The sequence below is a fragment of the Mesorhizobium sp. M0664 genome, assembly GCF_040320565.1.
Classification (GTDB): Bacteria; Pseudomonadota; Alphaproteobacteria; order Rhizobiales; family Rhizobiaceae; genus Mesorhizobium.
Window position 1 is genome coordinate 113,961 of the sequence record NZ_JAMYPW010000005.1, and the last position, 56,859, is coordinate 170,819.

The 56,859-nt window shown below is 62.9% G+C and carries 52 protein-coding genes and 1 riboswitch (2 of these 53 running past the window's edge); of the genes, 27 read left to right on the forward strand and 25 right to left on the reverse strand.

The window, feature by feature from the left end; genetic code table 11:
* The 5 genes from NKI39_RS09480 to recJ form a co-directional block, all read left to right on the forward strand.
* Positions 1-126 carry the final stretch of a hypothetical protein gene (locus tag NKI39_RS09480; protein ID WP_352647805.1) on the forward strand. It extends 207 nt beyond the left edge of the window, so only the last 126 of its 333 coding nucleotides appear in the window; its start codon lies beyond the left edge, outside the window; it ends in the stop codon at positions 124-126.
* A 40-nt stretch (positions 127-166) separates the two neighbouring features.
* A complete protein-coding gene (locus tag NKI39_RS09485; protein ID WP_023678886.1) occupies positions 167-1,384 on the forward strand; it encodes an LL-diaminopimelate aminotransferase in 1,218 nt (405 codons plus the stop codon).
* A gap of 40 nt (positions 1,385-1,424) precedes the next feature.
* Positions 1,425-2,738, forward strand: coding sequence for a homoserine dehydrogenase (locus NKI39_RS09490; RefSeq protein WP_352819162.1), 1,314 nt, complete (start codon positions 1,425-1,427; stop codon positions 2,736-2,738).
* Between the two features lie 203 nt (positions 2,739-2,941).
* Positions 2,942-3,925: a class II fructose-bisphosphatase gene (gene glpX / locus NKI39_RS09495; protein ID WP_352831551.1), complete on the forward strand. Its 984-nt coding sequence runs from the start codon at positions 2,942-2,944 to the stop codon at positions 3,923-3,925.
* Positions 3,926-3,985: 60 nt separating this feature from the next.
* On the forward strand, positions 3,986-5,770 hold the full coding sequence (recJ, locus tag NKI39_RS09500) for a single-stranded-DNA-specific exonuclease RecJ (protein WP_352831553.1): 1,785 nt from the start codon (positions 3,986-3,988) through the stop codon (positions 5,768-5,770).
* Positions 5,771-5,789: 19 nt separating this feature from the next.
* On the opposite strand, the gene NKI39_RS09505 is transcribed toward recJ, so the two are convergent.
* The 3 genes from NKI39_RS09505 to folE form a co-directional block, all read right to left on the reverse strand.
* Entirely contained in the window at positions 5,790-6,761 is a 972-nt protein-coding gene (locus NKI39_RS09505; RefSeq protein ID WP_023678882.1) for a patatin family protein, read from the reverse strand.
* Between the two features lie 84 nt (positions 6,762-6,845).
* On the reverse strand, positions 6,846-7,316 hold the full coding sequence (gene hisI, locus NKI39_RS09510; RefSeq protein WP_352831555.1) for a phosphoribosyl-AMP cyclohydrolase: 471 nt from the start codon (positions 7,314-7,316) through the stop codon (positions 6,846-6,848).
* Between the two features lie 35 nt (positions 7,317-7,351).
* Positions 7,352-7,987, reverse strand: a complete 636-nt coding sequence (folE, locus tag NKI39_RS09515) for a GTP cyclohydrolase I FolE (RefSeq protein ID WP_352466975.1) — start codon at positions 7,985-7,987, stop codon at positions 7,352-7,354.
* Between the two features lie 240 nt (positions 7,988-8,227).
* Between folE and NKI39_RS09520 the strand changes: the two genes are divergently transcribed.
* Positions 8,228-8,674: an iron-sulfur cluster assembly scaffold protein gene (locus NKI39_RS09520; RefSeq protein ID WP_023678879.1), complete on the forward strand. Its 447-nt coding sequence runs from the start codon at positions 8,228-8,230 to the stop codon at positions 8,672-8,674.
* Here NKI39_RS09520 and NKI39_RS09525 read toward each other — a convergent pair.
* Positions 8,671-9,585: a LysR substrate-binding domain-containing protein gene (locus tag NKI39_RS09525; RefSeq protein WP_352831557.1), complete on the reverse strand. Its 915-nt coding sequence runs from the start codon at positions 9,583-9,585 to the stop codon at positions 8,671-8,673. The genes NKI39_RS09520 and NKI39_RS09525 overlap by 4 nt on opposite strands.
* Positions 9,586-9,676: 91 nt before the next feature.
* Here NKI39_RS09525 and NKI39_RS09530 point away from each other — a divergent pair, with 91 nt between their 5' ends.
* The 4 genes from NKI39_RS09530 to thrS all read left to right on the forward strand — a co-directional run bounded on the left by NKI39_RS09530 (position 9,677) and on the right by thrS (position 13,401).
* Positions 9,677-9,844 (forward strand): hypothetical protein, encoded by a 168-nt coding sequence (locus tag NKI39_RS09530; RefSeq protein WP_352473909.1) that lies wholly within the window; start codon positions 9,677-9,679, stop codon positions 9,842-9,844.
* Positions 9,845-9,923: 79 nt separating this feature from the next.
* Complete coding sequence (gene yidD, locus NKI39_RS09535) at positions 9,924-10,298, forward strand: membrane protein insertion efficiency factor YidD (protein ID WP_352831559.1); 375 nt, start codon at positions 9,924-9,926, stop codon at positions 10,296-10,298.
* 146 nt (positions 10,299-10,444) lie between these two features.
* Positions 10,445-11,260 carry a class D beta-lactamase gene (gene blaOXA, locus NKI39_RS09540; RefSeq protein WP_352473908.1) on the forward strand — a complete coding sequence of 272 codons (816 nt, stop codon included), beginning with the start codon at positions 10,445-10,447 and terminating at the stop codon, positions 11,258-11,260.
* A 167-nt stretch (positions 11,261-11,427) separates the two neighbouring features.
* Positions 11,428-13,401, forward strand: coding sequence for a threonine--tRNA ligase (gene thrS / locus NKI39_RS09545; RefSeq protein ID WP_352831561.1), 1,974 nt, complete (start codon positions 11,428-11,430; stop codon positions 13,399-13,401).
* Positions 13,402-13,560: 159 nt separating this feature from the next.
* Here the strand turns inward: thrS and NKI39_RS09550 are convergent, their stop codons facing one another.
* On the reverse strand, positions 13,561-14,526 hold the full coding sequence (locus NKI39_RS09550) for an RgsD C-terminal domain-containing protein (RefSeq protein ID WP_352540660.1): 966 nt from the start codon (positions 14,524-14,526) through the stop codon (positions 13,561-13,563).
* 156 nt (positions 14,527-14,682) lie between these two features.
* On the opposite strand from NKI39_RS09550, the gene NKI39_RS09555 reads away from it, so the two are divergent.
* Positions 14,683-15,267 carry a nitroreductase family protein gene (locus NKI39_RS09555; protein WP_352831563.1) on the forward strand — a complete coding sequence of 195 codons (585 nt, stop codon included), beginning with the start codon at positions 14,683-14,685 and terminating at the stop codon, positions 15,265-15,267.
* Positions 15,268-15,288: 21 nt separating this feature from the next.
* Here NKI39_RS09555 and NKI39_RS09560 read toward each other — a convergent pair whose 3' ends face one another.
* On the reverse strand, positions 15,289-16,170 hold the full coding sequence (locus NKI39_RS09560) for an HpcH/HpaI aldolase/citrate lyase family protein (RefSeq protein WP_352831565.1): 882 nt from the start codon (positions 16,168-16,170) through the stop codon (positions 15,289-15,291).
* Positions 16,171-16,173: 3 nt separating this feature from the next.
* Positions 16,174-16,665 (reverse strand): MaoC family dehydratase, encoded by a 492-nt coding sequence (locus tag NKI39_RS09565; RefSeq protein ID WP_502898553.1) that lies wholly within the window; start codon positions 16,663-16,665, stop codon positions 16,174-16,176.
* A gap of 110 nt (positions 16,666-16,775) precedes the next feature.
* Here NKI39_RS09565 and NKI39_RS09570 point away from each other — a divergent pair, with 110 nt between their 5' ends.
* Positions 16,776-17,897 (forward strand): DUF2336 domain-containing protein, encoded by a 1,122-nt coding sequence (locus NKI39_RS09570; RefSeq protein WP_352816772.1) that lies wholly within the window; start codon positions 16,776-16,778, stop codon positions 17,895-17,897.
* Here the strand turns inward: NKI39_RS09570 and NKI39_RS09575 are convergent.
* Complete coding sequence (locus tag NKI39_RS09575; protein ID WP_352831569.1) at positions 17,894-19,960, reverse strand: FUSC family protein; 2,067 nt, start codon at positions 19,958-19,960, stop codon at positions 17,894-17,896. The two genes, NKI39_RS09570 and NKI39_RS09575, sit on opposite strands and share 4 nt — an antisense overlap.
* Before the next feature lie 42 nt (positions 19,961-20,002).
* On the reverse strand, positions 20,003-22,054 hold the full coding sequence (parE, locus tag NKI39_RS09580) for a DNA topoisomerase IV subunit B (RefSeq protein WP_352831571.1): 2,052 nt from the start codon (positions 22,052-22,054) through the stop codon (positions 20,003-20,005).
* A 273-nt stretch (positions 22,055-22,327) separates the two neighbouring features.
* Between parE and NKI39_RS09585 the strand changes: the two genes are divergently transcribed.
* On the forward strand, positions 22,328-23,497 hold the full coding sequence (locus NKI39_RS09585) for a GGDEF domain-containing protein (protein ID WP_352831573.1): 1,170 nt from the start codon (positions 22,328-22,330) through the stop codon (positions 23,495-23,497).
* A 72-nt stretch (positions 23,498-23,569) separates the two neighbouring features.
* On the opposite strand, the gene gcvP is transcribed toward NKI39_RS09585, so the two are convergent.
* Genes gcvP through gcvT form a run of 3 tightly spaced genes read right to left on the reverse strand, consistent with a single transcriptional unit; the run spans position 23,570 to position 27,889 of the window.
* The gene (gcvP, locus tag NKI39_RS09590; RefSeq protein WP_352816764.1) at positions 23,570-26,380 is read right to left on the reverse strand and encodes an aminomethyl-transferring glycine dehydrogenase; all 2,811 of its coding nucleotides are present in this window, start codon (positions 26,378-26,380) and stop codon (positions 23,570-23,572) included.
* A gap of 16 nt (positions 26,381-26,396) precedes the next feature.
* Positions 26,397-26,765, reverse strand: a complete 369-nt coding sequence (gcvH, locus tag NKI39_RS09595; protein WP_352451343.1) for a glycine cleavage system protein GcvH — start codon at positions 26,763-26,765, stop codon at positions 26,397-26,399.
* A 5-nt stretch (positions 26,766-26,770) separates the two neighbouring features.
* Positions 26,771-27,889: a glycine cleavage system aminomethyltransferase GcvT gene (gene gcvT, locus NKI39_RS09600; protein WP_352473893.1), complete on the reverse strand. Its 1,119-nt coding sequence runs from the start codon at positions 27,887-27,889 to the stop codon at positions 26,771-26,773.
* A gap of 148 nt (positions 27,890-28,037) precedes the next feature.
* A riboswitch (glycine riboswitch) is annotated at positions 28,038-28,124 on the reverse strand.
* Positions 28,125-28,328: 204 nt separating this feature from the next.
* On the opposite strand from gcvT, the gene NKI39_RS09605 reads away from it, so the two are divergent.
* Entirely contained in the window at positions 28,329-29,327 is a 999-nt protein-coding gene (locus tag NKI39_RS09605) for a hypothetical protein (RefSeq protein WP_352831576.1), read from the forward strand.
* Between the two features lie 170 nt (positions 29,328-29,497).
* Here NKI39_RS09605 and NKI39_RS09610 read toward each other — a convergent pair whose 3' ends face one another.
* Positions 29,498-30,073 (reverse strand): Fic/DOC family protein, encoded by a 576-nt coding sequence (locus NKI39_RS09610; protein ID WP_352816759.1) that lies wholly within the window; start codon positions 30,071-30,073, stop codon positions 29,498-29,500.
* Between the two features lie 358 nt (positions 30,074-30,431).
* Positions 30,432-31,262 (reverse strand): transporter substrate-binding domain-containing protein, encoded by an 831-nt coding sequence (locus NKI39_RS09615; RefSeq protein ID WP_352451339.1) that lies wholly within the window; start codon positions 31,260-31,262, stop codon positions 30,432-30,434.
* A gap of 86 nt (positions 31,263-31,348) precedes the next feature.
* Between NKI39_RS09615 and NKI39_RS09620 the strand changes: the two genes are divergently transcribed.
* Positions 31,349-31,951 carry a DUF3011 domain-containing protein gene (locus NKI39_RS09620; protein ID WP_352451338.1) on the forward strand — a complete coding sequence of 201 codons (603 nt, stop codon included), beginning with the start codon at positions 31,349-31,351 and terminating at the stop codon, positions 31,949-31,951.
* A gap of 23 nt (positions 31,952-31,974) precedes the next feature.
* Here the strand turns inward: NKI39_RS09620 and NKI39_RS09625 are convergent, their stop codons facing one another.
* The 7 genes from NKI39_RS09625 to NKI39_RS09655 form a co-directional block, all read right to left on the reverse strand.
* Positions 31,975-32,784, reverse strand: a complete 810-nt coding sequence (locus NKI39_RS09625; protein WP_352831578.1) for a molybdopterin-binding protein — start codon at positions 32,782-32,784, stop codon at positions 31,975-31,977.
* Position 32,785: 1 nt separating this feature from the next.
* Positions 32,786-33,667: a cytochrome b/b6 domain-containing protein gene (locus NKI39_RS09630; protein WP_352831579.1), complete on the reverse strand. Its 882-nt coding sequence runs from the start codon at positions 33,665-33,667 to the stop codon at positions 32,786-32,788.
* Positions 33,668-33,771: 104 nt separating this feature from the next.
* Entirely contained in the window at positions 33,772-34,449 is a 678-nt protein-coding gene (locus tag NKI39_RS09635) for a DUF1345 domain-containing protein (protein ID WP_352614058.1), read from the reverse strand.
* 5 nt (positions 34,450-34,454) lie between these two features.
* Positions 34,455-34,922: a YaiI/YqxD family protein gene (locus NKI39_RS09640; RefSeq protein ID WP_352454435.1), complete on the reverse strand. Its 468-nt coding sequence runs from the start codon at positions 34,920-34,922 to the stop codon at positions 34,455-34,457.
* A gap of 66 nt (positions 34,923-34,988) precedes the next feature.
* Complete coding sequence (gfa, locus tag NKI39_RS09645; protein ID WP_352451333.1) at positions 34,989-35,558, reverse strand: S-(hydroxymethyl)glutathione synthase; 570 nt, start codon at positions 35,556-35,558, stop codon at positions 34,989-34,991.
* A 20-nt stretch (positions 35,559-35,578) separates the two neighbouring features.
* Positions 35,579-35,851, reverse strand: coding sequence for a hypothetical protein (locus tag NKI39_RS09650; RefSeq protein WP_352831581.1), 273 nt, complete (start codon positions 35,849-35,851; stop codon positions 35,579-35,581).
* Complete coding sequence (locus NKI39_RS09655; protein WP_352540649.1) at positions 35,848-36,975, reverse strand: S-(hydroxymethyl)glutathione dehydrogenase/class III alcohol dehydrogenase; 1,128 nt, start codon at positions 36,973-36,975, stop codon at positions 35,848-35,850. The genes NKI39_RS09650 and NKI39_RS09655 overlap by 4 nt, the downstream gene beginning before the upstream one ends.
* A 213-nt stretch (positions 36,976-37,188) precedes the next feature.
* Between NKI39_RS09655 and NKI39_RS09660 the strand changes: the two genes are divergently transcribed.
* Together NKI39_RS09660 and dnaE are read left to right on the forward strand one after the other, a co-directional pair.
* Positions 37,189-39,201: an acetyl-CoA carboxylase biotin carboxylase subunit gene (locus NKI39_RS09660; protein WP_352831583.1), complete on the forward strand. Its 2,013-nt coding sequence runs from the start codon at positions 37,189-37,191 to the stop codon at positions 39,199-39,201.
* Positions 39,202-39,830: 629 nt separating this feature from the next.
* A complete protein-coding gene (dnaE, locus tag NKI39_RS09665) occupies positions 39,831-43,358 on the forward strand; it encodes a DNA polymerase III subunit alpha (RefSeq protein ID WP_352831584.1) in 3,528 nt (1,175 codons plus the stop codon).
* Between the two features lie 14 nt (positions 43,359-43,372).
* Here the strand turns inward: dnaE and NKI39_RS09670 are convergent, their stop codons facing one another.
* On the reverse strand, positions 43,373-44,254 hold the full coding sequence (locus NKI39_RS09670) for a DMT family transporter (protein WP_352471788.1): 882 nt from the start codon (positions 44,252-44,254) through the stop codon (positions 43,373-43,375).
* A 173-nt stretch (positions 44,255-44,427) separates the two neighbouring features.
* Here NKI39_RS09670 and NKI39_RS09675 point away from each other — a divergent pair, with 173 nt between their 5' ends.
* Positions 44,428-44,934 (forward strand): hypothetical protein, encoded by a 507-nt coding sequence (locus tag NKI39_RS09675; RefSeq protein ID WP_352471786.1) that lies wholly within the window; start codon positions 44,428-44,430, stop codon positions 44,932-44,934.
* A 150-nt stretch (positions 44,935-45,084) separates the two neighbouring features.
* Here NKI39_RS09675 and NKI39_RS09680 read toward each other — a convergent pair whose 3' ends face one another.
* Complete coding sequence (locus NKI39_RS09680; protein WP_352471784.1) at positions 45,085-46,413, reverse strand: DNA polymerase IV; 1,329 nt, start codon at positions 46,411-46,413, stop codon at positions 45,085-45,087.
* 68 nt (positions 46,414-46,481) lie between these two features.
* Here NKI39_RS09680 and NKI39_RS09685 point away from each other — a divergent pair, with 68 nt between their 5' ends.
* Positions 46,482-47,057, forward strand: coding sequence for a GNAT family N-acetyltransferase (locus NKI39_RS09685; RefSeq protein WP_352831586.1), 576 nt, complete (start codon positions 46,482-46,484; stop codon positions 47,055-47,057).
* Positions 47,058-47,405: 348 nt separating this feature from the next.
* Positions 47,406-48,734 (forward strand): hypothetical protein, encoded by a 1,329-nt coding sequence (locus NKI39_RS09690; RefSeq protein ID WP_352816729.1) that lies wholly within the window; start codon positions 47,406-47,408, stop codon positions 48,732-48,734.
* Between the two features lie 9 nt (positions 48,735-48,743).
* On the opposite strand, the gene NKI39_RS09695 is transcribed toward NKI39_RS09690, so the two are convergent.
* Together NKI39_RS09695 and NKI39_RS09700 are read right to left on the reverse strand one after the other, a co-directional pair.
* Complete coding sequence (locus NKI39_RS09695) at positions 48,744-49,397, reverse strand: hypothetical protein (protein ID WP_352831588.1); 654 nt, start codon at positions 49,395-49,397, stop codon at positions 48,744-48,746.
* On the reverse strand, positions 49,394-49,693 hold the full coding sequence (locus tag NKI39_RS09700) for a DUF3572 domain-containing protein (protein WP_352502452.1): 300 nt from the start codon (positions 49,691-49,693) through the stop codon (positions 49,394-49,396). Before NKI39_RS09700 ends, NKI39_RS09695 begins: the two co-directional genes overlap by 4 nt.
* Positions 49,694-49,910: 217 nt before the next feature.
* Between NKI39_RS09700 and NKI39_RS09705 the strand changes: the two genes are divergently transcribed.
* From NKI39_RS09705 to NKI39_RS09735, 7 genes are all read left to right on the forward strand, one after another.
* Positions 49,911-50,282: a response regulator gene (locus NKI39_RS09705; protein WP_006334976.1), complete on the forward strand. Its 372-nt coding sequence runs from the start codon at positions 49,911-49,913 to the stop codon at positions 50,280-50,282.
* 33 nt (positions 50,283-50,315) lie between these two features.
* Positions 50,316-51,689 carry a PleD family two-component system response regulator gene (locus NKI39_RS09710; protein WP_352448689.1) on the forward strand — a complete coding sequence of 458 codons (1,374 nt, stop codon included), beginning with the start codon at positions 50,316-50,318 and terminating at the stop codon, positions 51,687-51,689.
* Between the two features lie 463 nt (positions 51,690-52,152).
* A complete protein-coding gene (locus NKI39_RS09715) occupies positions 52,153-52,887 on the forward strand; it encodes a FadR/GntR family transcriptional regulator (RefSeq protein ID WP_023679986.1) in 735 nt (244 codons plus the stop codon).
* Positions 52,884-54,071 (forward strand): PLP-dependent transferase, encoded by a 1,188-nt coding sequence (locus tag NKI39_RS09720; RefSeq protein WP_352831590.1) that lies wholly within the window; start codon positions 52,884-52,886, stop codon positions 54,069-54,071. The genes NKI39_RS09715 and NKI39_RS09720 overlap by 4 nt, the downstream gene beginning before the upstream one ends.
* Positions 54,072-54,100: 29 nt before the next feature.
* A complete protein-coding gene (locus NKI39_RS09725; protein WP_352770278.1) occupies positions 54,101-55,378 on the forward strand; it encodes an ABC transporter substrate-binding protein in 1,278 nt (425 codons plus the stop codon).
* Positions 55,379-55,590: 212 nt separating this feature from the next.
* Positions 55,591-56,514, forward strand: a complete 924-nt coding sequence (locus NKI39_RS09730; protein WP_352613811.1) for a carbohydrate ABC transporter permease — start codon at positions 55,591-55,593, stop codon at positions 56,512-56,514.
* Positions 56,514-56,859 carry the beginning of a carbohydrate ABC transporter permease gene (locus NKI39_RS09735; RefSeq protein ID WP_352613810.1) on the forward strand. It continues 503 nt past the right edge of the window, so 346 of the gene's 849 nt are visible here — the first part of the coding sequence; its start codon is at positions 56,514-56,516; the stop codon falls past the right edge of the window. The genes NKI39_RS09730 and NKI39_RS09735 overlap by 1 nt, the downstream gene beginning before the upstream one ends.

Below are 56,859 nucleotides of genomic sequence, written 5' to 3' on the forward strand. Positions count from 1 at the left end.
AAGGGCGGGGGCGTCAAGGTTGCGGACCAGGCAGCGCTGGACCAGCTGGCAAAAAAACACGGCGCCGAGGCGCTGAAGCAGATCGAAGGCAAATGCGACCCCGCTCTCGACCCTAGTTGCAAATAGGCTTATACGCGCGACCGCAACCTCACTGTCTGGAACTGCCATGGAAGAATTTCACAAGGTCCGCCGGCTTCCGCCCTATGTCTTCGAACAGGTCAACCGGCTGAAGGCCAGCGCCCGTTCGCGCGGCGCCGACATCATCGACCTTGGCATGGGCAATCCGGATCTGCCGACGCCCAAGGCCATCGTCGACAAACTCTGCGAGGTGGTACGCGATCCGCGCACGCACCGCTATTCGTCGTCGCGCGGCATTCCGGGCCTGCGTCGTGCCCAGGCCAACTACTATGCCCGCCGCTTCGGCGTGAAGCTCGACCCGGACAGCCAGGTGGTGGCGACGCTCGGCTCGAAGGAGGGCTTCGCCAATATGGCGCAGGCGATCACCGCCCCCGGCGACGTGATCCTTTGCCCTAATCCGACCTATCCGATCCATGCGTTCGGCTTCATCATGTCGGGCGGCGTCATCCGCTCGCTGCAGGTCGAGCCGGACGACGGCTTCATCCCGGCCCTGGAGCGCGGCATTCGCCATTCGATCCCGAAGCCGCTGGCACTGATCCTCAATTATCCGTCCAATCCGACGGCACTGGTCGCTTCGCTCGATTTCTACAAGGAGGTGGTGGCCTTCGCGAGGAAGAACGACATCATCATCCTGTCGGATCTTGCCTATTCGGAGATCTATTTCGACGGCAATCCGCCGCCTTCGGTGCTGCAGGTGCCGGGCGCCATAGACGTCGCCGTCGAGTTCACCTCGATGTCGAAGACCTTTTCGATGCCGGGCTGGCGCATGGGTTTTGCGGTCGGCAATGAACGGCTGATCTCGGCGCTGACGCGAGTGAAATCCTATCTCGACTACGGCGCCTTCACGCCGATCCAGGTGGCGGCGGCGCATGCACTCAACGGCGATGGCGCCGACATCGCGGAAGTGCGCGACGTCTACCGCAAACGCCGCGATGTCATGGTCGACGCTTTCAGCCGCGCCGGCTGGACCATTCCCGCACCGGCGGCATCGATGTTCGCCTGGGCGCCGATCCCGGAGCCGTTCAAGCACCTTGGCTCGCTTGAATTCTCCAAGCTCCTGATCGAGCACGCCGACGTCGCGGTGGCGCCGGGCGTCGGCTTCGGCGAGCATGGCGACGATCACGTGCGCATCGCGCTGGTCGAAAACGAGCACCGGATCCGGCAAGCGGCGCGCAACATCAAGCGCTTCCTCGCATCCAGCGCCAAGCAGCCGAATAACGTCGTACCGCTCGCCGCGCATCGCTGATTTTCTACACATCGACCGACTGAATGGGGCGTCGCCGGACATGGCTGAAGCGTTGCGTGTTGGAATTGCCGGGCTCGGCACCGTCGGCGCGTCGGTGGCGCGCGTGCTGCGCGACAAGGCGGCGGAACTGACGCGGCAGTGCGGACGCGACATCGTCGTCACAGCCGTTTCGGCCCGAGACCCAAAGCGCGACCGTGGCGTCGATCTTGGCGCAGCACAGTGGTTCGACGACGCCATCAAGATGGCGCAGACCGGCGAGATCGACGTGTTCGTCGAGCTGATCGGCGGCGACGACGGGGCGGCGCGCTCGTCCGTAAAAGCGGCACTTGAAGGCGGCCGCCATGTCGTCACCGCCAACAAGGCGCTGCTTGCCAAGCACGGCGTGGCGCTGGCCGAGATCGCCGAGAGGAAAGGCGTGCTGCTCAATTACGAGGCGGCGGTGGCCGGCGGCATTCCGGTCATCAAGACGATGCGCGAGGCGATGGCCGGCAATTCGGTGACCCGCGTTTTCGGCATCCTCAACGGTACCTGCAACTACATTCTGACGCGCATGGAAGCCGAGGGCCTGTCTTTCGATGCCTGCCTGAAGGATGCGCAACGGCTGGGCTATGCCGAAGCCGACCCGACCTTCGACATCGAGGGTCACGACACCGCGCACAAGCTGTCGATCCTGACCAGCCTTGCCTTTGGCACGAGGATCGCCGCCAACGATATCTACATGGAAGGCATCTCCAACATCAGCCAGGCCGACATCCGCGCGGCCGGCGATCTCGGCTACCGGATCAAGCTGCTTGGCGTCGCCCAACGCACCGAAAGCGGCATCGAGCAGCGCGTGCACCCGACCATGGTGCCGACGGCCTCGGTCATCGCGCAGGTGCACGGCGTCACCAATGCGGTAGCGATAGAAACCGACATCCTCGGCGAATTGCTGCTTTCCGGCCCTGGCGCCGGCGGCAACGCCACCGCGTCGGCGGTGATCGGCGACATTGCCGATATCGCCAAGAGCCGGCCTGGCTTCCAGCATGGTCCGGTCTTCGGCCGGCCGGTGAAGGAATTGAAGCCTTACAAGAAGGCGCAGATGCGCAGCCATGCCGGCGGTTATTTCATCCGGCTGACCGTGCACGACCGCCTCGGCGTTTTCGCGGCAATAGCCAAGCGCATGGCCGACAACGACATTTCGCTGGAATCGATTGTCCAGCATGCCGCCGGGCCGGAAACCGAGGCACAGAAGACGGTCATCCTGGTGACCCACGAGACGACCGAGGCGGCGGTGCGCAAGGCCGTCGACGGCATCACCAGGGACAGCCTTCTGACCGACAAGCCGCAAGTCATCCGCATCGAGCGGGCCGGATAGCAGTCTCACATTTTGGCGTTTAATCGATTGATATTGCTGCGCTTTCAAAAAGGTCCAACGCAGGTCTTGCTGTTGTCACGGGGCTTTGACACAAGAAGCGCGTCTCTGGCGGGAGGCTAATGCATGTCGCCCAAAAGTGTGCAGCGGTTTTGGGACAACGACATGCATAATAAAAACAAAGTGCCAACGAGGATTGTCCATCGATGAATGTGGCCCAAAACATTGTCGCCGGCCTCGACCGGATACTGACCATGGAATTGGTGCGCGTCACCGAACGCGCCGCGGTCGCGGCCGCCAGATTGCGCGGACGCGGCGACGAGAAAGCCGCCGACCAGGTCGCGGTCGATGCCATGCGGCAGGAGCTCAACCGTCTTGCCATCAACGGCACGGTGGTGATCGGCGAAGGCGAGCGCGACGAGGCGCCGATGCTTTATATCGGCGAAGAGGTCGGTACCGGCCAAGGCCCGGCTGTCGACATCGCGCTTGATCCGCTCGAAGGCACGACGATCTGCGCCAAGAACCTGCCCAACGCACTGGCCGTTATCGCCATTGCCGAAAAAGGCAGCCTTTTGTTCGCGCCGGACGTCTATATGGACAAGATCGCGATCGGTCCGGGTTATGCCGACGGCATCATGGACATCGATGCCTCGCCGGCCGAAAACATCGCCAGCCTCGCCAGGGCCAAGGGCGTGCCGGTGGCGGAGATCACCGCCTGTATTCTCGACCGGCCACGCCATGGCGCGTTGATCGAAGCCGTGCGGGCGACCGGAGCCGCGATCCGTCTGATCGGCGACGGTGATGTCGCCGGGGTCATCCATACCACCGACCCGGACGAGACCGGCATCGACATCTATCTCGGCACCGGAGGCGCGCCCGAAGGCGTGCTCGCAGCGGCCGCCTTGCGCTGCACCGGTGGCCAGATGCAGGGCAGGTTGATCTTCGATACGCCGGAAAAGCTGGCGCGCGCCGCGAAGATGGGGATCTCCGACCCAAAACGGATCTACCACACGCAAGACATGGCCCGCGGCGACGTGCTGTTTGCCGCGACCGGCGTCACCGACAGCAATATGCTGGCCGGCGTCAAGTTCGGCCGCAATTTCATCACCACGCACACGATCGTGCTGCGCTCGTCATCGCGGACCGTGCGCGAAATCAAAGCCAGGCATCAGGATCTGGAAAAGTTTTGATTTCGACTCAGTTAGCCGTTGCATATTGTGCGCAATGACAAATTGCAGACGGCGCGTCACGTGACGGGGGAAAGACGCTTTTTCCTCGATGTCAGGCAGTCGGCCACCGGCGTTTCCTGGGAACACCGGCTGACCGAGCGTCAGGACATGGCCGCGCTCGCCATCGCGCAAGGGTATGGCGTGCCTGACATCGTGGCACGTGTGCTGGCCGGGCGTGGTGTCACCGCCGAGCAGACCGAGCGGTTTCTGGATCCGACCATCCGCAATCTGCTGCCCGACCCGGCATCGCTGACCGACATGGACAGGGCCGCCGCTCGCATCGCCCAGGCGGTGATGGCCAGGGAAAAAGTGGCGATCTTTGGCGACTACGATGTCGACGGCGCCGCCTCGTCGGCGCTGCTCAAGCGCTTTCTCGCATATTTCTCGGTGGCGTCGGAGATCTACATACCGGACCGCATCTTCGAGGGTTACGGCCCCAATCCGGAAGCGATGCGCGAACTCGTCTCGCGCGGCGCGACGCTGATCGTCACCGTCGATTGCGGCACCAACAGTGCTGCTTCCATCGACGCCGCAAAGGCCGCCGGCGCCGACGTCGTGGTGCTCGATCACCATCAGGTCGGCGGGCCGCTGCCGGCGGCGGCTGCGGTCGTCAACCCAAATCGCGAGGACGACCTTTCCGGCCAAGGTCATCTTTGTGCCGCCGGCGTCGTCTTCCTTTGCCTGGTGCAGACCGCGAAGATCCTGCGCGGCCGCTTGCCGGATGCCGCACCGCCGGACCTGCTTGGCCTGCTCGACCTGGTGGCGCTGGGCACAGTCTGCGACGTGGTGCCGCTCACCGGCGTCAACCGCGCCTTCGTGGTCAAGGGGCTGCAGGTGGCGCGGCAGCAGAGAAACGAAGGGCTGGCGGCGTTGGCGCGGGTCTCGCGTATAGGCGAGCCGATCAGCACGTTCCATCTGGCCTTTCTGATCGGTCCGCGCATCAACGCCGGCGGGCGCATCGGCGACGCAGCACTTGGCAGCCGCCTGCTTGCAACCGACGACCCGGTCGAGGCCCGCACCATCGCCGAGACGCTGGACCGGCTCAACCAGGAGCGGCAGTCGATGGAGCAGGAGATGCTGGCCGCCGCGCGCTCAGAGGCCGATGCCGAGCTTGCCGGCGGCAATGGTCCGGCCATCGTGGTGACAGCCAGCAGCAACTGGCATCCTGGCATTGTCGGCCTGCTTGCCTCGCGGCTCAAGGACCATGCAAGACGGCCGGCCTTTGCCATCGCCTTCAACGCCAATGGTGTCGGTACGGGGTCAGGCCGTTCGGTGTCGGGCTTCGACCTCGGCCGGCTGGTGCGCGAGGCTGCCGATGCCGGGCTTATCGTCAAGGGCGGCGGCCACGGAATGGCGGCCGGCATCACTGTCGAGCGGGCGAAGCTCGGCGAACTCAGGGCTTTCTTCGAAGAACGCGCGGCGGTGGATGTATTCCGGCTGCAAGGCGAGGAGAGCCTGGCGATCGACGGTGCGCTAGCCGCCGAGGGCGCGACGCTTGGGCTGCTCGATGCACTAGAGAGGGCAGGGCCGTTCGGCGCTGGGCATGTCGCGCCGGTGTTCGCGCTGCCGCGTCACCGGCTTGTTGATGCGCGGGCGGTCGGCAGCAACCACATCCGCGTCGACCTGCAGTCGGAAAGTGGCGGCCGCATCCAGGCGATCGCCTTTCGCGCCGTCGATACTGCGCTCGGCGAATTCCTGTTCAAGAACAGGGGCAAACCGGTGCACGTCGCCGGCTCGCTGTCGGGCAATCACTGGAACGGCAACCGCACGGTGCAGTTCCGCATCATCGACGCGGCGCTTGCCTGAGAGCTCGCTGCCGCCCTGCCTAAGCGAGGACGGTCTGCAGCCGGGTCAGGTCGCCGATCTGCGCCATCGTTGCCTGGTAGCCGATACGGATCGCTTCGTCTGCGCGGTGGAATTCGGTCAGGCCGATATGGCTGAGCTTCGGCTGCAGCGATATGTCCGGCGGGTCGCCGGCCAGCCTGGCGCGCGAAATGCGGTCCTGGATGATGTTAAAGGCCTCGACCATGACGCCGGTAATGCCGAGCCGCGTCTCGCGCGACTGGCGTTCGGGATCGGCGTGGCCGGCCCTCGGCGCGTCTTTCTCGATGACCAGCTCGCCGGCATTGTGCTTGATCACCGCGGCGCGGCCGAACAGATCGTAGTGAAGGTTCACCGCAACCACGAGCGGCTGCTCGTAGGCACGGCAGACCGAGACCGGCACCGGATTGACCAGTGCGCCGTCAACCAGCACACGCCCATTGCAGGCGACCGGCTCGAACACGCCGGGCAGCGCGTAGGAGGCGCGCATTGCGGTGCTCAACGAGCCGCTCGACAGCCAGATCTCATGGCCGGTGCGGATTTCCGAAGCGACGCAGACGAATGGTTTTGGCAGGTCCTCGAAGCGGATGCCGGCTATGTGCTCGCGCAGCCGCGCATCGAGCTTCATGCCACCGAACAGGCCGCTGCCGCGTAGATTGAGGTCGAGAAGGCCAAAAATGCGCCGCCTGGTCAGGCTGCGCGCGAATTCTTCCAACTCGTCGAGCTTGCCGGCAACATAGCAGCCGCCGACCAGCGCGCCGATCGAGGTGCCGGCGATCATCGACACTTCGATGCCGGCTTCATCAAGCGCGCGCAGCACGCCGATATGCGCCCAGCCGCGCGCACAGCCGCCACCCAATGCCAGCGAAATCCCGGTTTTGCCCGGAGATTTGGTTTCGGATGCGCCCGCAGCCGAGGAGAGGCCATTGGCCTCCCGAACGTCAGGTCTGTTGCGCAATGACGCCCAGTCGAGCATCACAATCTCCCTTGTCCCACGGTCATCCTACAGGCGGGCCGTATCGAAATCATGAATATACGTGGCTGAAGTGCTGCGAATGGTTCATATTGATGGTGTATTGGGCTTTCGATTGGTTTTTTCCGCATCGAACGGCGGCTTGCTGCCGTCGCTGGCAAGCGTCCCTTTGCCATCGCTCAGCCCCACCGTCCGATAAAAGCATGAACGTCGGCCGGTGTGACAAGTTGCTTGGTGACCCAGCACTTTGACGCGCAACCATATCGCGTCCTGGTCACAATCCGTGAACATCTCGACGACCTGCTGGACATTGCCCGAGGTTTCGCCCTTCTTCCACAGCGCGTTGCGCGAACGCGACCAGTAGTGCGCGATGCCGGTCTCGAGCGTCAGCGCCAGCGCCTCGGCATTCATATGCGCGACCATCAGCAGCATGCCGTCTTCGGCATCGGTGACCACGACAGTGACGAGGCCGGCAGCATCGAAGCGCGGTGAAAGGACCGCGCCTTCCTCGAGTGCCTTCTTGTCTGTTGGAGCTTTCGGGAATTCCAATGCCGACATTCGCCGGTCCTTATCTAGCGAAGCCGGCAGGCCGATCAGATCCTGCCGCCGCGCACCATGGTGACGAAGCGGACCTGCTCTTCGGGTGTGTCCTTGAAGACGCCGGTGAAGGTTGAGGTCAGCGTGGTGGAGCCCTGCTTGCGGATGCCGCGCATGGCCATGCACATATGCTCGGCCTCAAGCATAACGGCCACACCGCGCGGATTGAGCACGTCCTGGATGACGCCGGCAATCTGCGCAGTCATCGCTTCCTGGGTCTGCAAGCGATGGGCGAAGATGTCGACGACACGGGCTATCTTGGACAGGCCGACAACCTTGCCGTCAGGCAGATAGCCGACATGCGCCTTGCCGATGATCGGCACCATGTGATGCTCGCAATGCGAGTGGAAGGATATGTCCTTGACGAGAACGAGGTCGTCATAGCCGGCAACTTCCTCAAAGGTGCGGCCAAGTTCCTCGGCTGGGCACATATCATAACCGTTGAACATTTCGCTGAACGCCTTGGTGACGCGCTTCGGCGTGTCGATCAGGCCCTCGCGGTCAGGGTTGTCGCCGGTCCAGCGCAACAAGGTGCGCACAGCGGCTTCGACTTCGGCCTCGCTCGGCCGGTCGGTGACCGGCTTTTCCATATAGGCAGACCGCGGCATGAGCTTCTTGATAACGGCGTCCATAAAGGCGTCTCCCGTAGTTCCTCTCTCAGGAGGAACGAGTTGAACGGACCACGACCTTTCGGGTGTCAGAAACTCGCCCGGTTTCCAGCCCGTAAGTGGCGTGAACAGAATTGGGTATGACGAGGTTTGTGGTCGCCTTGTCGATACCCGACTACCGCCATTATATATGTTCGTGCCGAGCGAAAGGAAGACGCCAGAGCGGCAATGACTGTTCGCTGGGCGGCGACGGATTGGAAAAATATGATCGACGATGTCTACAATGCGAAAATTCTGGGTTTTGCCGGAAACATCGCACGGATCGGCCGGCTCGACCGGCCCGACGCAACCGCACGAGCACATTCCAAGCTGTGCGGCTCGACGGTGACCGTCGATCTGAAGATGGATGATGGCGTCGTCAGCGATTTCGCGCATGACGTGAAGGCCTGTGCGCTTGGCCAGGCGTCGTCGTCGATCATGGCGCAGCATGTCGTCGGCGCCAGCGCCGAAGAATTGCGCAGCGTGCGCGAGACGATGCTGAAGATGCTGAAGGAAAACGGCCCGCCGCCCGAAGGCCGCTTCGCCGACCTGAAATACCTGGAACCGGTGCGCGACTACAAGGCGCGCCACGCCTCGACCATGCTGACCTTCGACGCAGTGGTCGACGCCATCGGCCAGATCGAGAAGAAGCGGGCGGAAGAGGCAGCTTAAACCTTGGCGAGAAAACGCCGGCTTTCGGCGAATTCCGCCCGGACCCAGTCGGCAAAAGCCCTGGCTGGCTCGGAAAGGTCATTCAGCCTTCTGGCCACTAGCCAATAGGCGCCCGACGCGACGTCGATGTCGAAAGGCTTGATCAGCGCGCCGGACGCAAGTTCTTCGCCGATCTGCAATAGATCGCCCAGCGCGACACCATGTCCAAGCAAGGCTGCCTGCTTCGAAAGCGAAGCATCGGCCAGCATCGGGCCGCGCGCAGGCACGGCATCAGCCGTCACGCCCGCCGCTTCGAACCAGCGTGCCCAAGCCTGACGGTTTTCTTCGTGCAGCAACGTATAGCGACCAAGGTCGATCGGCTTTTCCAGAGCTGGGCCGGATGCAAGAAGTGCCGGCGACAGAACTGGGGAATCGACGACCGCGGCAAGCTGTTCGGCTTCGCTGCGTGGCCATGAGGTGGCGTGCGCACTGAAACGCAGGGCAAGTTCGGGCTGATCGCTGCGAAACTCTATCAATCTCGGCTCGACCTCAAGGGAAACGTCGATGTCGGGTCGCAACTCGCGAAAGCGGTTGAGCCGCGGCACCAGCCATACGGATGCAAGCGATGGCTCGACGCTGACACGCACCACGGACTGCGTCGGGGCCGCCGTCAATTCCGAAAGCAGCCTGTCGATGCCCTCGAAACTTCTGACCAACTGGTCGAGCAGCCGCTGGCCGGTGTCGGTCAACTCGACGCGGCGATGATGGCGGAAGAACAAAGGTTGGCGCAGGAAGGTTTCGAGCTCGCGGATCTGTCGGCTGATCGCCGCCTGCGAAACATAAAGCTCCTCGGCCGCACGGCTGAAGCTCAGGTGACGACCGGCTGCTTCGAAGCTTCTCAGAGCCGTCAGGGGGAGGTGTCCGCGCTTCATTCGCATAACTCAGAGTTATCTGACGTGGACGTTATACTCGTTTGAAGAGCAAGGCCAGCGGCGCTCTAATCGGTGCTCAAGGAGTGCCGCCATGATCCAGTTTCTCAACATTCTGGGCGATGTGATGCGGATCGCGACGTTTCAATGGTACGACGAGAAACCGCATAGGGATTGGTGCGAGGAGAGGCCGCCGACCAGCGTCGCCGTATGCCGAAGGCCGACGCCCGACCGCTATCCGGTTCGCCCTACCAGGCCATGACGGGATTGCCGGAACGGCATTGCGTTCCTGGCCCGATGCGCACATCTATCGCGTAGGGAAACGCGATGTGGAGACTGCGGTGGTCGGCCAACATCGGCATGCGCACGGCGCCAGGCCGATTCGACAAGGACGCAACTGGTCCGGCCCGTGGCGCAAGACGCCGGGCCGCGTCTTCGGCACGTCGCTTGTCCGACTCTACCAGCTGACGCTGTCCGGCTTCGTCGGCAATTCCTGCCGGCATCTGCCGACCTGTTCCGAATACGCGCATGAAGCGATCGCCCGCCACGGGCTGTGGGCCGGCGGCTGGATGGGGTTTTTCCGGGTGCTGCGCTGCGGACCGTTCGGCACGCACGGCATCGACCGGGTGCCTGAGGCACTGGCTGATCGCTACCTCTGGTTCATGCCATGGCGGTATTGGCGGATCGGGAAAAAACGTGGCGACCTGGACAGTTGACCGCAACTGTGCGGTGCACAAAGGGATCGCTTTTTACGATCTGGTAGGGTTAACCGCAGCTTGCGCTGACATAGCGCATTTGAGACAAAATCGAGACAAGACACCTCGCTAAGCCGCTCCTGACACCCTTCAGGAGAGATTACCAAATGCGCCGGATAGATCGTCGTCCCTTCATTTTCGCCGTGGTTCTCTACGTCCTGGCGTGGCTGATGGGTTTTCCGATCCGTGCGCAATCGGCGCCGCTCGGGGACGTCGAATGCACGCTGATCGTCGACGCCGCAAGCGGCGAGACGCTGTATCGCCAAGGGACCTGTGATCAGCGCTTCAGCCCCGCCTCGACATTCAAGGTTCCGCTGGCGCTGATCGGCTATGATGCTGGAATCCTGAGCGACGAGCATACGCCAAGCTGGGAGTACAAGGCAGAGTTCAATGCCCCGAAACGGGACCGCAAGACCGTCGACCCGACGATCTGGGAAAGGGATTCGGTCCTTTGGTTCTCACGCGAGATTACGCGCCGGCTCGGCAGCAAACAGTTTGCCGGCTATGTGTCCAGATTGGACTATGGCAACACCGAAGTCTCCGGCACTGCCGGCAAGAATGACGGCCTCACCCATTCCTGGGTGAATTCTTCGCTCAAGATATCGCCGGTCGAGCAGGTCGATTTCCTGCGCAAGCTGCTGGCGCGAAAACTGCCGGTTTCGGACAAGGCCCATGCGATGACCAGCGCGATTGTCCCGACCTTCCGGGCAGGCGGCTGGACGGTGCAGGGCAAGACCGGAACGACCAGGCTCGGCGACAGCGCCGACAAGCGCTCGCTTGGCTGGTTTGTCGGCTGGGCGCAGACCGATGCTCGCAAGATCGTCTTTGCCCGCCTGGTAGTCGATACGAAACGTTCCGACACGCCAAAGGGACTCAAGACGCGGGCGATGTTCCTGAAAGATCTGCCGAATCTCCTCAGGTGACCTACATCCGGCTTTACGGCGCCGAAAACTGCCCATAAAAGACCGCTCGCCGCCGGACGCATCCGGCTCTTACTGATGCATGTCGTAGCGCCAAAACCGCTAAGCAGTCTTGGGCGACATGCATTTTACCACCCGCGCTCGTTTGCGGGACTGGATAGGAGAATCTTATGCTGAATTCCGTTTCCCTGACATTTCCCGATGGTTCCGTTCGCGATTACGACGCGGCGATGACCGGCGCCGGCCTGGCGGAATCGATCTCGAAGTCGCTGGCCAAGAAGGCCGTTGCCTATTCGATCGACGGCACGCTGCGCGATCTTTCCGACCCGATCGGCAGATCGGGCAAAGTCGAGATCATCACCCGCGAGGACCCGCGTGCGCTGGAGCTCATCCGCCACGATGCAGCCCATGTGCTGGCCGAAGCCGTGCAGGAACTTTGGCCGGGAACGCAGGTGACCATCGGGCCGGTGATCGAAAACGGGTTCTACTACGATTTTGCCCGCAACGAGCCGTTCACGCCCGACGATTTCCCGGTGATCGAGAAGAAGATGCGCGAGATCATTGCACGCAACAAGCCGTTCACCAAGGAGGTCTGGTCGCGCGAAAAGGCGAAAAGGATCTTTGCCGACAAGGGCGAGCGCTACAAGCTCGAGTTGATCGACGCCATCGCCGAGGACCAGGATCTCAAGATCTATGCACAGGGCGACTGGTTCGACCTCTGCCGCGGCCCGCATATGGCCGCGACCGGCCAGATCGGCAGCGCCTTCAAGCTGATGAAGGTCGCCGGCGCCTATTGGCGCGGCGACAGCAACAATCCGATGCTGACCCGCATCTACGGCACCGCCTGGGCCGATCAGGCGCAGCTCGAAGCCTATCAGACGATGCTGGAGGAGGCCGAGAAGCGCGACCACAGGAAGCTCGGCCGTGAGATGGACCTGTTCCACTTCCAGGAGGAGGGCCCCGGGGTCGTCTTCTGGCACGCCAAGGGCTGGAGGATGTTCCAGAACCTGGTCAATTACATGCGTCGCCGCCTCGACGAGCAGGGCTATCAGGAAGTCAACGCGCCGCAGGTGCTCGACAAGAGCCTGTGGGAGACGTCAGGCCACTGGGGCTGGTACCGGGACAACATGTTCAAGGTGACCGTTGCTGGCGACGACACCGACGACGACCGGGTGTTTGCGCTGAAGCCGATGAACTGCCCCGGTCACGTCCAAATCTTCAAGCACGGGCTGAAATCCTACCGCGATCTGCCGGTAAAACTTGCGGAATTCGGCAATGTGCATCGCTATGAGCCGTCCGGCGCGCTGCACGGGCTGATGCGCGTGCGCGGCTTTACCCAGGACGATGCGCACATCTTCTGCACCGAGGAACAGCTCGCCGACGAGTGCATCAAGATCAACGATCTGATCCTCTCGACCTATGCCGATTTCGGCTTCGACGAAATCACCGTCAAGCTGGCGACCCGCCCCGAAAAACGGGTCGGCACCGACGCGATGTGGGATCATGCCGAGGGCGTGCTGCAGGACGTGCTCGACAAGATCGCGGCGCGGTCGGGCAACCGGATCAAGACGGGCGTCAATCCGGGCGAGGGCACGTTCTACGGGCCGAAGTTCGAATATGTGCTGAAGGACGCCATCGGCCGCGACTGGCAATGCGGCACCACGCAGGTTGATTTCAACCTGCCTGAACGGTTCGGCGCCTTCTACATCGGCTCGGATTCGGAAAAGAAGCAGCCGGTGATGGTGCATCGCGCCATCTGCGGCTCGATGGAGCGGTTTCTCGGCATCCTGATCGAGAATTATTCCGGCCATTTCCCGCTCTGGTTCGCGCCGCTGCAGGTGGTGGTGGCGACGATCACTTCCGATGCCGACGATTACGCCCAGAAGGTCGTTGCGCAGCTGAAGGCGGCGGGGCTGATCGCCGAAGCCGATCTGCGCAACGAGAAGATCAACTACAAGGTCCGCGAGCATTCGCTGGCCAAGGTGCCGGTCATCCTCGTCTGCGGCAAGCGCGAGGCCGAGGAAGAAACGGTCAATATCCGTCGTCTCGGGTCGCGTGACCAGGAATCACTCGGCCTCGCAGCCGCCGTGAAGCTGCTTGCCGACGAGGCGGTGACACCCGACCGCAAGCGCCGCGCGGCCTGAACCAGTCGACCAGCAACGAATGGCGGTGGAGCGATCCACCGCCATTTTTTATATTTTATATGCCTGTCACGCCGCGCGCCTATCTGGCAGATCGATCGACGTGCGCGTCGGCGACGCGCTGGCGCGACCCATGCACAAAGCAGCTTAGAGGGGCGCGTCTCAGTCGGCGCCTTCCTCGGAATCGATGGCCGAAGCCTCGGTGGCCAGAACCTCGATGTCCTGGTTGTGCCCAGCCACCACCGTAAAATCCTTCTGGTAGATGCGATCGCGGTTCTTGGCGATGATGGTGTAGTCGCCCTCGGCCAGCACCATCGAGGCAAAGGCGCCGACGGTTTCCTTGATCGGATCGCCGGATTCGTTGAGCAGGGACCAGGAGGTGTCGGCGATCGCCTCGCCGCCTGGTTCGCGCACCAGCTTCATGGTCATCTCGGCGGCACGGTGCTCGACGGTCGCTTCGGTCAGCTTGCCGGCCTCGACGCGGATGTCGGAGCGGATGACCGCGTTCACCGCGCCATAGGTCGACACGACGTGGTAGGTGCCGGCATTGAGCCGCACGACGCTGTTCGGCTCGACATCGGGTATGATCAGGGCGCGATCGCCATCGGCCGCGGCGTGGCTCTCATAGATCGAGAAGCGCAGCTTCTTCGGCGGTATGCGTACCCCGCCGGACAGCACTGCATCGAGCTTGAGGCCACCGGCATCGAGCACGAGGCTCTCGCGCTTGGCTTCCTTGCCGACGGTGATGCGCTTGGTGGCGCCGGCCCGCCCGTAGGAGGCGTGGACCAGATACGAACCCGGCTCGAGCTGGAATATGGCGGTGCCGCCATGAGAGGAGGCGACCATCGTCAGCTTGCCGTCGCTGGCCGATTCGGGTTTGAAGACGCGCCAGACTATGCCGCGCGTGATGTCGGCGCCCTTGTCGGTCAATTGCGCCGACAGCGTGATCGCCCCGCTGCTGCCCAATGCCAGCGATGTCTCGCTTTTCGGAGGTGCATAGCCCGAAATTCCGGGAAGCTTCAGCTCGCCAAGGCCGTCCACATCCTGGGCGACGGCAAGCGAAACCGGCACCATCAACAGTGCGGCAGCGAGCCATATCAGGAAAAGACGCAATGTCCCCTCAAACATGCCTTGCGTTGAAGCCCAAGGCGGTGGCAATTTCAAGGCTTAAGAGTCCGGTCGGCTTCTGCTATAGGGCTCTTTGTCCGGCGCGCCGCGCCAATGCCCAAGCCGCCCGATGTCCCGATGGTGCGCTTCAGCTCAAATTCCAGGAGACTTGCGCCCATGGCGTCGCCGATCATCGATTTTCTGCTGACCCGAAATTCCGCGCCGATCCCGGATTTGAAAGAACCGGCACCGGGCGATGCGGAGATCGCGACGATGATCGCCGCCGCCTCGCGGGTGCCGGACCACGGCCGGCTGGAGCCTTGGCGTTTCATCCTCTATCGCGGCGAGGCTCGCGTCGATATCGGCAAGAAGCTGGCAGCACTTGCCGAACAGCGCGAAGGGCCGCTGCCGGAAGGCCGCCGCAACCAGGAACTGGCGCGCTTTTCGCGCGCGCCGCTGGTCATCGGCGTGATTTCTATCCCCAGGGAAAACCCAAAGATCCCGCAATGGGAGATGTTCCTGTCCGGCGGCATGGCGGCGATGAACCTGATGCTTGCCGCCAATGCGCTGGGCTACGGCACCAACATGGTCAGCAACTGGTATTCCGACGTGCCCGAGGGCAGGGCGATCCTCGGCCTGGCGCCGCATGAGCGGGTCGTCGGCTTCGTCCATATCGGCTCCTACCAGGGGCCAGCGCCGGAACGACCGCGGCCCGATCCGGCAAAACTCTATGCCGACTATTCGGGGCCGTGGGTGGGATAATTTCGGCGCGGAACAGCCCCCCTAAGGATCAAGCTCCGATGCCTTGGCTCGCGCCAGGAGCCGCTCTGCGAGCTTGAGATGCGGCCGGTCGTACATCTTGCCATCCATGCCAACGACCCCGGGATTTCCTGCCGCCTCGAACGCCTCGACGATCGCCAGGGCGCTTTTCACCGCTTGCGCCGAAGGCGTGAAGGCGGCGTTGATAACCGGCACCTGCGCCGGATGGATCGCCATCTTGCCGGTGAAACCGTCGCGCTCGGCCTCGGCGCATTCGGCCTCGAAGCCGGCCATGTCGCGAAAATCCGGAAAGACGGTGTCGATTGCCGCGACTTCCGCGGCACTTGCGGCAAGCATGGTCATGGTGCGGGCGAGGCGGAACACATCCGTGTAGCGGCCATTCGCGTCGCGCGTCGCGCGCGCGCCAATCGCCGCCGACAAATCTTCCGCCCCCCAGGTGACGCCGACAAGCCGCGCGCTTGCACGGGCGTAGGTCGCTGCGGCCAAGACGCCTGCAGCCGTTTCTGTGATGATCGGCAGGATCCTTATCGCTCCATCCGGCAGGCCGCTTTCGGCTTCGTGCACCCTGAGCTTGGCCGAGAGATGCTGGACATCCAGTCCGCTATTCGACTTAGGCAGCATGATGCCGTCTGGTTTTGCTGGCACGAGCGCCGCCAGATCGTCGTCGGTCAGTCCGGTCGAAAGCTCATTGACGCGCACATAGATCGCGGAGCCGGTCCGGTGCCTGTGCTCGGCGATAAAACGCGCCGCTGTGTCGCGCGCCAACCCCTTGTTCTGCGCAGCAATCGAGTCCTCGAGATCGATGATGACCACGTCGGCACCCACGCCAAAGCCCTTCTCCAGCTTCTTTTCCGAATCGCCGGGAACGAAGAGCAGAGAACGCATCGGCTATGCCTTTTTCATCATCATGGCTTGCCTCGTGCATTTGGCAACCAGCACGTCGTTCTGGTTATAGGCGCGGTGCTCGAACTCGACGATGCCGCGGTCCGGCTTCGACCTGGATTCACGCACCGAAACCACCGTGGTCTCGACGCGAATGGTGTCGCCATGGAAGACGGGATGTGGAAACACCGTCTCCTTCATGCCGAGATTGGCGACGGTGGTGCCGACGGTGATGTCATTGACCGAGATGCCGATCATCAGGCCAAGCGTGAACAGCGAATTGACCAGCGGCTTGCCCCATTCGCTCTTCGCCGCGAAGTCGAAGTCGATGTGCAGCGGCTGCGGGTTCAACGTCATCACCGAGAACAACATGTTGTCGCTTTCGGTCACGGTTTTGCGCAGCGTGTGCGTGAACACTTGGCCGACAGCGAACTCCTCAAGATAAAGCCCGGCCATGGTCGATCTCCTCCGCTGCTTCAGGGTTGATAGGCGTTGCATATCGCGCTCGCAAGCCAGTTAACGAACATGGTGAACCGTTCGTAAACCATTTGTGCCTACGGTCTCCACCAGGGTCAGAAGCGTTCTGGCAAGGGGCGTAAGCAGGCGACATGGTCGTTTCGCATTTCCTGAAATGGATCCATACGGCGAAGGTGTCGGAGCGTGCTGCGGCGGCAAGCGCGCTGGCTCGCGCCTATGTCGACTCGGACCTGCCCTTCGAGGACCGCTGCGCTGCGGAGGCGGCGCTGACGCTGCTGCTCGACGACGCATCGTCGAAGGTGCGACTGGCAATCGCCGACGCGCTTTCCATGAGCCACCACGCGCCGCCGCAGATCGTCAGCGCGCTGGCGTCGGACCAGCCCGAGGTGGCCGCTTTGGTACTGGCGCGCTCGCCGCTGCTTACCGATGCCGACCTGATTGATCGGGTTGCCGGCGGCCAGAAAGCGACGCAGAAGGTGATCGCCGACCGGCCGCGTGTCTCGATGTCGGTTGCGGCGGCGATCGCCGAGATCGGTGAGCCGGAGGCTTGCACCACGCTGCTCGCCAACAGCGGCGCCGATATCGCATCCGTCAGCTTTCGCCGCATGGCCGAGCGGCACGGCCATCTGCCTCTGGTGCGCGAGGCGCTGATCGCCGACACCCGGCTGCCCGCCGATTGCCGGCATATGCTGCTGGTCAAGCTCGGGGAGATGCTCAAGGGGTCGCCGCTGGTGCTGGCGCTGATGGGCGCCGCCAGGGCCGAGCGCGTCACGCGCGATGCTTGCATCAAGGCTTCGGTGACGCTGATCGAAGGCACGCGGACAGAGGAACATACCGCACTTGTCGAACATCTGCGCCTGCGCGGCGACCTGACCGCAAGCTTCGTCGTCCGCACCATTGCGCACGGCAAGGTCGACTTCTTTGGTTCGGCGCTGGTCGCGCTCAGCCAACAGTCCGAACAACGGGTGAGAGCACTGCTGGCCGGCGGCCATGACGTGGCTCTGCAGGCACTGTTCCGCAGCGCCGGGCTTGCCGCCGCCACCCACGCCATCATTCTGCGCGCGCTGAAGGTCTGGCGCGAGGTCGCCAACGGCAAACGCCTCGCCGGCGTCCAGGAAGTCAGTTGGCTGATGCTGAAGGAATTGGGCGGACAGTCCGCAGAAGGCGATCTCGCCGGGCTGGTCAAATCGATCCATCTCGACGCGCTGCGCGAGAACGCACGCGGGCACGCGCTGGCGATCGCCGCTGCCTAAACCCGGTCCTTCGCGAAAAAATCCGGAAAATCCTCGATCGCGGCGGCAATGATGCGCAGCGAGGCGGCGATCTGCAGCATTTCGGCCGCGACGCTGCGCTCCGCGATGCCAGCTGCATATTGCCTGGCGACGGCGACGGTCGCCGTCTGCGGCTCGCCGGGCCGCCTGAACAGCAGCTCGCGTGCCAGACCGCGCAGGAAATTGGCGATGGAAAGTGCTGTTTCAGGTGGGATCGCGGAACTCTGTTGCGCGTTGCGCAGCCGCAGGATTTCGAGGCCGACAGTAACGGCAGCAATGCCGCCGTCGAGAACGGCGTTGCCTTTCTCGCCGGCGTTCTGCAGCAGCGGCATCAACTGATTGACCCGATCATAGGCAAGGCTCTCGAAAGCCAGTCGCCGCGGCATGCGCTCATGCAGACAAAGGCGGGCAAGATCTTCGCGCATGGCTTGCAGGATGCGGTTGACGGTGACCCAGGGGTCGGCGGGCAGCACGATGGCGAAGACGCCGATCGCCAGAAGAATGCCGACCAGGACCGATGCCGAATTGGCGAGGAACGGAAACGGATCGTAGGTCATCGCCTGATGTGGGCTGAGGAAGGCGAGGAAATTGATGGCAAAGGCCGTTGCCACGCCGACATATCGCGGATTGGCCATGCCCAGTGCTGCTGGTACCAGGATCGGCACGACAAAGACCATGAACCATCCGAAGCCTGGCAAAGCCGGAAGCGCCAACTGGCCGATGAGAAACGCAAAGGGCAGGGCGAGCAACGTGCCCTCGAAGAAGTTCCATGCCGACCGGATCGGATCGGGGCGAGCCGCGAACAGGCTGGAGACTACGGCGACCAGAATGACCGTGCCCGTCGCGTCCGACCATTTCGTCGCCAGCCAGAAGCCGGCGACCAGAAGCGTGGCGATTGCTGCGCGCACGGCATTGCGCGATGCCGCACGGTAATCGCGGTGCACCACCAGCGCCGGCTGCCGCCGTTCGCGACTGGCACGAGACGGGGGATAGCGGAGTGCATCCAGGCCGCGCAGCACTTGCTGCATGGCCTCGGCGAAGTCGGCGGCAATGGTTAGGCGGGTGACAGTGCCAGCCCAGTCAATGTCTTGCCCGGCCGCGACGTCAGGCATCTGTCGCGCCTTGCCGGCGATTGCGTCGAGCCGCGCCACCCAGGGCGCCGTATCGTCCAGCGCGCCCGGCTTGGCTACCAGTTCGCCGACAACGGCCTGCAACTCGGCGCGAACTGGGATGAGGGCTGCATTCTTCGGCGCGGCGTGGGCATGCAGCGCATGCGCCGCCGACAGGGCCGACAGAAGCTGGCCGATGGTACGCCGGACCGGATAGGCGCGGGTGGCGAGGCTCGGCCCTTCCAGCCTTGCGTAGGTGCGCATCTCGCCGAGCGTCTGGACATCGCCGATCAGCTTGCGGTGCAGCCCGGCAAGCTTTTCCGCATCGCCGCCGGAAAAAGCGCCGTCCGCATAGGCCGCCAGGTCGAGAATGCTGCGTTTCAGTCTTGAGATGATGGCGTCGGCGGCCAGTTTCGGCAGGATCAGCCGGCTGGTCAGCGCAGCGCAGACGATACCAAGCACGATTTCCGCGCAGCGCGCCACGGCGAGATCGATGACGAGGTGCGGCTGGCCGAAAGCCGGCAGGCCGATGATCATCGCGGTGTAGCCGGCAAGCGCCGCGCCATAGGCTTCCGGATTGCGTAGCAGCGACGAGACCAGCGAGCAGATGCCGATCCAGACGGCAAGAACTGCAACCAGCAACCAGGGGTTGGCATCGAAAAGAGTGGTAATGCCGATCGCCGCCAGCGCGCCGGCAAACGTGCCGAGGAGACGATAAAACCCCTTCGCCAGCACCATGCCGGCGACCGGCTGTGCGACGATGAACACCGTCATCATCGCCCATTGCGGGTGGTCGAGCTTCAGCGCATAGGCGGCCAATATCGCGATGAGGCCGGCCGAAACGGTGCGCAGGGCAAAGATCCAGTCCGAACGCGTCGGCCGCGTCAGGCCAGCGATCCGCGTGCCGATATCGTCCTTCAGCCGCGCCCAGGTCAAGTGCTCGTCTCCAGCTCAGAAGGCCAAGCTAGCGGCGGGAGCTCAGATATCCAGCACTTCCGTCTCGGCGAATTCCGCGCGTTCCTGGATGAAGCGGAAACGGGCCTCGGGCTTGGTCCCCATCAATGCGTCGACCGCATCCTTGGTCGCCGCCTCGGCATCGATAACGTCGACCCTGAGCAGCGTGCGCTTTTTCGGGTCCATGGTGGTTTCCTTGAGCTGCGCAGCCATCATTTCGCCCAGCCCCTTGAAGCGGCCGATTTCGACCTTGCCGCGCCCGGTGAATTCGGTGCGCAGGAGTTCGTCCTTGTGCGCATCGTTGCGGGCATAGGCGACCTTGCCGCCTTGCCGGATCGAATAAAGCGGCGGCACCGCCAGATAGAGATGGCCGCCGCGGACCAGGCTCGGCATCTCCTGGTAGAAAAAGGTGATCAGCAACGAGGCGATATGGGCGCCGTCGACGTCGGCATCGGTCATGATGATGACCCGGTCGTAACGCAGGTCCTCGTCGCGATATCTCGAGCGCGTGCCGCAACCAAGCGCCTGGATGAGGTCGGATATCTGCTGGTTGGCGGCAAGCTTGTCGTTGCCGGCGCTGGCGACGTTGAGGATCTTGCCGCGCAGGGGCAGCACCGCCTGGCTGGCGCGGTCGCGCGCCTGCTTTGCCGAACCGCCGGCCGAATCGCCCTCGACGATGAACAACTCGGCACCGGCGGCGGCATTCTGCGTGCAGTCGGCGAGCTTGCCGGGCAGGCGCAGCTTGCGCACCGCACTCTTGCGCGACACTTCCTTTTCCTGGCGGCGGCGCACCCGCTCGTCGGCGCGCGCGATCACCCATTCGAGCAGTTTCGAAGCCTCCTGCGGATTGTCGGCCAGCCAGTGGTCGAACGGGTCGCGGATGGCGCTTTCGACGATGCGGATCGCCTCGATCGTCGCCAGCCTGTCCTTGGTCTGGCCGACGAATTCCGGTTCGCGGATGAACACCGACAGCATGCCCGCCGCCGAGATCATCACATCCTCGGAAGTGACGATCGAGGCGCGCTTGTTGCCGACCAGGTCGGCATAAGCGCGCAAGCCGCGCGTCAGGACGTTGCGGAAGCCGGCCTCATGCGTGCCGCCTTCGGCGGTCGGAATGGTGTTGCAATAGGAATTGATAAAACCGTCGCCGCCGAACCAGGTTACCGCCCATTCGAGCGAACCGTGGCCACCCTGCTTCTCGCTCTTACCGGCAAACATTTCACGGGTCACCTGGAATTCATCGCCGAGCGAGGCTTTCAGATAATCCTTGAGGCCGCCCGGAAAATGGAATTCTGCCTTGGCCGGCGTCGTGTCCTTTTCCCTGATCAGCGACGGGTCGCAGGTCCAGCGGATTTCGACACCGCCGAACAGATAAGCCTTTGACCGCGCCATGCGGTAGAGCCGCGTCGGCTCGAAAGCAGCGCCCTTGCCGAAAATCTGCTCGTCTGGATGGAAGCGGATCTTCGTGCCGCGGCGGTTGTGCACCTCGCCGAGCTGCTCCAGGCCGGTCACAGGAATGCCGCGCGAGAACTTTTGCCGATAAAGTTTCCTTCCCAGCGCCACCTCGACCTCGAGATGGTCGGACAGCGCGTTGACCACGGAAACGCCGACACCGTGCAGGCCGCCGGACGTCTCGTAAACCTTGCTGTCGAACTTGCCGCCTGAATGCAGCGTCGTCATGATGAGTTCGAGCGCCGGCTTCTTGAATTTCGGGTGCGGATCGACCGGAATGCCGCGGCCGTTGTCGGTGACGGACAGGTATCCGTCGGCGGAAAGCTCGACATCGATGAAGGTCGCATGGCCGGCGACCGCCTCGTCCATCGAATTGTCGATGACCTCGGCGAACAGATGGTGCATCGCCTTGTCGTCGGTGCCGCCAATGTACATGCCCGGGCGGCGGCGCACCGGCTCCAGCCCCTCCAGCACTTCGATGTCGGCGGCACTATAGCTCTCGCTGGCGTCGCGGGGCGCCGGCCGCTTCGCCGCCTGCACCAGCGGGTCGGCCGGGCGCGCGGCGGCGCGAGCCGGTTGCGGCTGCTTGTCGAATTTGGCGAAAAGATCGTTATTGTCGTCCATGCCGGTCCTGGATTCCGATGCTGCGAATCACCACCCGATACTGCCACGCTTTTGGCGGGCAGGCGACGGAGGTTCCTGTTACGTTCGAGGATAGGGCCTCTTACTGCAAAACCATTCGACAACCAAGCGGCGGAAATGGGGTCGAGGGTGGAGCATCGACGCTTTGTAAACCCTGTCCGAAGGTTACGCCGCAAGATTGGCTGAAAAAACGGTATTTGCGGACTGTCGCTGACCTATAATGCAGCGAAACCCTCAAGAGGCTGTCGCTTAAGCATGTTGGATTACAGTTCGCTCCTGCTCGCGGCGGCGCTGTCGGGCACGTGCCTTAGCATCACCATGTTTGCCATCTGGTTCAGCGCGCCACAGGCACGCTTTGTGCTGACGGTGGCGTGTGGCATTCTCGTGCTCGTCGCACATGTGGTGTTGTTCTGGCATTACACCAGGGATCCAAGCGCCTGGCTTTGCCAGATCGTGCTTGCGCTGCTCAGCCTCGGCTTCCTGATCATCTGCCTGTCGGCCATGCAATACCTCGGCATAGGCGACTACAGGCGCGCCATCTTGCCGACCTTGATTGCGATGGCTGTTTGCACAGGCGCGACGTATCTCGGGTTTGATGGTGTAGGCTTCATTGTCACCTACGCGACGGTAACGGCGCTACTCTCGCTTATCGGGGCGATGTTCTGGATTGAGGGTGGTCACGATCGCCGGATATTGCTGGTCGTCTCGTTCCTGAGCGGCGTCTGTGCCCTGTCGTTCGGACTTTGCGGCGCGGTCCTGCTGGTCAAGGGCCAATGGGTGCTGGGTGTTGCGCCCGACAATTGGGCCGAGCGGGTGAATTCCGTCGTAGCCGTCGCCTGCATGACCGGGCTCGGCGCATTGACGCTCTCCCTGCACCATTTGCAGGCGCAGATCGAACTGAAGGCCGAGACGATGACCGATCCGTTGACCAGGCTGATGAATCGGCGGGCGTTGACGGCACTCTACGGCGAGCGGGTCTTCGGTCCGTTCATGTCCGTCGCCATGTTCGACCTTGACCATTTCAAGAGGACGAACGACGTATTCGGTCACCCGGTCGGCGACCAGGTTCTGTGCCGCTTTGCCGCTGTCATCAGGAAATACGCCCGGACCGGCGTCGACGCCTTCCGGTTGGGCGGCGAGGAATTCGTGCTCGTCATGTCGCGGATGACGGAAGAGAAGGCCTATGACATTGCGAGCAAGATCAGCGTCGCCTTCGGCACGGAAGTCGTGGCCACCCAACTCGGTCCATTGCGAAGCACAGTCAGCGGCGGCATCGGCTTTGGCGGAACAAACGGCACCGGTCTCGACGATGTGCTGGCCGAAGCCGACGCAGCACTCTATGCGGCAAAGCGCGCCGGGCGAAATCGCGTCGTCGTCCGGGACCGGGCGAGCAAGGCCGACGGGCCGGCCTTGCGTTCTGCCTGATTGAGGTTTCTATCTGCTTGTTAGACCATGATCTTGTCCGAAAACCGGGATTCCATTTTTCGGGATCATGATCTATTCCGCCGCACCCAGATATTCCGACAGCGGCGGGCAGGAGCAGACGAGGTTGCGGTCGCCGGCGACATTGTCGATGCGCGATACGGGCGGCCAGTACTTTGCCGCCGTGTCGGCATCGCCGGCTGGATAGGCTGCCTCCAGACGCGAATAGGGATGGGTCCACTGGCCGGCCAATGCCTCGGCGGCGGTGTGCGGAGCGTTGACCAGAGGATTGTCGGCCAACGGCCATTCGCCCTTCGCCACCTTGGCTGCCTCGCCGGCTATGGCGATCATGGCCTCGCAGAAACGATCCAGCTCGCGCTTGGGCTCGGACTCGGTCGGCTCGACCATCAGCGTGCCGGCGACCGGGAACGACATGGTCGGCGCGTGGAAGCCATAGTCGATCAGCCGCTTGGCGATATCGTCGACGCTGATGCCGGCGCTGTCCTTGAGCACGCGGGTGTCGAGGATGCATTCATGCGCGACGCGTCCGTTGCGCCCTTTGTAAAGCAGGGGGAAATGCTCGCCAAGCCGCGTCGCCACATAGTTGGCGGAGATGATCGCCGTCTCGGTCGCCTGCTTCAGGCCGGAAGCGCCCATCATGCGAATATACATCCAGGTGATCGGCAGGATGGAGGCACTGCCGAACGGTGCCGCCGCCACGGCATGGGCCGAGCCTTCGGTGACGTGGCCGGGCAGATATGGCTTCAGATGCGCCTTGACGCCGATCGGGCCGACGCCGGGGCCGCCGCCGCCATGCGGGATGCAGAAGGTCTTGTGCAGGTTCATGTGGCAGACATCGGCGCCGATATCGCCGGGACGGGCGAGGCCGACCAGCGCGTTGAGGTTGGCGCCGTCGAAATAGACCTGGCCGCCATGGCTGTGAACCAGCGCACAGAGGTCGCGCGCGCCTTCCTCGAAGACGCCATGCGTCGAAGGGTAGGTGAACATCAGCGCCGCGAGGTTGTGCGCATGCTCGGTCGCCTTGGCCTGCAGGTCGGCCGTATCGATATTGCCGTCCTCGGTGCAGCGCACGACGACGACGCTCATGCCGGCCATGGCAGCACTTGCCGGATTGGTGCCATGCGCCGAGGACGGGATCAGGCAGACGGTGCGATGGCCTTCGCCGCGCGAGAGATGATAGCCGCGAATGGCGAGCAGCCCGGCATATTCGCCCTGGCTGCCGGCATTGGGCTGCAGGGTCACCGCGTCGAAGCCGGTGATCTCGGCCAGCCAGCCTTCCAGCTCGTCGATCATGGCGCGATAGCCTATCGAATGGTTTGCCGGCGCGAAGGGATGCAGGTTGGCGACATCAGGCCAGCTCACCGGCATCATTTCGGCGGCGGCGTTGAGCTTCATGGTGCAGGAGCCGAGCGGGATCATGGCGCGGTCGAGCGCCAGGTCCTTGTCGGCCAGCCGGCGCAGGAAGCGCATCATGTCGGTTTCCGAGTGGTTTTCGCGGAAGACGGGCTGGGTGAGAAACTCCTTGCCGCGCGGTTTTCCTGGCATGGAACTGCCGGCGGCAACGCCGGCCTTGGCGCCGAAAAGTGCTGCGATCGCCTCCAGATCGGCCTCGGTGGAGGTCTCGTCGAAGCTGATGCCGACATGGTCGGCGTCGATGACGCGCAGCAGCCGGCCGGTCTTTTCTGCGGCGGCGGCAATCGCGCCGGCTCTGCCCTTCACTTTCACGGTCACCGTGTCGAAATGGCTGTCGCCGACCACCGAAACGCCCGCTGCCTTGAGGCCGGCAGCCAGGCGGTTGGCCAGCGTGTGGACGCGGCCGGCAATCGCCTGCAGCCCGGCAGGGCCATGCCAGATCGCGTAGGCCGTCGCCATATTGGCGAGCAGCGCCTGTGCGGTGCAGATGTTGGACGTCGCCTTGTCGCGGCGGATATGCTGTTCGCGTGTCTGCAAAGCGAGGCGATAACCAGGACGGCCCTTGCTATCCGTCGACTGGCCAACGAGCCGGCCGGGCATCAGCCGCGTCAGCCTGTCGGAGACGGCGCAATAGGCGGCGTGCGGCCCGCCAAAGCCCATCGGCACGCCAAAACGCTGCATCGGGCCGACGGCGATGTCGGCGCCAAGCCTGGCCGGCGCATCGGTCAGCGTCAGGCCAAGCGGGTCGGCGATGAAGACGACCAGCGCGCCGGCAGCACGGGCCCTGTCGATCGCTGCCTTGTGGTCGCCGTAGACGCCGAATGTATCGGGCCAGGAGACCAGCAGGGCGGCGGTGTTGTCGTCGATCACCTCGCCGTCGACCTCGATGCCGAGCGGCTCGGCGCGGGTGCGCACGACGTCCAGCGTCTGCGGGTGCGGCGTGCCGGCCAGTGCCACCTTGGTGCGCTTGTCGCGATGATGGCGCAGCGCGATCCCAACCGCTTCGGCCACCGCCGTCGCCTCGTCGAGCAGCGAGGCCGATGCCACCGGCAGGCCGGTCAGTTCCGTCACCAGTGTCTGGAAGTTGAACAGCATCTCCAGCCGGCCCTGACTGATCTCGGCTTGGTAAGGCGTGTAAGCCGTATACCAGGCCGGGTTCTCGAACAGGTTGCGCTGGATCACCGGCGGCACGTGGACGCCATGATACCCGGCACCGATGAAGCTCTTCTGCACCGTGTTCTTTGCCATCGTCGCCGCGAGCTCGGCCAGCGCTTCCGCTTCGGTTGCGGGCGCGGGCAGGGCCAGCGGCCGGTCGAGCCGGATCGACTTCGGCACTGCCTGGCTGATCAGGGTCTCGACCGAAGGAACGCCGATCGTCGCCAGCATGGCTCTGACGTCATGGAGGCCCGGGCCGATATGGCGAGCCGAGAAGGGGTAGGGTGCTGCGGTCATCTTCCTGGTCCTGCTATCAACCAATATGGGCTTTGTAAGCGGCTTCATCGAGGAGTCCGTCGAGTTGGCGCTCATTGGCCAGCTTCATCTTCCACAACCAGCCGTCGCCGGTTGCCGCCGAATTGACGAGTGAAGGATCCGATGACAGCGAGGTGTTGGCCTCGGTGATCTCGCCGTCGACCGGCGCGTAGACGTCCGATGCGGCCTTGACCGATTCGACCACCACGGCGGTGTCGCCCTTGGCCAGCTTCTTCCCCGGCTCCGGCAGTTCGACGAAGACGAGATCGCCGAGCTGCTGCTGCGCGTAATCGGTGATGCCGACCGTGGCGATGCCGCCCTCGACGCGCAGCCATTCGTGATCTTCGGTGAAATAGGTCTTTGCCATTGAAATCATCCTTTGCGGTAGCGATGGGGCGTGAAGGGCAAGGGGTGGATGTCGACCGGGATTTTCGTCCCGCGGACATCGGCGAACAGTTTTGCGCCGGATTTGGCAAGCGGCGTCTGGACGTAGCCCATGGCGACCGGATGACCGGCCGAGGGGCCGAAGCCGCCTGAGGTGACATGGCCGGCAGGGTTGCCGTCAGCATCGAAAAGGGCAGCACCGGCGCGCACCGGCTGGCGGCCTTCCGGCTTCAGGCCGACGCGTTTTTGCGCCGGACCACGCTCCAGGATGGCGCGCAGCGCATCGGCGCCGATGAAGGCGCCAGAGGCGCGAACCTCCTTGGGGATGGCCCACATCAGCCCGGCGCTGGCCGGATCGATCTCCGGCGTGATGTCCAGCCCGTGCAGGCACAGTCCGGCTTCGAGCCGCAGGCTGTCGCGGGCGGCAAGGCCGACCCACATCACCCGCTCGTCCTCGAGCAGCCTGGCGACGAGGTTTCTTGCATCCGCTTCCGGCAGGCCGATCTCGAAGCCGTCTTCGCCGGTATAGCCGGACCGGCTCATGAACCATTTTTCGCGCGGCTCGATGCCGTGCATGAACACCAGCGAACCGGTCTCGATGCCGGCGCGGGAAAGGGCAGCCCACGCCTCGGGGCCCTGTATGGCCAGGAAGACGCGGTCGAGCGCATCCACTTTTACATCGAAATCGCCCTCTGCATCGAAATTTTTGGCCAGTGCGCGCAGATGCTTTTCGTCGGCGGCGGCGTTGCCGGCATTGGCGACCATCATGAAGCGCTCGGCGCCGAGCCTGGTGACGATCAGATCGTCCAGAATGCCGGCCGCCTCATTGAGGAAGAACGTGTATTTGGACTGGGAAACCTCAAGTGCGCCGGCATCGAACGGGCAGGCGCGGTTCAGAAGCGCTGCTGCCCCCGTACCGCTGATTTCGAACAGCTTCATGTGCGAGATGTCGAACAGGCCGGCATGCTCACGGCTGTGCAGGTGCTCCTTCATCACGCCGGCCGGATAGGTCAGCGGCATCGACCAGCCGGCGAAGGCGCCAAAGCGCGCACCAGCTGCCATGTGCAGATCTTCGAGGGGAAGGTGTTTGGTATCGTCGCCCGTCATGTCATCTCCAGAGTCGCACGCAAGCGGCCGCGAATGGCGACCAGTCCGTGCCCCTCTGTCTGAAGCCTGAGAGACTCGCGCCCCGTAACTCTGTCGGCAGCGCTTACACCTTCGGCGCGGGGGCAAGCCCCGACTTTCCAGAGTGTCTTTCCCGTCTACGGTTCTTTTGCCTGAGAGATTTCGGGCGATTTCCCCTTCGGCGGCAGCTCTCGCTGCTCTCTCCCACAAACAGGTAGGACTCGGTCAGGAGCCCTCGACTCGTCATCCATAGCCCGTGGACGACACCTTGTCACCTGCCGGCGACATTTTTACTGCCAGGTCTTCCGCGGGCCTTCTTTACGGGCAAGCCTTCGCTAACCACGCCGCTTGCCGGTTTCTCAAGACCTTGCCGATATACCGCATAAGGGCCGGCAATTACCGGCGGCGGGCGGGGAAGACAATGGGCGAATTGATCATGAGCGCGCCGGTGGCCGGGCTGGCCTCGAAAAATCGGATCACGGCGGAAGACGTGGTCATGCTGCGCGGCGAAGTGTTCGGCGACGGCCTAGTAACGCGCGGCGAGGCCGAGGCGCTGTTTGCGCTGGATGCAACGGCGAGGGACAAATGCGCAGAATGGCTTGAGTTTTTCGTCGAGGCCGTCACCGATTTCATCGTCCACCAGGAAAAGCCGGCGGGCTATGTTTCGCAAGACAATGCTGACTGGCTGATCCGGACGATTTCGCGCGACGGCATGGTCGACAGCCAGACCGAACTCGAGCTGCTGGTGCATGTGCTGGAAGTTGCCAAATCATCGCCGAGCACGCTTTCCAGCTATGCGCTGGAGCAGGTCGCTCATGCGGTCGTGGACGGCAAGGGGCCGCTGATGACCGGCGGCAGGCTTATCCCTGGGTCGATTGCCAAGGCTGAGGTCGAGCTGTTGCGCCGCATCCTTTACGCCTACGGCGGCGATGGCAACATCGCCATCAGCCGCGCCGAGGCCGAGGTGCTGTTCGAGATCAACGAGCGGACAGCGGCGGGCGACAACGATCCGTCCTGGAACGATCTGTTCGTCAAGGCGATCGCCAATTTCGTCATGTGTTCGGCCGGCTACGAACCGCCGGTGCGCGACGTGGCGCTGCGCCGGGATTCGTTCTTCGAGCAGGCCGATCCGGAGATCGGCGGGTTCTTCAGCCGCATGGTATCGGGCGGCCTGTCCGACATCATGGAAGCCTATCTCTCACCGGGCGACGTCGAGGCCGAATGGGAATCGAGGAACAAGGCAGCCGAGGCACTGGCCCGCCGCGCCGAGACGGTCGACGCCGGCGAAGCGAAGTGGCTCGCCGAACACATCGGCGACCGGCCGCTGCATGAGAACGAGCGCGCGCTGCTGACGCTGATCAAGCACGCCTCGCCGGAAATCCACCCGGCGCTGAAGCCGCTGATCGACAAGGTTGCGTGAGCCTTTCACGAGCAACCGAGCGTCACTGCCAACCCTGAAGCGATGCGAACGGACAGGCAGCCAATTAACTGGACAGGCTCAAGCGCATCTCTAGCGACTGATTACAGCCGACGGCAGCGCATTAACCTTTCCGAGGACAGGCAACATCAGCCAGGATCGGTAGGCAGCCCTTAAGCGACAATGTCCTGAATCAGGCGCGTGAGTGGGGCTTCGTCGCCGGAAAAGCTTGAGATCATGGCCTTCATTACACGATCGCGATCCAGCTCGTCATCGTCGAAACCATGGCCGGCGTTATCGGCTAATATCGCCAGAAACGCCAGCTGAGTGCGGCCGTTGCCTTCTCGGAAGGGGTGTATCGCATTGATCTCAGCGAGAACGTGCGCTGCGCCAGCTGCAAAGACCTCGGCTGATGTGCTGGAATAATGGCCGGCGGCTGAGAGTTCTCCGAAAACCCGCTGCATCTCGGCATCGATGTACTCAGGGTAGCAAAACCAGTTACCGCCCTTGCCGATGCGGATGGTGCGCGGTTCACCGGCCCACGCATAGACGTCCTGAAACAGGTGACGATGCAGTGCCAGATAGTGCGGATAATCCAGATCACCAGCTGGAAAAGCCTCATCGGCCCGGGTCAGAAACAGAGCGAGCTCAAACTCGTCGAGCTCGGACTGATCATGAATGTCGAGGAGGTTGCGAAGGACGGTCGTGCCCGGATAGCACAGAGGATCGGATTCTGCGGCATAGACCAAGGTCCGCTACTTCTTGCGCGCCTGTTCTTTGATGAGCTTGCGTCGCTCATCACCGCTCAGCCCACGCTGCGAGCTTTGCTCAAGGATATGCCCCATGCGTGGACTTAGCTTCATACCTTCGACGGCGCTGATTTTGGCGCCTCGACTGCTCGTCAGGACATAGTGTCCGCTCTTTGGCGAGCGATCTAATTTGGGGGAACGACTTTTCATCTGGCAACGCTAGCACATGCCGGCCAAGGGGACCAAAGCGAATTTTGCGGCCGTGAAACAGCTGAATCCGACGATCATGGAGCGAGCGCGCCACTGTCGCTGAAATACGGTCGCTGATCGACAAGGTCGCATAAGCAGTCGCGCGACGCTATTGTTTGGCGGGCTCCGGCTTGGCGCTGGTGTCGAACCGCGACATCCATTTGAAGCTGCCGAACCAGTAGCGGCGCACGCCGCCTATGGTGCCGTCGGCGGTGCGCGCGCCGATCCAGTTGTTGACGTATTGGATGAGGCGCACATCGTCCGGGCGCATCGCAAACGCCTCCGGCGTCCGCAACAGCGGGCCGCCCACCATTGTCAACTTCGCGTCATAGAGCCTGGCGGCCATTTGGGGCGTTGGCGATGTCGCGACCATTGCCTGTGCGTCGCCGCCGATGATCGCGGCGAAAACATCTGAGGTATTGTCGAAAGACAGGATGGTCGCCTTGGGAAAAGCTTCCTTCGCGGCGGCTTCATCGGTGGAATTGGACAGCACGGCGATCTTGTATCCCGGCGCCGCCACTGCCTTTCCCGGCCTTTTCCCAAGGCTGGCGATCGTCGCAACCATGCGGATATCGGCGGTGCCGGTCTGGTTGGAGAACACCACCTCGCGTGCGCGTTCCGGCGTGCTGGCGTAGCCAGCCGCGATCATGTCGAAATCACCCTTGAGCAGTCTTGTCTTAAGGTCGTTCCAGGGCACCTCGACCAGCTTCAGGTCGACGCCGAGATCAGACGCCAGCGCACTGGTCAGGTCGACATCATAGCCGGCCAACTTCCCGTCGGCCTTCTTGAGGATCCATGGCGGGTTGAGCGCCACGCCGATCGTCAGTGCCTTCTGGTCGATGATGCGCTTGAGGCTGTCGTCCGCCCGGGCCGGCAGCAGCGACAAAGCCAACCAGGCAGAAAGGGCAAGTATAGTTGTGGCGATCATCTTAGCGCGCATTAATATAACCTCGCTGAGCCCGTCCGGTTGTCAGATTTACACAGAGGTGCCATTCTGTCGATAGCGGACCCTGATGGAGAGTTGCGATGTCGACACGGATGACGGTTACCGGTTCGATGATGTTCCTGGTTTGCATCCTGGGCAATCCGGCGAAGCTTTCGCTGCTGCCGGCGGCAGCGCAGGCTGCGGGGGCAAAACGCGTGGTCTGCTCCAGCGCCGATTACCGCTATTCCTATTGCGGGGTCGATACGCGCCGCGGCGTGCAGTTGACCTCCAGGCTTTCGAAGGCGCGTTGCGTATACGGTAGAAGCTGGGGCTATGACGGCGGCGGCATCTGGGTCGACAATGGTTGCTCGGCCGAATTCGCAGTCGCCGGCCCCGACCGCAATCCCTCTGCTGGCGACGTCGCCGCAGCCATTATCGTCGGCGGCGTGGTAGGCGCCATTCTCGACAACGGCAATTCGCATCGCCATCATTCCGATAATTACTATCCGAAGCCGCGCCCGCGCCGTTACGACCAATCGATCGATCCGACGCCGCAATTCGACAATCAGGGCAACCCCAACTTCGATACCCACGGCAACTACCAGGGACCGCACGGGCTGGGCAAGCTTGTCACCCCTGACGATAATCCTGACCTGAATCCGGCCCTGCGCAGCGACGGCGACGACAGCGACGACGACAGTTAGATGAAGCTTGGGTCAGGTTTCGGTCAGATGCCGCCGTACCAGTCGTAGCCATTGTCCTCCCAATAGCCGCCTCTGCCGCCGCCGAGATTGGCGAAGCCGTCGACCAGCTCGATCTTGTAGAGGTATTTCGGCATCTTGTAGCCGAGCTGGCGCTCGACGCGGACGCGCAGCGGCGCGCCGTTTTCGACCGGCAACGGCTTGCCGTTGAGGCCATAGGCAAGGATCGTCTGCGGATGGCGGGCATCGACCAGGTCGATCGAGCCGTAATATTTGATATCGCCGGCCAGGCTGCGGTCGATCGTATCGAGGCAGTGGAACATGACGTAGCGCGCCTGCGGCTTGACCACTGCCTGGTCGAGCACCAGCGACAGCGGCGTGCCGGTCCATTTGGCAATGCAGCTCCAGCCTTCTACGCAGTCGTGGCGGGTGATCTGGGTGCGGCTCGGCATGTTCATCAGCTGCTCGCGGCTCAGCGACAGCGGTTTTTCGACGAGGCCTGAAACCTCCAGCCGCCAGTCGGCGAAATCGCTGGCGAGCAGGCCCTTGTAGAAATCGTCGTCCGGTGCGGTGACGCCGTTCGGCCGCTGCGGCTGGCGAATGTCGGCCTCGGTGAACTCCGGCGCCAGCGCATCAGCGCCGGCAAGCAGTCGCTGCGCCCGCCAGGTCATGCCATTGGCGCTTTCGAGGAAGCTGCGCAGGCCGTTGCCGACGCCAAGCTGGCTGTCGAAGGCGTCGCAGCCCGACAGCATGATGCCGGAAAGGCCGAGGCTGGCCGAGGTCAGGAACTTTCTTCGGCTTATTTGTAGCTTGGGGCTGATCTCGAATTTCGCCATGTCAGGCACTCCTCTCTGGCGCTTTGTCGCCATGCGCCGGCGTGTCGGTTCGGTACCAGCCGGTGATGATGGAGCGCAGCTCGTTGATCGGGCCGGCGGCGAGGATCATCAGGATGTGGATGATGAAGAAGGCGACGAGCAGCAGCATCACCGTGAAATGAATGGTGCGCGCCGTCTGCCGGCCGCCGAGCAGATCATTCAGGAACGGCAGCACCGAATCCATGCTCGGCGACATGGCAAGGCCGGTGATGATCATCAGCGGCAGCAGCACGAACAGCACGCCGCCATAGGCCAGCTTCTGCAGCGTGTTGTAGTCGCGCGTGTGATGGAACCTGAGTTTGGCGTGCTCGACAATGTCTCGCGGCAGGCGCCTGAAATCATCGAGGCGCGGGGCAAGATCGCGGCGCAAATGGCCGTTGATCAGGCTGGCGACCAGCCAGACCAGCAGCGTGGTGGTCAGCACCCAGGCGAAGAAGAAATGAACAACGCGCGCGGTGCCGAGATCGTAATAGGAAGGGATCGTCGCCCAGGACGGGAAGGCACGGGAGGTCTCCTGGCCGGCCGGACCCGACCAGCCGAGCACGCCAGTGGTATCGAAGCGCTTGCCGAAGATTTCGGTATAGCCGCGCGGGCCAGTCGCCGTATTCTCGGCGCCAATGGCGAAGACGGTGTTGTTGTAGCCAAAACCCGACTCCTTGCCGATGTAGAGCTGTGGGCGGGCGTTGAAGATCTGCAGGCCGGAAAGCAGCATGAAGAACAGCGCGATCGCCCACAGCCAATGCGTCAGCCGCGTCCAGCGCGACTGGCGATAGATCAGCGTCGCATCCGTCGAAGCAGCGCTATCTGCCTCGGTGCTGGCTTCGCCTCTGGCAACTGATTCCATGTTTTCCGTGCCTCCCTGCCAAGCGGTTCCGCATGGCCTGTCAGATCTCTTCTCCTCCCAATACGTCGCCAGCCTAAGCGATGTTTCACCCGATCACGGATTTATTACGGACTGCCGAGGCTGACGGCGAGGTTGACCGCGGCTGCCACGATGACCGTGTTGAAGAAGAACGACAGGATCGAATGCACAAGCACGACACGGCGCATTTGCGAGGTCGTGATGTTGGTGTCGGCGGTTTGCGCCGTCATGCCGATCACCGTAGCGAAATAGAGGAAATCCGAGCCTTCCGGCCGCTTGCCGCCCGGGAAGTCAAGGCCGCCGACCGGAATTTTCTTTTTTGTGTCGCCATCCATCGCATCGCCATCCAACCAGTAGATATGCGCGTAGTGAAGTGCCGCCATCGCATGGATGGTCAACCAGCCAAGCGGGATAGACAGCAGCGCCACCATAAGCTCGACGGTGTCCGCGCTCTTCTCCCTGTTGATCAATTGAAACAACGACATGATGGCAATAGCGACGACAATCAGCGTGACCGCGAAGATGGCCAGTACCGGCAGGTCCGTGTCGCCTGCATTCTTGCGCAGATAGCTGCCGGTAAGCCGCGGCATATGGGCGATGACAAGGACGAGATAGGCGGCAAAGAACACATTGGCGCCGATCGAATAGGCAAGCGGCGCACGCCAGACCAGCGCGGCGCCAAAGGCTGCCGCGCCGATGCAGGCCGACACCGCGAACGGCGTGTGGCGTTGCATGGGCATCTTGGTCGGGGTACCAGTCGCCATGGCCTTCAGTCCGCTGACGCGGATTTCAGCGCTCGCCGTAGGATGCGGTCAAGCTCGCCTAGGAACCGCGAGCGGTCCTGCGGCGCGAAGCTCGAATTGTAGCCCTTGCTTTCGCCGGTCTCGCGCAGATGCTGCTTGAGATCGCGCATTGCCACCGCCATGCCGATCGTTTCCGGCGTAAACGGGCGTCCCGTCGGGCCGAGCACATGGGCGCCAAGCGCCACCGCGCGCGCGGCAAGCGGGATATCGGCGGTCACCACAATGTCGTTGGACCGGGCGTTTTCGACGATCCAGTCGTCGGCGGCATCGGCGCCCTTGGAGACGACGACATTGCGGATCATCGGATCGCGCGACGGACGCAAGCCGCCATTGGAGACGAAGGTGACGACGATGCCGTGCCGCTCGGCGACTTTTTCGACCTCGGCCTTCACCGGGCAAGCGTCGGCATCGACGAGAATAGCAGGTGCGGGCATCGTTGTTCCAAATGTGAAAGAGCCGGGCGGCGTCGCCCGGCTCGATCGATGATAGTCGAGCGGCTACTAGGCCGGCAACGCGCCGGACCGCTTGGCCGTCCAGGTGGCGATATAGTCCATCAGTCCTGGATTGAGGCAATCATAAGGTTCGAGCCCGATCGACTTCAGCTGTGACCTTATGCCGTCCATGCGGCTCGGATCGACACCGGACTCAATGATCGAGGAGACAAAGGCGGTGAAGCCCGGCGGCGACCAGCCGTCTTCCTGGAAGCGTTCCGGATGGATGAAGGACAGCCCCTTGAACGCGTGGTCGCGCTCGACCGGGCCGTGCATGTGGACGCCGCAGCCGGTGCAGGCATGGCGCAGGATCAGCGCGCCCGGATCGACGATCTTCAGCTTGTCGCCGTTTTCGGTCACCGTCACGTCGTTTGTACCGGCAACCGCCACGACCGAGAACAGCGCGCCTTCCGGCTTCCAGCATTTGGTGCAGCCGCAGGCATGGTTGTGGGCGATCTGGCCCTTGACCTTCACCTTGACCGGGTTGCTGGTGCAGGCGCAGACCAGCGTGCCGCCGGCAAAGTCGGCCTTTTCCCGTGGCAGTCCATTGTCGATTTTAGGATGCAGTTTTTCCGGCATTTTTGTCTCCTCCCTTGGTTCTATGCTGGTTCCGTTTCGATTACCGCTTCATTCTCCATACGGTGTTCTTGCCTGACGCGCTCTACCACCTTGAGCGCCTTGCTCAGATATGTATCGCGCACGAGAAACGATATTTCTTCTCTGCCGCGGTCGATCTCGTCGAGGTCGATGCGAACGCGGTTGTTATTCCTAAGCGCTACCCAAAGATGTTCGCCGAATTGCCAGCTCTGCATACTGAGCGACTCGCCGAAATTCGGATATCGGATCCGAACCCGGATCAGTACCTCCTTCAATAGACTACCACGCTCCTGATCGACTTGCCTTCATGCATCAGGTCAAAGCCCTTGTTGATGTCCTCGAGCTTCAGCGTGTGGGTGATCATCGGATCGATCTCGATCTTGCCGGCCATGTACCAGTCGACGATCTTCGGCACGTCGGTGCGGCCGCGCGCGCCGCCGAAGGCGGTGCCCATCCAGGTGCGGCCGGTGACCAGCTGGAACGGCCGCGTCGAGATCTCCTGGCCGGCGCCGGCAACGCCGATGATGACCGACTTGCCCCAGCCGCGATGCGAGGCTTCCAGCGCCTGCCGCATGACTTTGGTGTTGCCGGTGCAGTCGAACGTGTAGTCGGCGCCGCCGATCTGGTCGGCGCCGCGCTTGGTCATGTTGACGAGATGAGCCACGACATCGCCGTCGATCTCCTTCGGATTGACGAAATGCGTCATGCCGAATTTCTCGCCCCATTCCTTCTTGTCGTTGTTCAGGTCGACGCCGATGATCATGTCGGCGCCGGCAAGGCGCAGGCCCTGGATGACGTTGAGGCCGATGCCGCCGAGGCCGAAGACGACCGCCGTCGCGCCTTGCTCGACCTTGGCCGTGTTGATCACAGCACCGATGCCGGTGGTGACGCCGCAGCCGATGTAGCAGATCTTGTCGAACGGGGCGTCGGCATTGACCTTGGCCACCGCGATCTCGGGCAGCACGGTGAAGTTGGAGAAGGTCGAGCAGCCCATGTAGTGGAACAGCTTGTCCTTGCCGATCGAGAAGCGCGAGGTGCCGTCCGGCATCAAACCCTGTCCCTGGGTGGCGCGGATGGCGGTGCACAGATTGGTCTTGCGCGACAGGCAGGACGGGCACTGCCGGCATTCCGGCGTATAGAGCGGGATGACATGGTCGCCCTTCCTGACCGAGGAGACGCCCTTGCCGACGTCGACGACGATGCCGGCGCCCTCATGGCCGAGGATCGCCGGAAACAGGCCTTCCGGGTCGGCGCCCGACAGCGTGAACTCGTCGGTGTGGCAGATGCCGGTTGCCTTGATCTCGACCAGCACCTCGCCATCGCGGGGACCTTCGAGGTCGACCTCCATGATCTGCAGCGGCTTTCCGGCGGCAACGGCGACAGCGGCGCGCGTTTTCATCAGGCAATCCTCCCAAGGCAGTCTGCAATCCAGGTTAGATTTAACTTACCATTCAGCTCTGCGCTATGCATGAAGCGACGTTCTGACCCCGGATTTTCGTCAGCGCCCGCCGATTTGCATGCGGGATAGGCTCCGACTTTGCCTTGACCGGCCCCCTGAAGCCCATAAAACGGGAAGCCCGTAAAAGAAGGGCAGCCGAGGGACGAGGCCTGCATGTTCACAAAGATCCTGGTCGCCAACCGTGGCGAGATCGCCTGCCGCGTGATCAAGACGGCGCGCAAGATGGGCATCGCCACCGTCGCGGTCTATTCCGACGCCGACCGCGACGCCGTGCATGTCGAAATGGCCGACGAGGCGGTGCATATCGGGCCTTCGCCGGCTGCGCAAAGTTATCTGGTCGCGGAAAAGATCATCGCCGCCTGCAAGGCCACAGGAGCAGAGGCCGTGCATCCCGGCTACGGTTTCCTGTCCGAGCGGGCATCCTTCTGCGAAGCGCTGGAGCAGCAAGGCATCGTCTTCATCGGCCCGAAGCCCAAGGCCATCAAGGCGATGGGCGACAAGATCGAATCGAAGAAGTTCGCCAACGCGGCCAAGGTGTCGACGGTGCCCGGCTGGCTCGGCGTCGTCGAAAGCGCCGCCCATGCCGAAAGAATAGCCGGCGAAATCGGCTATCCCGTGATGATCAAGGCTTCGGCCGGCGGCGGCGGCAAGGGCATGCGCATCGCCTGGAGCAAGGCAGAGGTGCGCGACGGCTTCGACCGGGCGCGGTCGGAGGCCAAAAGCTCGTTCGGCGATGACCGCGTCTTCATCGAAAAATTCATCGTCGATCCGCGCCATATCGAAATCCAGGTGCTCGCCGACGCGCATGGCAATACGCTCTATCTCGGCGAGCGCGAATGCTCGATCCAGCGCCGCAACCAGAAGGTCGTGGAGGAGGCGCCGTCGCCGTTCCTCGACGCCAAGACCCGCAAAGCCATGGGCGAGCAGTCGGTGGCGCTGGCCAAGGCCGTCGACTACCAGAGCGCCGGCACGGTCGAGTTCATCGTCGACAGCGACAAGAACTTCTATTTCCTGGAAATGAACACGCGGCTGCAGGTCGAGCATCCGGTGACGGAGCTCGTCACCGGCATCGACCTGGTCGAGCAGATGATCCGCGTGGCGGCCGGCGAAAAGCTCGCCATCAAGCAGAGCGACGTCAAGCTGAACGGCTGGGCGGTGGAAAGCCGCCTCTATGCCGAAGATCCGTATCGCAACTTTCTGCCGTCGATCGGCAGGCTGACGAAATACCGGCCGCCGGAAGAGGGAAAATTCGGCGAAATCGTCATCCGCAACGATACCGGCGTTACCGAAGGCTCGGAAATCTCGATGTTCTACGACCCGATGGTCGCCAAGCTGTGCACCTGGGCGCCGACACGGCTGGCGGCGATAGACGCGATGTCGGAAGCGCTGGACAGTTTCGTCGTCGACGGCATCGAGCACAACATACCGTTCCTGGCGGCGCTGATGCAGCATCCGCGCTGGCGGGAAGGGCGGCTATCGACGGCGTTCATCGCCGAGGAATATCCCGACGGCTTCGCGCCCATTGTGCCGAACAGCGAAGAAAACGCGGTGCTGGCCGCGATCGCCACCGCGGTCGAACTGCTGCGCCGCGACCGGCTCGACCGGCTGGGCGGGCGGCTGGCGCCGCATTCGGGCGCCTTGAAACGCGATTGGGTGGTGAAGATCGGCCGGGATTATCTTTCGGTTGCCATCGTCGAAGGCATGATTTCCATTCCGATGGAGCTCGACCTCACAATCGACGGCGGCAAACCGCTGACGGTGGCATCCGACTGGCGGCCGGGCGATCTCATCTGGCGCGGCACGGTCGGCGGCCGCAAGGTCGCGGCGCAAGTCAGGCCGGTGCTGAACGGGTTCCGCATCGCCTGGAAAGGCATCTCGGTGACAGCCCGCGCCATGCTGCCGCGCACCGCCGAACTCGAAAGGCTGATGCCGGAAAAAGTGGCGCCGGATACCTCGAAGATGCTGCTATGCCCGATGCCCGGCCTCGTCGTGTCGATTGCCGTTGCCGAGGGGCAGGAGGTCAAGGCCGGCGAGACGCTGGCCGTGGTCGAGGCGATGAAGATGGAAAACGTGCTGCGCGCCGAGCGCGACCTCATCGTCTCGAAGCTCAACGCCAAGCCCGGCGACAGCCTTGCCGTCGATGCTGTGATCATGGAATTCGCGTGAGGTTGGACCCGCCCTCGACGCTCTGTCTGAAGTTGGCGGGACAGCGCGCCCCTCTGTCCTGCCGGACATCTCCCCCTAAAATGTCCCTAAAGTGGGGAGATTGGCAGCTTCGGCGCCTAGCTCGCTCCTGCAACGTTGGAAATTGGCGAAAGCCGAGATGATGGCCAATCTCCCCCCTCGTGGGGGAGATGTCCGGCAGGACAGAGGGGGGCGCGAAGGAACGCGACCTTGCAATTGGTTGGGCACGCTCAGTGGAGGAGGGACAAGGCGAGGCCGCGAGGAATTCGCATTTTTCCCCGTCGCGCCGTATTTTGTTCTTGCTTTGTGCCGGCAGCTATGCTAGTAATTTGGGTATGGTGCTAATTGGCTCCAGCGACCCGCCCGCAGTGGCGGGTTTTTATTTGCAGCCTGACGTCGGCGGGACAGCGCCCCTCTCTGTCCTGCCGGACATCTCCCCCACGAGGGGGGAGATTGGCAGCTTCGGTGGCAGCGCCTTTCTGCCGGCGGAAGCGATTGCTAAGTTCACAAAGCTCCAATCACTACCGCTGGACTCGTGTTACCCGGTGCCGGACAATACAATACAATACATCTTCATCGACTGAGTCCTTGTGAGGCGGCGCGAAAAAACCATGGCGGATGAAAGACTTCCACGCGATCCCTTGCTGCGCGAGGCCTATGCAAAGGCGTCGCGGGCGGAGGCGGCGGCGCGTCGATTCATTCATCTGCGCGTGCATTCGGCCTATTCGCTGCTCGAAGGTGCCTTGCAGCTCGGCAAGATCGTCGGCCATGCGGTGCAGGACGAATGCCCGGCAATCGCCGTCACCGACACCAACAATCTGTTCGGCGCGCTGGAATTCGCCCAGAAGGCGGTAAAGGATGGCATCCAGCCGATCATCGGCTGCCAGATCGACCTCGCCTTTTCCGGCGAGGCGAGCGACAGCCAGCGCGACCGCAGGCGGCAAGGACCGGAGATGCGGCCGGTCGTCCTGATCGCCGCAACCGAGGCCGGCTACGGCAATCTGGTCAGGCTGGTCAGCCGCGTCTACCTCGAGACACCGCCCGGCGAAGCGGTGCATCTGACGAGCGAGATGCTGCAGGGCCACACCGACGGATTGATCTGCCTTACGGGCGGGCCGCGCGGTCCGATCGGCACTGCCTTGAAACAGGATCGCCGCGAACTCGCCGAGACCAGGCTGTCGGCGCTCAAGGGCCTGTTCGGCGACCGGCTCTATGTCGAGTTTGAGCGGGTCTCCGGTTACGACCGCGCCATCGAGCAGTCGTCGGTCGACCTCGCCTACCGCCACGATCTGCCGCTGGTTGCCACCAACGAGGCGTTTTTCTTCTCTCGTGAAGACTATGAGGCGCATGACGCCCTGATCGCCATCGCCGAAGGTTCCGTGGTGGCGGCCGACAATCGCCGCCGCCTTTCGCCCGACCACTTCCTGAGAAGCCAGGCCGATATGGCGAGGCTGTTCGCCGACCTGCCGGAAGCTATCGACAACACCGTCGAGATCGCGCTGCGCTGCTCGTATTACCCGAAGACCCGCAATCCGATTCTGCCGCGCTTTGCCGGCCGCGATGTCGCCGACGCCGATGCTGCGGTCAAGGCGGAGGCGCAGGAGCTTGCCAGGCAGGCGCATGAAGGGCTAGAGGCGCGGCTGGCGGCGCACGGCCCGACGCCGGGCTACACGGTCGAGCAATATCGCGAAAGGCTGGATTTCGAGCTCGGCGTCATCGAGAAGATGAAATATCCGGGCTATTTCCTGATCGTTGCCGACTTCATCAAATGGGCCAAGGCACAAGGCATTCCGGTCGGCCCGGGCCGCGGTTCGGGCGCCGGCTCGCTGGTCGCCTATGCCACGACCATCACCGACATCGACCCACTGCGTTTTTCGCTGCTGTTCGAGCGCTTCCTCAATCCCGACCGCGTGTCGATGCCCGACTTCGACATCGACTTCTGCCAGGACCGGCGCGAGGAAGTCATCCGCTACGTCCAGCAGAAATACGGCCGCGACCAGGTTGGCCAGATCATCACCTTCGGCACGCTGCAGGCGCGCGCGGTGCTGCGCGACGTCGGCCGCGTGCTGCAGATGCCTTACGGGCAGGTCGACAAGCTGAGCAAGATGGTGCCGTCGAACCCGGCCAATCCGGTCAAGCTCGCCGACGCCATCGCCAACGAGCCGCGCTTTGCCGAAGAGGCGGAGCGTGAGCCGATCGTGCAGACGCTGCTCGATACGGCGCAGAAACTGGAAGGTCTTTATCGGCACGCCTCGACGCACGCCGCCGGCATCGTCATCGGCGACCGGCCGCTGTCGGAGCTGGTGCCGATGTACCGCGATCCGCGCTCGGACATGCCGGTCACGCAGTTCAACATGAAATATGTCGAGCAGGCCGGGCTGGTGAAATTCGACTTCCTTGGCCTGAAGACGCTGACGGTGCTGGACAGGGCCGTCAAGCTGATCCGCCGCCGCGGCATCGAGATCGATCTTGCCCACATTCCGCTCGACGACCCCGAAACCTACGCCATGCTGTCGCGCGGCGAGGTGGTCGGCGTGTTCCAGGTGGAAAGTGCCGGCATGCGCAAGGCGCTGATCGGCATGCGGCCCGACTGTATCGAGGACATTATCGCGCTGGTCGCGCTCTACCGGCCGGGGCCGATGGAGAACATACCGACCTACAACGCCAGAAAGCACGGCGAGGAGGAGATGGCGTCGATCCACCCGAAGATCGACCATCTCGTCAAGGAGACGCAAGGCGTCATCGTCTACCAGGAACAGGTGATGCAGATCGCGCAGGAGCTCTCCGGCTATTCGCTGGGCGAAGCCGATCTGCTGCGCCGCGCCATGGGCAAGAAGATCCGCGCCGAGATGGACAAGCAGCGCGAGCGCTTTGTTTCGGGCGCGGTCGAGCGCGGCGTCGGCAAGCCGCAAGCCGACTTCATCTTCGACCTGCTGGCAAAGTTTGCCGACTACGGTTTCAACAAATCGCATGCCGCCGCCTATGCCGTCGTCTCCTACCAGACCGCCTATCTGAAGGCGCATTACCCCGTCGAATTCCTGGCGGCATCGATGACGCTCGACATGGGCAATACGGACAAGCTCGCCGATTTCCGCCAGGATGCGCTGCGCCTCGGCATCGAGGTGGTGGCGCCGTCGGTCATGACGTCGTTCCGGGATTTCGAGATCGGCGAGAACCGCATCTTCTATTCGCTGGCCGCGCTCAAGGGCGTCGGCGATGCGGCGGTCGAGCACATCGTCGCCACGCGCGGCGAAAAACCCTTCAAGAGCCTCGCCGATTTCTGTGAAAGGGTCGATCCGAAGATCGTCGGCAAGCGCGTCTTCGAAAGCCTGATCATGGCCGGCGCGCTCGACTGCTTCGGTCATGACCGCGCGGCGATGATGGCCGGCGTCGAGCGGATGATGGGGCTGGCGTCGCTGGCGCAGCAGAATGCCGTCACCGGCCAGCATGACATCTTTGGCGCCTCGCTCGGCGCACAGTCGCAGGCGCTCAACTTGCCGGCGACCGATCCCTGGCTCGCCGCCGACCGCCTGCACCGTGAATTCCAGGTGGTCGGGTTCTATCTCTCGGCGCATCCGCTCGACGAATACAAGGCGGCGCTGCAGAAAATGCGGGTGCAGACCTGGGGCGAGTTTTCGGCCGCCGTCAAACGCGGTGCTGCCGCCGGCCGGCTCGCCGGCACGGTGACCACCAAGCAGGAGCGCAAGACGCGCACCGGCAACAAGATGGGCGTCGTGCAGTTCTCCGACACCTCCGGCCAGTATGAAGCGGTGCTGTTTTCCGAGGGGCTGGCGCAATACCGCGACTTGCTCGAACCCGGCCGCTCGGTGGTGATCACCGTTTCGGCCGAGGACAGGCCTGAAGGCGTCAATCTGCGCATCCAGACCGTGCAGTCGTTGGAGGAAGAGGCAAGCCGTATCCAGAAAGCGTTGCGCATCTTCGTCAGAAATGACGCACCGGCATTGACAATCCAATCGCAGCTTGGCCAGCGTGGCGACAGTCAGGTGAGCATCATCGTCATCAAGGAAGGCGGCGAGGGCGAGGTCGAGATCGAGTTGCCCAACCGCTACCGCGTATCGCCGCAGATCGCGTCGGCGATGCGGGCGGTGCCGGGCGTGGTCGAGGTGGAACTGGTCTAAGAGTTAGCGCACGCTTATGAAGCGGCGATCTCCGCCGGTTGCGGTGCTCTCCGCTGCAGGTTGAGCAGATTTCCCATGAGGATCAGCAGGGCGCCACCGGCGGTGAAGGCGTCGATCTGCTCGTGATAGAGCAGCCATCCGATCACCGCCGACAGCGGCACGCGCAAAAAGTCCATTGGCGAGATGACCGTCGCATCGGCATAGACAAGTGCGCGGGCCATGCAGAAATGCGACGACATGCCGGTGAAGGCGATGAGCAGGATCCACGGCCAGAGCTCAAGCGGCGGGTTGCGCCATTCGTAAAGCGCCGGGACGAGGCCAAGCAGCGACTGGATGATCAACATCCAGAAGATGATGCGCACGACGCTGTCCGTCCGCGTCAGCGACTTGACGAGAACCACCGAGACGCCGAAGCAGACCGCGGCTCCCAGCACGATAACATGCCCCGGATTGACCGCGCCGACGCCCGGACGCACGATGATCACAACGCCGATCAGCCCGAGCACGATTGCCGCCAGCCGTGGCCGGGACAGCCTTTCGCCGAGGAAAGCGACGGCCAGCAAAGCGGTCCAGATCGGCGTCGTGAATTCGATCGAGATCAGTACCGCAAGCGGGATCAGCGTCAGGGCGTAGAGCCAGGCAGCCTGGCCGGTATAGTGGACGACGTTGCGGGCGATATGAGCCAGCGGGCGTCCGGTGCGCATCGCCGCAAAACCGCCTGACATCATGACCAGCGGCAACAGGATGAAAAAGCCGATCACCGAGCGCAGCTCGAGCACCTGGAAGACGTTTAGTTCGGCCGTCGTGGCGCGGCCGGCCACCGACATCGCCAGGAACGAGGCGATCGACAGCGCCATCCAGAACGCGGCCTTGGGGATCGAGGGTGCGGGTGCCATGCGGCTATGTCGCAAGCCGGAGCGCTCATCGCAACCGCTAGCCGACGCATTCGACTGGGCCAGCCGTGCAGCGTTGCAAACAGTGATGTTGAAGCCGGAACCCGCCGCTGAGGGAAGCGTTGGTCCCTCAGTGTTTGCGTGCTGTGTTTTGGACACCAACGAGGAGCGGTCCGATGAAATCACTTGCACGATTTGTACTTGCCGGCTGCCTGACGGCCGGGGCCGGGGCAGCGCATGCCGACGATCCGGATTTTCTTCGCTCATTCCAGGGGAATTTCGCCGGCAAAGGCATCGTCAAGGTGACCACCGATGCGCCGACGGTGAATGTCTCTTGTCATTTCAATTCCGACGCAACGTCGAGCTCGCTATCGCTCGACGGCAGCTGCCGCGGTCTTATCGTGGTAACGCGCGCCATCAGCGCCGATCTCAAATCGAGCGGGACGAAATACACCGGCACCTATGTCGGATCGCGCACCGGGCCGGCGCAATTGAGCGGCAGCCGCTCCGGCAACGCAATCAATCTCGGCATCCGTTGGGCCAAGGAGGTCAATGGCGATCGCAAGGCGCAAATGACGGTCGAGAAGAACGGCGAGAATGGCATGCGGCTGATCGTCGTCGATACCGATCCGAAAACCGGGAAGAGTGTGGTGACCACCCGGATCGATCTGCAGCGCACGTGACTGGGGCAAGTTGATATTCAGGTGAGGCCGGCCTGCGAAAGGCGGTTTCCTGCGCATCCAGTGCTCACGTACTCACAAGTGCGCTCCGCTCCGGTTCTCGGAAACCACCCTTCTCGACTCGGCCTGACCTGAATCTCAAACATGCCGGTATCATTCCTCGACCGGTTCGGGCGGATGGGCATCGCGGCCCTTGCCGAAGGTATAGCCGGTTTCCACCGCCCTGCGGCCGAACTTGCCGCGCAGCGTGTCGATGGCGCCTTCGGCCATGGCGCGCTTGCGTGACTGGACGTCGACCAGGTCGGGCGGGTCCGCCCGGTCATCGTCGGAGAGATCGCTGACGCCAATGCCGAGCAGCCGGTATTTCGTGCCATCCGCTTCCTTGCGCAGCAGCTCGAGCCCGGTCTGAAAGATGCGGTCGGCCAGCCGGGTCGGATCGCCGAGCTGGCGATTGCGCGTGCGGATCCTGAAATCCTGGGTCTTCAGCTTGAGGACGACGGTGCGTCCGGCAATGCCGGATTTCTTCAGCCGGGCCGAGACTTTTTCCGACAGCGCCCTCAGCACCGAAACCAGTTCGTCGACGGAGGCGATGTCGGTATCGAAAGTGGTTTCCGCCGAGACGCTTTTCGCGTCCTGGTCGGGAACGACGCGACGGTCGTCCTCGCCGCGCGAAAGCCGGTAGAGCCGGTCGCCCATGACGCCGTAGCGGCGCATCAGATCGCCACGTTCCATGCGCTGCAACTGGCCGATGGTGCGGATGCCGTCGCGCTCGAGTGTGGCGGCAAAGGCCTTGCCGACCCCCCAGATCAGCGTCACCGGCTGCTCGGCCAGGAAGCCGATAGCCTCGGCCTCGCCGATCACCGAAAAGCCGCGCGGCTTGCGGAAGTCCGATGCCACCTTGGCCAGGAACTTGCAGTAGGAAAGACCGGCCGAAACGGTGATGCCGATCTCCTTTTCCACGCCGAGTGCGAAGCGCGCCAGGACCACCGCAGGCGGCAGGCCATGCAGGCGCTCGGTGCCGGCGAGGTCGAGAAAGGCCTCGTCGATCGAGAGCGGCTCGACCAGCGGCGTCAGCGCCTGCATCATGGCGCGCACCTCACGGCCGACGCGGACGTATTTTTCCATGTCCGGCGGCAGGACCACCGCTTCCGGGCAGGCTTCGAGCGCCTTGAACATCGGCATTGCCGAGCGCACGCCGTGGATGCGGGCAATGTAGCATGCGGTGGAGACGACGCCGCGCTTGCCGCCGCCGATGATCAATGGCCGGTCCTTCAACGCCGGGTTGTCGCGCTTTTCGACCGCCGCGTAGAACGCGTCGCAATCGATATGGGCAAGGCGCAGCCGGTAGAGCTCCGGATGGCGGGCGAGCCGTGGACTGCCGCAGCGCTCGCAACGGCGTGCCTCGCTGCGCTGAAAACTCAGGCAGTCGCGGCAAAAACCGTGTTCGGGATTGTTGACAGGGGCCGCCATCGCTGCGAACATAAAGAGAACAAATGTAATGGTACGTCAGGACGGATGCCACGACAAGGCGGTGGGCCGGGAGAGAGCTCATGAATACGACCATAGCGCCGCTAGTGCCCGAGCTTTGGGCGGATTTCGAAGATCTTTTCGGTAGGCAAGGCGCCTGCTACGGCTGCTGGTGCACACAGCTCCGGCTGTCGCCCGCAGCACGCCGCGCGAGCAACCGGGAGCGCAACAAGGACCACATCAAGGCGCGGATCGGGGCCGGGCCGCCGCCCGGCGTGCTGGCTTTCGAGGGTGGCCAGGCGGTCGGCTGGATGCAGATCGGCCCGCGTGCCGACGTGCCCGAATGGAACAACCAGGGCAGGGGGTCGGCGCCGATCGACCCCGCCGACGCCAGCGATCCGGGCGTCTGGGCGATCTCCTGCTTCTTCATCCGCACCAAAGCACGCGGCAAGGGCCTGTCGCACCGCCTGGTCCAAGGCGGCATCGAGTTCGCCCGCGAGAACGGCGCGCGGCTGATCGAGGCCTGCCCGATCGACCTGTCGAAGGATTCGCGCTCGATCGGGCTGTTCGTAGGCTCGTCGCGGGTCTTCGAGAAGGCCGGGTTCCAGCGATTGGTCGAACGTAAGCCAGGCCGACCGCTGGTGCGGCTGGTGCTTTAGCCGGATGCGCTTTTGGCCTACAGCCGGCGTCTTGCCGCTGTAACGCTGTTTCACTAATACAAGCAATGATTTGGCCCGAGACAACGGAGAATCGACGTGAAGCGTGTATTGCCACTTGTTCTCGCCGTCGCGTTTAGCGCGCCCGCTTTCGCCCAGACCGTCGACAGCCAAGGCGCGAAGAAGCTTACCGATGATCTGGCACATTATTTCGGCAGGCAGGGTTTCGATATCGGGCTGGTGAAAATCACTGCCGACGGCGATGCGTACAAACTCGCCGTCGATTTCAAGCCGCTCGTCGCTTTGCTGTCGAAACAGGATTCCTTCAAGTTCGACGTCACGCCTTACGACATGCGGGTCAAGCCGCGCCAGGACGGGCAGTGGGACGTGTCGGCGGATACGTCGCTGACCGGATCGTTCGATTTCAAGGGGCCTCAAGGGCCGCAGCACATCGACTTTTCGGTGTCGAACAACAAGTTCACCGGTGTGTATGATCCGGCCCTGGTGGCCTTCGTCAGCGCCACGGGGTCAATGGACGCTATGACGATGAAAACCCGGGAGCCGAAGCAAGAGGCCGATGTCTCTGCCGGTGCCGGCACCGCCACGCTAAATTCGACGAAATCGGCGAACGGCGGCATCGATTTCACTGTCGCGGAAAAGATCTTGAATTTTGCTGAAGTCCTCAAAATCAACGATCCCGAGCGAGGGTTGAATTTCCCGGTCACCCTCAATGCGCCGGAATTTTCGGTGCATGCAAACGGCAAGGGTGTTCGGACAAAGCCGTTGATGGATCTGCTTGCTTTTGCCGTCGCTAATGAAGACGAGGCGAAACTGAAAGTAAATCAGGCGGAACTTAAGTCACGTCTCCTTGCGGCGTTGCCTGTCTGGGAAAGAATCGATGGAACGTACGCCTTCAAGGATTTCGCAATTGAGAGCCCAGTCGGCAAGTGGGGTGCGAAGCAGTTGGATTTGGCTAGCGGCATGGATGGCGTCTCCCAGAACGGCAAGATCAACTATGGGATCAAGGCCTCCGGTCTGACGATCCCCCGGCAATTGCTGCCCGCCTGGACTGGTCCACTGGTGCCGACGGATATCGACCTCAACTTCGGCGGTACCAATATCGATCTCGACACGATGGCGAAGAAGGCGATCGAAGCCTTTGATCTCAATAAGAATCCGCCGTTGCCGGGGGAATTCGGCAAGGCTTTGGTCGCCGATTTCAAGGCCAAGAAACCCAAAGTAATCCTCGGCCACTCGACCGTGAAGAATGGCGACGTCGAAGTCGCCATGGAAGGCGAGATGACTTTCCCGGGCGGCGAAAAGCCTGATGCGACCGTGACCGTCGCTGTGGCCGGCTACGACAGGATCGTCGATGCCTTGAAGGAAGGCGCCAAGAGCGATGAGCAGATGGCGCAGGCCTTCCCCTTTGCGCTGGCCGTCAAAGGTTTTGGCAAGACGCTGCCGGATGGCCGGCTGGAATGGGTGATCAACACCAAGGCCGATGGGTCCGTTGCGGTCAACGGCGCCATGCTGAAGGGGCCGGATGAAGTCCAGGACGACAGCGCCGGCCAGGATGACAACTCGGGCGATGATGGCGCGAATGGAACGGACAATTCGACCGGGGGCGAGGATTCGGACGGCGGCGACAATGGCGGGGCAGGACCGAAGCTGCAGCCCTGAGCGCTCGCATTAAAGCCCCAGAGCGCTCGCGATCTTCGGCGCGGCGTCGCGCCAGTCTTCGACGACTCTGACGCCGTCCGGCGGCGGCGGCAGGAAAGCGCGCAGCGAATTGTCGGCCATCAGATGGAAGAGATACGCATCGGCGACCGAGTTCTGCACCGACACAAGATTGGACGGCTGATCGTCGACGAAAGCGACCGGGCGGCCCTTGTTGCCGCGCAATTTGGCCACCGCCGGTCCCTTGGCCATTTCGGTGGTCAAAAGCGGGTAGGGCAATCCGAGCGCGTCGAGATGCGCACGGCGCACCACGCGGTGCTTGTGCGGCATGGCGGTTAGCAGAACGATCTCGGCGCTGTCGCTAAGCGCTGCAAGAGCATCCTCGGCACCGTCGGTGATGCTTTGCCAATCGGCCTGGGCGTCAAAGAATTCCCCCAGAAGTGCCGTAACCTCGGGCTGTTCGATCAAACGGCCGCTCGCCGTTTCGGTGATGTTGCCGGTGAGGCGGAAGGAAGCCAGCGTCAGGCCGAAGCCGCGCGATTTGAGGAAATGCGGAAACGGCCGGATGAATTCGAGCACGACGTCGTCGACGTCGAGCACCAGCAGCGGCCGGTCGTCGGCGGCCAGCTCCTCGATCTGCCGCGCCGTCTCGGGATCGTCGCTCATACCGAATGCTCATGATTGTCGTCGCCGAGCGGCAGCGCCCGCAATGCCTTGCCGACTGCGGCGGGCGGCGTTCCGGTCTCCTCGGAAAAACGCATCAGCGTCGGCTCATGGGCAAGGATGAACTGCAGCACGCCGGCCAGGAATCCCGGCTCGCCTGCCGCCCGGCGGATGGAATGGGCTTCGATGCCGGTGATCGCCAGGAAGCGGGGCAGAAGTTCCGGATCGGCGGCGACGAAGCCCAACGCCTTTACGGCAATGGTTTCCGCTTCCTCGCGCATTGACGCTGCGTTTGCCATCGCTACCTTCCTTCATGGGCGGAATCGTTCTGTTTTCGCAGTAGTGGCAAGTGTCGCCGGCAGCAAGCTCGCCCACCTGGAATCCGAACGCTTTTAGGGCGGCCGGTTTGCGTTTCGTCAATCATATTGCCGTATAGTGGGAACAGGTTTGGTGCGTGCCGACAAGGGGCGCATGACGGCACCCTTCGAGTGGAAGGTCAGCCGGGACGGGAAATCGATGCCAAAGAAGGTTATGATCGTCGAAGACAACGAGCTCAACATGAAGCTCTTTCGCGACCTCATCGAAGCGAGCGGCTACGAGACGGTGCGCACACGCAACGGCCTGGAAGCGCTGGATCTGGCGCGGCAGCACAGGCCGGACCTCATCCTGATGGACATCCAGCTGCCGGAAGTGTCGGGCCTCGAGGTCACCAAATGGCTGAAGGAGGACGATGATCTCCACGTCATCCCGGTCATCGCCGTCACCGCCTTCGCGATGAAAGGGGACGAGGAGCGCATTCGCCAGGGCGGCTGCGAGGCATATATCTCCAAGCCGATCTCGGTGCCGCGTTTCATCGAAACCATCAAATCCTACCTGGGCGATGCCTGATGTATCTTTCCAGCCGAGCCGGAGCTTTGTGAAATGACCGCGCGGATCCTCGTCGTCGACGACATCCCAGCCAATGTCAGGCTGCTGGAGGTTCGGCTTCTCGCCGAATATTTCGAGGTCCTGACCGCCACCAACGGGCCGGACGCGATCGAGATCTGCGAGAACGGCAAGGTCGACGTCGTGCTGCTCGACGTGATGATGCCCGACATGGACGGGTTCGAGGTCTGCCGGCGGCTGAAGGGCGACCCGGCGACATCGCACATCCCTGTCGTGATGATCACCGCGCTCGACCAGGTTTCGGACCGGGTGCGCGGCCTCGAGGCCGGCGCCGACGATTTTTTGACCAAGCCGGTCAACGATCTGCAGTTGATGACGCGCGTCAAGAGCCTGGTCAGGCTGAAATCGCTGACCGACGAGCTGCGGCTGCGCGCCTCGACGACACGCAATATCGGCATCGAGGAGCTTTTGAGCCGCAACTTCGCTGCCGACGATGCGGTGCCGAAGGTGCTGCTGGTCGACGAGCGCAAATCCTCGTTCGAGCGCATCCAGAAGATGCTGCGCGGCAGTGCCGATCTCGACGTCGCCAACGATCCGCATGCCGGCTTCTTCCAGGCCGCCGAGCAGCCGTATGAATGCGTGATGATCTCGACGGCCTTCGCCGATTTCGACCCGCTGAGGCTCTGCTCGCAATTGCGCTCGCTCGATCGCACCCGTTTCCTGCCGATCATCCTTCTGGCGGACGAGGGCGAGGAGGGACGTATCATCCGCGGCCTCGAACTCGGCATCAACGATTATCTGATGCGGCCGATCGACCAGCAGGAGCTGACCGCGCGGCTGCGTACGCAGGTGCGCCGCAAGCGCTACAACGACCAGCTTCGCGCCAGCGTCACCCAGACCATCGAGATGGCGGTGACCGATGCCCTGACCGGCCTGCACAACCGCCGCTATCTCGACAGCCATTTGCAGACGCTGTTCGACCGCGCCGTGGCACGGCGCCGGCCGCTGTCGGTGATGATCACCGATCTGGACCGCTTCAAGAGCATCAACGACGCGCATGGCCATGACGGCGGCGACGACGTGCTGCGCGAATTCGCGCGGCGGCTGCGCAAGAATGTGCGCGGCATCGACCTGGCCTGCCGCTTCGGCGGCGAGGAGTTCGTCGTGGTGATGCCGGACACCGACGGCGCGGTGGCCGAAAAGGTCGCCGAGCGCATTCGCGCCGAAATCGCCCAACTGCCGTTTCCCGTCGGCGCCGAAGGCAAAGCCGTCGAAGTCACCGTCAGCGTCGGCGTTTCGTCGGTGCTGAAAGGGGTGGACACGGTCTCCGCGCTAATGAAACGCGCCGACCTTGCGCTCTACGAAGCCAAGAGCGGCGGCCGCAATCGCGTCGTCGCCAAGGCGGCTTAGCACCGAACACCAATTGCCGGGTCAACGCGACAAGGTTACGAATTTACCTTAATCCAAGCGATTTGCGAGGCTTGGTTAAGAAACGGTTGATTTCCATAAGTTGTTGCGCAAATGTGCAGCCCTTAGACGTAACCGGCACGAGGCTAGATCGCCGGTTCGACCCGAAGAATACCCCATGATGCTCAGGTCCGCCGCATCTCCTGGGTCCGTGGGGTCGGCCGGCCGGCGCTGGCACATAGTGGCCTCCTCGTACCGCTGCCAAACGCCGGCCGGCCCCCAATTTTCAAAACACATCAGGATTATACGCCAAGACCCGGAAAATGTTTGGTTTTTGTTGCGGCAGCGACAGCGCCCTTTGAAATAGCCGGCTTGGGCAGGGCGTATGCGCCCGCAGTCGATTGACAGGCCCTGTCTTCTATGCAGAAATTGGTTGGACCATTGAGCCATTTGGTGACCCGTTGGCATGACCGAATTCGGCCTTTCCCCCATACAGGCAACTGCTCGTGACGACGCGGTGCTCAAGGCGCTGGCCGGCTTTGTGATGCGGGAAGCTCTCGGGCCCGGCCAGAGACTGCCGACCGAACGAATCCTTGCCGAGCGCCTCAAGGTGAGCCGCAACACCGTGCGCGAGGCGTTGACGCGCTGGGAAGGGCTAGGCCTGGTCGAACGGCGGCAAGGCAGCGGCACCTATCTCAAGGGAGTGGTCTCGCTGGACATGCTGCACATGCCGCTGACGCTGGCCGGCGGCAATGATTTCACCAGCCTGATGCAGACGCTGGAAATCCGCCGGGCACTGGAAGCGGAAGCCGCCGCCCTGTGCGCCGTCCGCGCGGGCCAGGCAGATCTCGTCGAGATCGGGCGCAAGCTCGACATTATGGAGCAGGCCTTCCACACCCGCGCCGGGATGTCGGCGGAGGAGGACTGGGAATTCCACCAGTCGATCTACCGCAGTTCCGGCAATCCGCTGTTCGAGCAGATCATCGCCGCCATGCACGAACTGTTCCATCGTTTCTGGGAGCATCCGCTCGGCGTTCGTGATTTCGGCCACGCCAGCTTTCCTTACCACCGCACCATCTACGAACGCATTGCCGCGCACGATCCGGAGGGGGCCCGGGCCGAGGCGCTCAAGCTGATCGCCACCGTCGAGGACGATCTGAAGCGCGGCGCGGCCAAACTCGAACTTTCAGGCCAGAAATGAGCGATCATCCCGCCGGTTTCGAAAACGACTATCTCGCCGAGGCAGCGACGCTTCTCGCCCATGACGAGCCTTTCCCCGGCGGCGCGGTGGTCCCGCCGATCTACCAGACTTCGCTCTTCACCTTCGCCAACTATTCCGAGATGGCCGACACATTCGCCGGCAGGCGACATCAGCCGATCTATTCGCGCGGCGACAACCCGACGGTCATGGAGTTCGAGGCGCGTGTCGCCGCTCTCGAAGGCGCGGAGGCCGCGCGCGGCTTTTCCAGCGGCATGGCGGCGATCAGCGCCACGGTGCTTGCTTTCGTCGGTGCCGGTGAGCGCATGGTTGTCGTGCGCAATTGCTACGGCGATGCCTACCGGCTGTTCGAACGGCTTTTGCCACGGCTCAACATCAAGGTCGACTACGTCGACGGTTCCGATCCGGACGCGGTCGCGGCAGCACTTCCCGGCGCCAAGCTGCTCTACCTGGAAAGCCCGACGTCGATGATATTCGAGCTCCAGGACATAACCCAGCTCGCGCGGCTGGCCAAAGAGCAGGGCATCATCACCTCGATCGACAATTCCTGGGCGACGCCGGTGTTCCAGAAGCCGATTTCGCACGGTGTCGACCTGGTGCTGCATTCGGCCTCGAAATATCTCGGCGGCCACAGCGACACCGTCGCCGGTGTGGTGGCCGGTTCGGCCGCCCATATCCGACATATCAACGAGCAGACCTATTCCTATCTCGGCGGCAAACTTTCGCCTTTCGAGGCCTGGCTGTTGCTGCGTGGCCTGCGCACATTGCCGCTGCGGTTGCCGCACCACATGAAGAGCGGGCTGACCATCGCCGAACGGCTGAAAGCGCATGACCATGTCGAGCGGGTCAACCACCCGGCCTATTCCAACCATCCAGGCAAGGCGACGCTTGCCGGCTATGCCGGGCTGTTCTCGTTCGAAGTGACGGAAGACGTCGACATCCCGGCTTTCGTCGATGCGCTGAAACTCTTTCGCATCGGCGTCAGCTGGGGCGGCCATGAGAGCCTGGTCGTTCCGGCAAAGGCCTCGCTCGAGCAGACGCCGGGCCTGAATTCGATGGCGCGCTTCGGCGTCAGCCCACGAACCATCCGCTTCAGTGTCGGATTGGAAAGTGTCGAAGACCTGTGGGCGGATGTTGCCCGGGCCTTCGACAGAGCAAAAAGATAAAGGAGCCGTTCAAAATGGGAGTGCTGAACATGAAAAAACTGAGCATCCTTCTTGGTGCCGTCTTGGGTCTGGCGATTTCCGCCGGCAGCGTGCTGGCCGATTCCACGGTCAAGATGGTCGAGGTCATCACCAGCCCGCCGCGTACCGAATTCCTCAAGAAGCAGATCGCCGAATTCGAGGCGGCCAATCCGGGTGTCAAGGTCGAGCTGGTATCACTGCCCTGGGGACAGGCGTTCGAGAAGTTCCTCACCATGGTGCAGGCCGGCGACACGCCCGATATCGTCGAGATGCCGGAACGCTGGATGGGTCTCTATGCGACCAACGGCCAGCTCGAGGATCTCGGGCCATACATGGCCAAATGGGACGATGCCAAAACGCTTGGCGAGCGTGCCAAGCAGTTCGGCTCGACGGTCGATAACAAGCAGTACATGATCCCTTACGGCTATTACCTGAACGCGCTGTTCTGGAACAAGAAGCTGTTCAAGGAGGCTGGTCTGGACGGTCCGCCGGCAACGCTCGATGAATTCGTCGAGGACTCCAAAAAAATCTCGGCGATACCGGGCAAATACGGCTACTGCCTGCGCGGCGGCCCGGGCGCCTTCAACGGCATGCATATGTTCATGAACATCGCCGCCGGCAAGGGCGGGTATTTCAACGAGGACGGCACCTCGACCATCAACGAGGAAGGCTCGGTCAAGGGCCTGCAGATGCTCGCCGACATGTACAAGAACGGCCTGGCGCCGAAAGATGCGGTGAGCTGGGGTTTTAACGAGACCGTCACCGGGTTCTACAGCGGCACCTGCGCCATGCTGAACCAGGATCCCGACGCGCTGCTCGGCATCGCCGACAAGATGAGCGCCGACGATTTCGCCGTGGCGCCGATGCCGGTCGGACCGAGCGGCAAATCCTATCCGACGCTCGGTTATGCCGGCTGGGCGATGTTCGCCAATTCCCAGCACAAGGACGATGCATGGAAGCTGATGGCGACGCTGTTGTCGCCCAAGGACAATCTGGAATGGGCAAAGGAAGTCGGCGTCATTCCAATCCACAACGGCGCCGACCAGGACGCCCACTTCAGGACCGAGCAGTTCAAAGGCTGGTTCGAGGAACTGAACAACGGCGACAAATACGAGATGGTGACGCCGCCGACTCACCTGGAAAACCTTGGCAATTTCGTAGACCAGGTGGCGATCAAGAATTTTCAGGAAGTGCTGCTTGGCCAGAAAGCGGCCAAGGACGTGGCTGACGAATGGGCCAAGTTCCTGACCAAAGAACAGCAGGACTGGCTGGCCAAGAACAAGAAATAGCTCTTCTTCCTTCTCCCGTTCACGGGGAGAAGGTGTCACGAAGTGACGGATGAGGGCGGCGCCAACCCGTCGTGGCTCGTGTTGCCTCTCATCTGCCTGCCCGTCCTCCGCAGCAGCTGCGCTGCAGCTGCGGAGGGTGGACCGGCATCTCCCCGTAAACGGGGAAGGCGCTGTCGCCAGCCCGTGGTTACCCAGGAGACGATCCAGTACCAATGACCTATGCCGTGTCCGAAATCCGATCCGCCGGCAGGCCGCGAAAGAAGCGGCTATCCCATGCCGTGATCGAGCCTTGGCTCTATCTCAGCCCGGCGATCGCGCTGCTGGTCGTCGTGCTCCTGGTGCCGCTGGTTATCGGTGTCGGCTACTCGTTCCGCAAATTCTCCGCTTTCAAATCCGAATATGTCGGGCTTGGGCAGTATCAGGCGATGCTGTCGGATCCTGTGCTCGGGCAGGCGCTCGTCAACACGCTATGGTGGACGGCAGCCAGCCTGTTCTTCCAATTTTTCCTTGGACTTGGCCTGGCGCTGCTGCTCGATACGCCGTTCCGGGGCAGAAAGATCGTGCAGGCCGTGGTGTTCCTGCCTTGGGCGGTACCGTCCTTCCTCTCGGGCCTGACCTGGGCCTGGCTGTTCAACCCGATCATCGGGCCGCTGCCGCATTGGCTCTACGCCTTGGGGCTGAAAGCCGAGCCAACCAACGTGCTCTCCGATCCCTCGACAGCCATGTGGGGGCCGATCGTCGCCAATGTCTGGTTCGGCATTCCCTTTTTTGCCATCACCCTTTTGGCGGCGTTGAAGTCGATCCCGTCAGAACTGCATGAGGCGGCGGCGATCGACGGCGCCTCGCCGTGGCAGCGCTTCACCAAGGTGACGCTGCCGTTCCTGGCGCCGACCATCGTCATTACCGTCATGCTGCGCACCATATGGATCGCCACATTCGCCGACCTGATCTTCGTCATGACCGAAGGCGGGCCTGCCGGTTCGACCGCCACAGTGCCGGTCTATATCTATGTCAGCGCGTTCAAGTCGCTGGACAAAGGCTATGCCTCCGCAGTGGCGGTCCTGCTGCTTGTGCTGCTCATCGTCTACGCGGTTGCGCTTATCGGCATCCGCCGTTCGCTGGTGAGGCACGTCTGATGATTGCCGGACGCTCCGCTTCCTCGCGCGTCCTCGGCGGTATCGGCCTTTACGGCGCCATCGCCGCCTATATGGCCTTCGCGCTGTTCCCGATCTTCTGGACGTTGAAGATCTCGGTCACGCCGGAGCGGCTGCTCTATTCCGAAGGCATCACTTTCTGGCCGTCGCAAACGACGCTGCAGAACTTCGTCACCGTGCTCGAAGCCAGCGATTTCCCGCGTTACTTCCTGAACAGCGTTATCGTTTCGGTTTCGACGGCAGCCTTCGTAACGGTCATTGCCACGCTGGCCGGCTACGCCATGTCGCGATTTTCCTTCCGCGGCAAGGCGACCCTGGCCATCCTGC

Bases quoted from the DNA above. Each gene is read 5' to 3' on its own strand.
- NKI39_RS09640 (WP_352454435.1), bottom strand. From the start codon at position 34,922: ATGCCCGCACCTGCTATTCTCGTCGATGCCGACGCTTGCCCGGTGAAG.
- folE (WP_352466975.1), bottom strand. From the start codon at position 7,987: ATGGACGCCGTTATCAAGAAGCTCATGCCGCGGTCTGCCTATATGGAA.
- NKI39_RS09625 (WP_352831578.1), bottom strand. From the start codon at position 32,784: ATGGCGAAATTCGAGATCAGCCCCAAGCTACAAATAAGCCGAAGAAAG.
- parE (WP_352831571.1), bottom strand. From the start codon at position 22,054: ATGGACGACAATAACGATCTTTTCGCCAAATTCGACAAGCAGCCGCAA.
- NKI39_RS09550 (WP_352540660.1), bottom strand. From the start codon at position 14,526: ATGTTTGAGGGGACATTGCGTCTTTTCCTGATATGGCTCGCTGCCGCA.
- NKI39_RS09585 (WP_352831573.1), top strand. From the start codon at position 22,328: ATGTTGGATTACAGTTCGCTCCTGCTCGCGGCGGCGCTGTCGGGCACG.
- gcvH (WP_352451343.1), bottom strand. From the start codon at position 26,765: ATGGCAAAGACCTATTTCACCGAAGATCACGAATGGCTGCGCGTCGAG.
- thrS (WP_352831561.1), top strand. From the start codon at position 11,428: ATGCTGAATTCCGTTTCCCTGACATTTCCCGATGGTTCCGTTCGCGAT.
- NKI39_RS09485 (WP_023678886.1), top strand. From the start codon at position 167: ATGGAAGAATTTCACAAGGTCCGCCGGCTTCCGCCCTATGTCTTCGAA.
- NKI39_RS09555 (WP_352831563.1), top strand. From the start codon at position 14,683: ATGGCGTCGCCGATCATCGATTTTCTGCTGACCCGAAATTCCGCGCCG.
- dnaE (WP_352831584.1), top strand. From the start codon at position 39,831: ATGGCGGATGAAAGACTTCCACGCGATCCCTTGCTGCGCGAGGCCTAT.
- NKI39_RS09635 (WP_352614058.1), bottom strand. From the start codon at position 34,449: ATGGCGACTGGTACCCCGACCAAGATGCCCATGCAACGCCACACGCCG.
- NKI39_RS09705 (WP_006334976.1), top strand. From the start codon at position 49,911: ATGCCAAAGAAGGTTATGATCGTCGAAGACAACGAGCTCAACATGAAG.
- gfa (WP_352451333.1), bottom strand. From the start codon at position 35,558: ATGCCGGAAAAACTGCATCCTAAAATCGACAATGGACTGCCACGGGAA.
- NKI39_RS09670 (WP_352471788.1), bottom strand. From the start codon at position 44,254: ATGGCACCCGCACCCTCGATCCCCAAGGCCGCGTTCTGGATGGCGCTG.
- glpX (WP_352831551.1), top strand. From the start codon at position 2,942: ATGAATGTGGCCCAAAACATTGTCGCCGGCCTCGACCGGATACTGACC.
- NKI39_RS09710 (WP_352448689.1), top strand. From the start codon at position 50,316: ATGACCGCGCGGATCCTCGTCGTCGACGACATCCCAGCCAATGTCAGG.
- NKI39_RS09520 (WP_023678879.1), top strand. From the start codon at position 8,228: ATGATCGACGATGTCTACAATGCGAAAATTCTGGGTTTTGCCGGAAAC.
- blaOXA (WP_352473908.1), top strand. From the start codon at position 10,445: ATGCGCCGGATAGATCGTCGTCCCTTCATTTTCGCCGTGGTTCTCTAC.
- NKI39_RS09720 (WP_352831590.1), top strand. From the start codon at position 52,884: ATGAGCGATCATCCCGCCGGTTTCGAAAACGACTATCTCGCCGAGGCA.
- NKI39_RS09565 (WP_502898553.1), bottom strand. From the start codon at position 16,665: ATGCAACGCCTATCAACCCTGAAGCAGCGGAGGAGATCGACCATGGCC.
- gcvP (WP_352816764.1), bottom strand. From the start codon at position 26,380: ATGACCGCAGCACCCTACCCCTTCTCGGCTCGCCATATCGGCCCGGGC.
- NKI39_RS09700 (WP_352502452.1), bottom strand. From the start codon at position 49,693: ATGGCAAACGCAGCGTCAATGCGCGAGGAAGCGGAAACCATTGCCGTA.
- NKI39_RS09605 (WP_352831576.1), top strand. From the start codon at position 28,329: ATGGGCGAATTGATCATGAGCGCGCCGGTGGCCGGGCTGGCCTCGAAA.
- hisI (WP_352831555.1), bottom strand. From the start codon at position 7,316: ATGTCGGCATTGGAATTCCCGAAAGCTCCAACAGACAAGAAGGCACTC.
- NKI39_RS09675 (WP_352471786.1), top strand. From the start codon at position 44,428: ATGAAATCACTTGCACGATTTGTACTTGCCGGCTGCCTGACGGCCGGG.
- NKI39_RS09715 (WP_023679986.1), top strand. From the start codon at position 52,153: ATGACCGAATTCGGCCTTTCCCCCATACAGGCAACTGCTCGTGACGAC.
- NKI39_RS09490 (WP_352819162.1), top strand. From the start codon at position 1,425: ATGGCTGAAGCGTTGCGTGTTGGAATTGCCGGGCTCGGCACCGTCGGC.
- NKI39_RS09655 (WP_352540649.1), bottom strand. From the start codon at position 36,975: ATGAAAACGCGCGCCGCTGTCGCCGTTGCCGCCGGAAAGCCGCTGCAG.
- NKI39_RS09570 (WP_352816772.1), top strand. From the start codon at position 16,776: ATGGTCGTTTCGCATTTCCTGAAATGGATCCATACGGCGAAGGTGTCG.
- NKI39_RS09730 (WP_352613811.1), top strand. From the start codon at position 55,591: ATGACCTATGCCGTGTCCGAAATCCGATCCGCCGGCAGGCCGCGAAAG.
- NKI39_RS09630 (WP_352831579.1), bottom strand. From the start codon at position 33,667: ATGGAATCAGTTGCCAGAGGCGAAGCCAGCACCGAGGCAGATAGCGCT.
- NKI39_RS09690 (WP_352816729.1), top strand. From the start codon at position 47,406: ATGCGGGTCAAGCCGCGCCAGGACGGGCAGTGGGACGTGTCGGCGGAT.
- gcvT (WP_352473893.1), bottom strand. From the start codon at position 27,889: ATGACGGGCGACGATACCAAACACCTTCCCCTCGAAGATCTGCACATG.
- NKI39_RS09560 (WP_352831565.1), bottom strand. From the start codon at position 16,170: ATGCGTTCTCTGCTCTTCGTTCCCGGCGATTCGGAAAAGAAGCTGGAG.
- NKI39_RS09620 (WP_352451338.1), top strand. From the start codon at position 31,349: ATGTCGACACGGATGACGGTTACCGGTTCGATGATGTTCCTGGTTTGC.
- NKI39_RS09530 (WP_352473909.1), top strand. From the start codon at position 9,677: ATGATCCAGTTTCTCAACATTCTGGGCGATGTGATGCGGATCGCGACG.
- NKI39_RS09725 (WP_352770278.1), top strand. From the start codon at position 54,101: ATGAAAAAACTGAGCATCCTTCTTGGTGCCGTCTTGGGTCTGGCGATT.
- NKI39_RS09660 (WP_352831583.1), top strand. From the start codon at position 37,189: ATGTTCACAAAGATCCTGGTCGCCAACCGTGGCGAGATCGCCTGCCGC.
- NKI39_RS09685 (WP_352831586.1), top strand. From the start codon at position 46,482: ATGAATACGACCATAGCGCCGCTAGTGCCCGAGCTTTGGGCGGATTTC.
- NKI39_RS09615 (WP_352451339.1), bottom strand. From the start codon at position 31,262: ATGCGCGCTAAGATGATCGCCACAACTATACTTGCCCTTTCTGCCTGG.
- NKI39_RS09695 (WP_352831588.1), bottom strand. From the start codon at position 49,397: ATGAGCGACGATCCCGAGACGGCGCGGCAGATCGAGGAGCTGGCCGCC.
- NKI39_RS09525 (WP_352831557.1), bottom strand. From the start codon at position 9,585: ATGAAGCGCGGACACCTCCCCCTGACGGCTCTGAGAAGCTTCGAAGCA.
- NKI39_RS09505 (WP_023678882.1), bottom strand. From the start codon at position 6,761: ATGCTCGACTGGGCGTCATTGCGCAACAGACCTGACGTTCGGGAGGCC.
- NKI39_RS09680 (WP_352471784.1), bottom strand. From the start codon at position 46,413: ATGTTCGCAGCGATGGCGGCCCCTGTCAACAATCCCGAACACGGTTTT.